Genomic DNA, 51,365 nt, shown 5'->3' with positions numbered 1-51,365 from the left:
CGGGGGCAGCAGAGCGCGGGCGGTCGGTAATCCGGTGTCGGCCGGGAGCCCGGCCGTCGATACTCGGATATGTGTTCATGACGATCACTGCCACCAAGCTGGGCCGGGAGATGCGGCTCGCGTCCACCCGGACCGGCCGCCAACTGCTCGACCTGGCCCGGGAGGTCTTCGACCACCCGGAGATCGGCGCGCACTTCGAGCGGGTCCGCGGCGGTGCGGCGCCCGGCACGCAGGCGGTGGCCGCCGGGATCATCTACGCGGCGGCGGGCGTACCGCTGCGCCAGGCCGTCGTCTCCGACCTGTTCGCGTTCTGCGCGAGCTTCGCGGGCGCGGCCCTGCGGCTGCGGCTGACCGACCACCGCAAGGCGCAACTGCTGCTGCGGCGGGCCGCGCCCGTCATCGAAGCCGCCGCACAGGCCGCGATGCGCCGCGAACTCGCCGACGTCGGGGCGACCGCCTTCGCCTCGGACGTCATGTCGGGCCGCCACGAACGGGCCGAGGCACGGCTCTTCGCGAGCTGACCGGCCCCCGCCCGCCGGCGCCCACCGCCGGCCACGCCCACCACACACTCCAGGGAGCACCGTGAACGACAACGTCCTGCGGATCGGCATCGGCGGACCCGTGGGGTCGGGGAAGACCGCGCTCATCGAGGCTCTGGTGCCGGTGCTGATCGCCCGCGGCCACCACCCCTCGGTGATCACCAACGACATCTACACCCAGGAGGACGCGCAGCACGTCCGCCGCACCCTCGACGGCATCCTGGCGCCCGAGCGCGTCGTCGGCGTGGAGACGGGCGCCTGCCCGCACACCGCCGTACGCGACGACCCGACCATGAACCTCGCGGCCGGCGCCGAGATGCTGGAGCGCTTCCCGGACACCGACATGCTCTTCTTCGAGTCCGGCGGCGACAACCTCACGCTGACCTTCAGCCCCGCGCTGGTCGACCTGTTCCTCTTCGTGCTGGACACCGCCGAGGGCGAGAAGATGCCCCGCAAGCGCGGCCCCGGCATCACCGACTCGGACCTGCTGGTGATCAACAAGATCGACATCGCGCAGTACGTCAGGACCGACATCGGCGTGATGGAGGCCGACGCCCACCGGGTCCGCGAGAACCGCCCGGTGGTGCTGACCGACTGCCTCACCGGCGTCGGCATCGACGACATCGCCGGGTACCTGGAGTCCCGCCGCAAGGTGCTGGTCTGACGTGCGGGGCGCCCCGGCCCGTCCCCGTCCCGACCGGCTCGCCCCCGGCTACTACAGCGCGGCCCGGGTCCCGCCCGAGGTGGTCGGCCCGTCGGGGGCGCCCGACACGCTGCCCGCCGGCTCGGCGGCCAAGGTCGGCATCCTCGACCTGGCCTTCGCGGTGCGGGGCGGCCGCACCGAACTCGTCGAGCGCTACCAGAAGACGCCGCTGCAGATCATGCGGCCGCTGTGGATCGACCCCGAACTGCCCGGCATGAGCTACGTCTACCTGATGGCCACCGGCGGCGGCATCGTGCAGGCCGACCGCTACCGGATGGACGTCCGCTGCGGCCCCGGCACCCAGGTGCACCTGACCACCCAGGCGGCGAGCAAGGTGTTCAGGACGGAGTACGACTACGCGACCCAGCTCGTCCGGCTGACCGCCGAGGCCGGCAGCTACGTGGAGTACCTGCCCGACCCGGTGATCCCGTTCCGGGACTCCCGGTTCTACCAGCGCACCGAGGTCACCGTGGCCCCCGGCGCGACGGTCCTGCTCGGGGACACCCTGACCGCGGGCCGGCTCGCCCGGGGCGAGCGCCACCAGTACCGGGCGCTGGCCACCGACCTGGTGGTGGCCCGGCCGGACGGCACGCTGCTGGCGATCGACACGCTCCGGCTGACCTCCGGCCGGGACGGCGACGTGCCCGGCGGCGGTCCCGCGGTCTTCGCCGGCGCCGACCACGTCTCGTCGTTCTTCGTGGTCACCGACCTGCGGCCGGCCGCCGAGATCGCCGACACCCTGCACGAGGCGCTGGCCGGCCTCGGGGTCCGGTACGGCGCCAGCGTGCTGCCGCGGGACTGCGGCGCCTGGGTCCGGCTGCTGGACAGCGACCCGATCAGGGTCGCCGCGGCCCGTACCGCCGCGTGGCACCGCGTGCGCGAGCTGCTCACCGGCCGTCCGGCCCCCGACCTGCGCAAGGCGTAGCGACGGTACGGGCCGCGGCGACGGTCCGCGCGCGGCGCAGCCCCCATCCGACGATCCGCACCCCGCCCCCTGTGAGGTAACCCGTGAGGTACTCCCTGTGAACGTCGCTCCCGCGCCGATGCCGCCCGCCTACAACTCCGGTGACACCGCGTGGCTGCTGGCCGCCACCGCCATGGTGCTGCTCATGACGCCGGGGCTGGCGTTCTTCTACGGCGGCATGGTGCGCACCCGGCACATCCTGATGATGATCAAGATGAGCTTCGCCGCGCTCTGCTTCGGCACGCTCGTCTGGTGGGCGATCGGCTACACCCTGGCGTTCGGGCCGGACGTCGGCGGGGTGGGGCTCATCGGGAACGTGGACCACGCGTTCATGCGCGGCATCGGGCTGACCACGCTGAGCGGGCACATCCCCACATATGTCTTCAGCACCTTCCAGATGGGCTTCGCGATCATCACGGTCGCCCTGATCAGCGGCTCCATCGCCGACCGGGCCACCATGAGGGGCTGGCTGGTCTTCGTGGTGCTGTGGCTGCTCATCGTCTACGTGCCGCTCGCCCACTGGGTGTTCGACCCGGACGGCTGGATCGTCCGGCACCTGGGCGCCCTCGACTTCGCGGGCGGCCTGCCGGTGGAGCTCAACTCCGGGGTCTCCGGGCTCGCGGTCGCGCTGGTGCTGCGCGCGCCGCGCGACTTCGCCCGCCGGGAGGAGCGGCCCAACAACATCCCGCTGGTGGTGATCGGCGTCGCCCTGCTGTGGTTCGGCTGGTTCGGCTTCAACTCCGGCTCGGCGCTGACCGACCAGGGCGCGGCGGCCGGCGCGTTCATCAACACCCAGCTGGGCGCGGCGGCCGCGATGGTGACCTGGCCGCTGGTCGAGAGGTGGCGCACGGGCACCGTCACCACCGTGGGCGTGGTCTCCGCCGCGGTCGCCGGCATGGTCGCGATCACGCCCGCGTGCGGCGAGATCAACACCCTCGGCGCGGTCATCACCGGTCTGGTCACGGGCGCGGTGTGCGCCTTCGCCATCACCCTCAAGTTCCGTCTCAACCTCGACGACACGCTCGACGTGGTCGGGGTGCACGGGGTCGGCGGGCTGATCGGCCTGATCATGGTGGGACTCCTCGCCACCGCGCGGGTCAGCGGCAAGAAGGGCCTGTTCTACGGCGGCGGAGGGGGCCTCCTGGGCCGCCAGGTCGTGGCGATCCTCGCCGTCATGGCGTTCTCCTTCGTCCTCACCTGGATCATCGCGAAGGCGGTCGACCTGACCGTCGGGTTCCGCGCCGAGGAGGAGTACGAGAAGGTCCCCGGGCAGGAGCGGGAACGCGCGTACGACTTCCAGACCGCGGAGCGGCTCGGTGCCCTGGTCTCCGGCAAGCCGGTCTCCAGCAACGACGAACTCGTGCGGCAGATCGCCACGTTGCTGCGGGCCCGGAAGGAGTCCGACTGATGGGGCCGGGCGGAGGGGCGCGCGCGTGGCCGCGTGGGCCGGGTGCGCGCGCGGGCCGTGGGCCAGGCGGTCGGGTGGGTCCGGGGCCGGCGGTCGCGCCGGGCGGGCGGATTGGCGGGGGCGGCCACGAGGCCGGGCGCGCGGGTTGGCATGATGCCTAAATGAGCCGAAACCGCCGAACCGCCTTCCGGTCGTCCCGAGCCTCACGCGCCACCCGGGCGATCGCGGTCGCGGCGGCCCTCACCGCGTGCGCCACGGCCTGCACGCACTCCTCCGGCACGTCCCACGCGGCGCCGTCGCAGGCCCCGACGACGGACACGCCCGGGCAGGTCACCGTGCACGAGGCCGACGTCGATCTGACCATCACCGACGCCGTCGCCCACCTCGACAGCGCGGGCAACGGCACCCTGACGATGGCGGTCCGCAACGACAGCGGGGTGCCCGAGCACCTGGACATGGTGGGCACCCCGGACGCCGGTCGCGGCGCCATCGCCGGGGCCGGCAAGAGCGGCGCCCCCGGCTCCCTGATGGACGCGGGGATCTACCTGCCCGACGGCACCACGGTGACCTTCGGCGGCACCGGCCCGACCGTCACCTTCAGCGCGGTGCACGGCGTCACCGCCGCGCACACGCTGCCGCTGATGCTCCAGTTCGGAGTGGCCCGCCTGGTCCACCTGTCCGCCCGCGTGGTCACGACCGGCTGACCCGCGGGGCCCCGGGTCCGCGGGTCGCCGGGTCCGCTGATCGGCAGAAGGTGCCGGCGGTTCGTGGACGCTCCGGGGTGTTGGACGGCGGGTGCGCGGTGGTGCGAAGCTCGCGTCATGACTGAGACCCTGCGGCCGCCCCCTGAGGGGTTGTTGCTCGCCGCGGCCGCGGAGAGACAGGGCCTGTCCGGGCGGATGGTCGCCGCGCGGACCGAGGTGAGCGCGGCGGTCGCGAAGAAGCTGGGCTACTCCAAGCGGAAGCTGAGCGAGCCGTGGTGGCGCTGCATCATCAAGGGCTTCCAGTCGGTGAACCGGACGAAGGTGGCGTACCGCGGCACCGGTGAGACCGTGGCCCGCTTCGCCCACGCGGTGGGGGCGACCGCCGAGGACCTGACGGCCGCCGGCCGCGCCGACGCCGCCGACGCGGTCCGCGCACTCGCGGCCGTGCTCGCCCTGGAGGAGAAGGAGCGGCGCGACACCGCCGCCGCCCGCCGGATCTCCGGCAATCCCGCGCGGGTCGAGGAGCGCTGGCTGATGCTGGAGCCGGTGCTGCGGCAGGCGCCCGTCGGCCTCGACCCCTCCGATCGGGACGACCTACGCGGCCGGATCGACGGCCTGCTCGCGGAGAGCCCCCAGTGGCAGCCGGTGGACGGGGACGAGGACGCCCCGCCGCCGCGCGCCGCCGCCGCGCAGCGGAAGCGCACGAAGCGCGGGTAGTGCGGGTAGCGGACCGGGCCCAGAGCCCGTCACGTGACGGCAACGGCGACGGCGATGGCGACGGCGCTAGGGGATCAGGACCACCTTGCCGAGGTTGCGGCGCTGCTCGATGAGGGCGTGCGCCCGTGCCGCTTCGGCGAGCGGGATCTCCTCGTGCACCGCGGTGCGCAGCGTGCCCGCGTCGCGCAGGTGCCAGAGCTCGCGCAGCCAGCGGCCGTAGAGTTCCGGTCGGCCGAGGGCGACGGCTCTCATCTGGAAGCCGATCACCGAGGCGCCGCGGACCAGGAGTTCGTACGCCTCCACGGTGCCGCCGCCGGAGCTGAAGGCCACCAGCCGGCCGCCCGTCGCCAGGGTCCGCACGGCGGGGCCGAGCAGGTCGCCGCCGACGCCGTCGAGGATCGCGTCGAACGGGCCGCCCCAGTCGGCGTCTTCGTACCGTACGACCTCGTCGGCGCCCATGCCGCGGACGAAGTCGGCCTTGCCGGCGCTGCTGACGGCGGCGACCACGCGTCCGGCGCCGCCGGCCCTGGCGTACTGGAGGGCGAGCGTGCCCACCGCGCTGGCCGCCGCCGTGACCAGGACCGACTCGCCCGGCGCGACCCGCGCGGCCTCGTACGCGCCGCGTGCGACCAGCCCGCTGCGGACCAGCGCGACCGCCTCCACGGCGCTCGCGCCGTCCGGCACGCGGGACGCCATCGCGGAGTCGAGGACCGCGTACTGCGCGTAGGCGTCGGCGAAGCACAGCCCGGTCACGCGCTCTCCGACGCGGAAAGCCGTGGCTCCCGCGCCGACGGCGACGACCTCCCCGGCGACCTCGCCGCCGAGCGGGACGGGCTCGGCGCTCTCCCGGAGCTTGCGCACGGTGGGCAGGGTCACCCCGATCGCCTCGACCCGGATCAGCACCTCTCCGGCTCCCGCCTCGGGGCGCTCGACCTCCTCGGCGGACAGCACCTCGGACCCGCCGTTCGCTTCATGGCGCATGCGCAGCAATGGACTCCCCGATCCGTTTCGTTGGGCATCCCAACGATAGGAGATTGTCGTTGGGGAGTCCAATGAATTTGGGTAGGCTCGGTCCATGACGTCAGCCCTCGCGCACATCCAGTCCCTGCCGACCTGGCTGGTCGGCCGCGTCGCGGCGCGGGGCAGGGGGCTGGTCGCCGAGGCGATCGCCGCGGAGGGGCTGAAGCTGATGCAGCACGCGGTGCTGGCCGCGACCGCCGAGTACGGTCCCGTCGCGCAGGCCGACCTGGGGCGCCGGCTCGCGGTCGACCCCAAGGACATGGTCGGCATCCTCAACCACCTCCAGGAGGCGGGGCTCGTCGAGCGTGCCCCGGACCCCGCCGACCGCCGCAAGAACGCGGTCACGGTCACCGCCGAGGGCGAGGCCGTCCTCGCGCGCTGCGCGGTGCTGGCCGAGGCGGCCAACGCCGAACTGCTGGCACCGCTCGGCCCGGCCGACCAGCGCCGGTTGACGGCTCTGCTGACCCGGCTCCACGAGGCGCCGTGAGCGAGGCGGGTCCGCCGGAAGGGGCGTGACCCGGGTGGGGTGTGCGGCGGGCGTGCTGCCCGGCGATCCCCCGCGGTGATCCCCCGCGCGGTGTCGGTGGCGGTGGCGGTGGCGCGCCGGGCGAGGGAACGCGCCGGGGTGGAAGCGCCTGGGCGTACGCCGCTCGGTGGCGGGTGCGCCCGCGCGCCGGGGGGTGTTTCGGCGTCGTCCGGGTTCGTGGGCGGGGCCGGGGGCAGACTGGTGGGCCGGATCGCAGGGCGGAGGGGGACCCCGATGACCGAGCCGTCACCCGGGGCCCAGGCCGTGCCGCCGTCGCACGGCTCCGCGGGAGAACCGCCGGACGGCGGCACGGCGTCCGATGCGGACACCGGGGCCGGCACCGGCACTGAGGCCGGCACCGGCACCGGGGTGCCGTCCGAACAGCCTCCGGAACCTCCGTCCGAGCAGATGCGGTGGGAGATCCCCGGCGGTCGGCTGCTCGACGCCGGCCACGCCATCACCCTGCGCGCGATGGCCCGCCGGCTGCCCCAACTGATCAGCCGGGCGCTGCGGATGGCCTGGCAGGTGGACCGCGGGGCGGTGACCGCGCTGCTGGTCTGCCAGGTGCTCTCCGGCGTGCTGGAGGCCGTCGGCCTGCTCGCCGTCACCGGCACCATCACCGCCGTGATCGCCTCGGGTCACATCACCGAACGCCTGCACCAGGCCGTGCCGTCGATCGTGTTGCTCGCCTCGGCGGCGGGCATCCGGGCGGTGCTGGGCATCGCGGTCGGCGGACTGTCCACCCGGCTGGCCCCGCGGATCGCCCGCGAGGCGGAGCTGCGGCTGCTGGACGCGGCGACCCACGCGGAACTGACGGCATACGACCACCCCGGGTACAACGACCGCTGGGACGCGGCCGATCGCGGTGTCGAGGTCTCGCAGGACCTGCTCAACCAGTCGCAGAACATCCTCGCCGCGGCCGCCTCGCTGGTCGCCGCGGCTGCCGTGCTGACCTCCGTGCACCCGCTGTTGCTGCCGCTGCTGCTGCTCGCGGCACTCCCGCAGGCGGTCGCCGGGGTGCGGGCCGCCCGTCTGAACTACCTCGCCTCGCTGGACACCATGGGCGACCGGCGCCTGCTCGGGCTGCTGCGCTGGCACCTGGTCGACAAGGACAACGCCGACCAGATCCGCTCCGGCACCATGGCCGACTTCCTGCTCGGCAAGTACCGCGCCGCCGGCGCCCGGGTGGACGCCGCCACCGACCGCGCGGCCTGGCAGGCGGCCAAGACCTCGCTGATCGGCAGCCTCGTCGGGGGGCTCGCGGCCGGCGCGGTCTGGGCGGCGCTGATCGCCCTGATCGGCACCGGCCGGATCTCCGTCGCCTCCGCCGGCACCGCGACCTTCGCGCTGCGGTCGGTGGCGTCGGGGCTGCACGGCATCGTCGGCTACGGCGCGATCATCTTCCGCACCGGCATGTACCTCGACGACTGGTCCGGCTTCCTCGACGAGGCCGGCGGCCACCGCATCCGGCGCGGCGCGGCCGTGCCCACCGGACCGGTGACCGTACGCGCCGAGCACGTCGACTACACCTACCCGGACGCCGACGGGCCGTCCCTGCGGGATGTCACCCTCGAGGTGCGCCGTGGCGAAGTCCTCGCCCTGGTGGGGGAGAACGGCTCCGGCAAGACGACGCTCAGCAAGCTGCTCGCCGCGCTCTACCTGCCCACGGCGGGCGCCGTGACCTGGGACGGCGCCGACACCGACACCCTTGACGCGCAAGCGGCCTGGCGCCGGGTCGCGGTCGTGCCGCAGGACTACGCGCAGTGGCCGCTGACCGCCCGGGAGAACATCACCCTGGGCCAGGCGGTGCCGGGCGACGGGGCGTCGGACGCCGACGACGCCGTGCACTCCGCCGCCCGCGCCTCGGGCGCCGACGACGTGGTGGCCGCGCTGCGCTCCGGCCTCGACACCCTGCTCGCCCGCGAGTGGTGGGGCGGCCAGGAACTGTCCGGTGGCCAGTGGCAACGCGTGGCCCTGGCACGGGCGTTCCACCGCCGGGCGGGCCTGCTCGTGCTGGACGAGCCGACCGCCGCGCTCGACCCCCGCGCCGAACACCGCATCTTCACCGGGCTGCGCGCGCTCGCCGCCGACCGCGCCGTGGTCCTGGTCACCCACCGCCTGGCCAACGTCACCGTCGCGGACAAGATCGCCGTCCTCGACAAGGGCCGCCTCGTCCAGTACGGCACCTTCCCCCGACTCCGCGACGCCCCGGGCCTCTTCCACGACCTCTGGGTCCTCCAGAACGACCGCACCACCCTCCTCCCCACCCAGTCCGCGGCCGCGCCCGGTGAAGAGGCGGCCACCGGGAGTCAGTTGGGGGAGAGGCGGTAGAGGGACGCGGCGCCCGGGGGGAGGATGACGGCGAGGGTGGGGGAGGCGGGGACGGGGGTGTAGGCGGCGGTCGCGGGGGTGAAGCTCGCGACGGCCTTGACCTGGGCCGGGTCGACGCGGATCTGGACGGACGCGGGGGCGTCGGGGTCGCGGTTGACGACGAGGAGGTGGCGGGTGCCGTCGTCGGCGGCGCCCGGGGCCGGCTTGAAGAGCCCGAGGACGGCGGCGTCACCGGTGACCGCGGTGAGGCGGTCGCCCGGGGTGAACGCGGTGGTGCCGGGCGGCAGCGGGGTGTCGTTCGCGTGCTGCACGGACTCCGAGACGAGCGGCTTGAGTTGGCGGCCGACCGGCTGGAGCCAGCCGGTGTTCAGCGCGGTGGCGGCGTCGTAGAGCGGGGTGCGCTCGCCGTCGGTGGTGATCAGGGCCTGGGTGTAGCCCTCGCCGCGGGCCGGGTCGGGGGTCCAGTAGGTGAAGTACTGGATGCCCTTGCAGCCGTACGCCAGGCTGATGTTGACCTGCCACGCCAACTGCGAGGCGGTGGGCACCCGGTGGTTGTTGTAGCCGGTCGACTGGATGTAGGTCCACGCGGGCAGGCCGGACTTCAGCGACGCGGCGCGGACGATCGCCCAGGTGTCGAAGTAGTCGATGTCGATCCCGTCGGTGAGGATCGGGTAGCGGTCGAAGGAGATCAGGGCGGGCTTGACCGTGTCGAGGTAGCTCTGCACGAAGTCGGCGTAGGTCGCGCCGTTGCCGCGGTTGATGTTGGCGTACGGCAGCAGGGCCGGCGCGGTCTTGCGGACGATGCCGGTCAGCGCGCCGACGTTGGGGAACCGGGCGCGGGCGGGCTCGTCGTAGACGCTGAGGCCCGCCAGCGACGGGTGGTTCGCGTAGCTGCCCAGCGAGGTGCGCACCCAGGAGGCGGCGTCGGCCGTGGTGATCGACGACGGCACGGTGCGGTCGTCGGTGATCGTCAGGTACTGGGCGATCGCCTCGATCCGCGGGTCGCCCGCGACCACCACCTTCAGCCCGACCTGGTCCGCCATGCCCAGCGCGTAGCCCGCGCTGCGCGCGTCGAACTGGTAGTTGCCGGTGATCAGGAAGGTGAACCCGGCGTCCGTGATCTCCCGGTAGCGGGCGAGCGTCGTCTCGTACGGGTGCGGCGGCCAGAACAGGCCGATCGGGAAGTCCGGTCCCCCGGTGAGCGGCAGGTCCGCGCTCACGGCGTCCAGCGGCGCGTCCGCCGGGCCCGCCGCGCCCGCACCGCTCCTGGTGGCCGGGATGCCGCCCAGGCCCGCCGCGTCCGCGCGGCCGGCCGCCAAGCCGCCGGCCGCGAGCACCCCGGCACCCAGGCCGGCCGCCTGAAGCAGCGCCCGCCGGTTCACCCCGCGAGCCGATCCGTACGACGAGAGCTCCTGCTCCGGCATGCTCCACCCACTTCACTCGGAACCCGCGACCGACGACAGACACCCGCCCCGCCATCATGCAGACCCCGACCCCCGATATCCGCGCCGCCACGCCCCATTCGTCCGGTATGCCGTGCGCGGCTCGGGGCGGCCGGTCGGCGCGACCGCGTCACCGGCGCACCGCGTCGAGGCGGGCCACCTCCGCCGGGGTGAGGCGCAGCGCGCTCGCGGCGAGGTTCTCGGCGAGGTGGCGGGGGTCGCCGGTGCCGGGGATGGCGAGGACGTGCGGGCCGTGCTGAAGGGTCCAGGCGAGCCGGACCTGCGCGGGGGTCGCGCCGTGCGCGCGGGCGACGGCGAGCACGTCCTCGCTCTCGGTGCCGCCCGCGCCCGCCTGGCCGCCGGCGCCGGCGATCGCGTAGAACGGCACGTAGGCGACGCCCTGCTCGCCGCAGGCCCGGACGAAGTCGCGCTGCTCGGGCGCCGAGCCGACGCCGTACGCGTTCTGCACGCAGACCACCGGGGCGATCGCCCGGGCCTCGGCGAGCTGCGCGGGGCGGACGTTGGAGACGCCGAGGTGGCGGATGAGGCCCGCGGCGCGCAACTCGGCCAAGGCGCCGAAGCGTTCGGCGATCGAGTCGGTGCCGACGATCCGCAGGTTCACCACGTCGAGGTGGTCGCGGCCGAGTTGCCGCAGGTTCTCCTCGACCTGGCCGCGCAACTGCCCGGGCCCCGCGTGCGGCTGCCACCGGCCGGACGGGTCGCGGCCGGGTCCGACCTTGGTGGTGAGGACGAGGCCCTCGGGGTAGGGCGCGAGCGCGGCGTTGATCAGCTCGTTCGCCGAGCGCAGCGGCGAGAAGTAGAAGGCGGCGGTGTCGATGTGGTTCACGCCGAGCTCGACCGCGCGGCGCAGCACGCGGATCGCCTGGCCGCGGTCGCGGGGTGCCGCTCCGGCCGCGAACGCCTCGCCGGTCTGGGGCAGCCGCATCGCGCCGAACCCGATCCGGTGGACGGGAAGGTCGCCGAGCACCCAGGTGCCGGACGCGTCCGCGGTGACCGGGCGGGGGCGGGAGTCGGCGGGGCCGGCGGCGGTCGTACGGCCGGGGCCGTCGGGGCCGGCCGTGCTGTCGGTCCTGTCGGTCCTGTCGGTCCTGCCGGCCATGGAAGTGGCGGGTCCCGCGGGTGCCGGCTCCCCGGTCCCGCCCGCCGCCGGACCGGGCTCCCCCGCCGGCGCCGCGGAAGGAGCCGGGCCGGCCGGACCTGCCGGACCTGCCGGACCTGCCGGACGTTCCGGATTCGCTTCCGCGCTGCCCGAGGTCATGTTCTTCGAGGTCATGCCGGCATGCTCGCCGCGCACTAGGCTCGGTGCCAACGATTAAGGAATACCGAAATCCCGGAGGCCCCGATTCCCGCGGAACTGGCGTTCTCGACCAGCGATCTGGCGCAGACGCGGTTCGCCGTCTCGCCGATGTGGGAGGTCGGCACCAGCTTCCGGCTGCTGCGCTCGCGCGCGGCGCACGCCGTGCACCAGCCCTGGATCGACCAGGTGCGGCCGCGGGTGGCCGCCGCCGGGCTGGACCGCGGCAGGCTGGCCGAACTCATCCCGCCCGACGCGCCGGACGGCTACGTTCCGGACTTCCTCAACCCCGCGCCCGCAGGCCCCGCCCCCACCCTCGCGGCGGAACTGGCCCGGGTCCTCGCCGCACCCGCCGCCCAGGTCCGCCACGACCTCGATCGGCTCCGCGCGGCTCCGGGCGGTCTCGGCCCGCGCGCCCGCGCCCTGCACGCCGAACCGCGCGCCCAACTCCCGCCGCTCGCCGAGGAGATCACCGCCTACTGGGAGGTGGCGCTGGCTCCCTACTGGGCCCGGGTCCGCGCGGTGCTCGACGCCGACATCTTCCACCGCGCCCGCCAGGTCGCCGAGCACGGCGCGGCCGCGCTGCTCAACGACCTTCACCCCTCGGTGAGTTGGAACGACAGCGCGCTACGGCTCGGCCGCCGACGGCGGGCCCTGGCCCGGAACACCGCGGGCGCGGGGCTGCTGCTGATCCCCTCCGCCTTCACCGGTCCGGGCCCCCTCACCCTCGTGCGGCCCCCGGACCCGCCCCAACTGGCCTACCCGGCAAGGGGCGTCGGCACCCTGTGGGCGTCCCGCCCGGTGGTCCGGGGCGACGCGCTCGCCGCCGTACTCGGCCGGTCGAAGGCGCTGCTGCTCGCCGAACTCGACTCCCCCGCCTCCACCACCGAGCTCGCCGCCCGTACCGGCCTGTCGGCCCCCGCCGTCTCCCAGCACCTCACCGCGCTGCGCGACGCGGGCCTCACCACCGCGCACCGCACCGGCCGCAGCGTCCTGTACGCCCGCACCGCGACGGCCGAATCCCTCCTGGCCCCCTGAGCCCTGGCCCTCCTGAGTCCTGGCGCTCTGAGCCGTGGCCCCCTGAGCCCTGGGCGCCGAAACGGCGCGGACCGCGCCCGGGCCATGGCCCCGGCGCGGTCCGCGCGTTCGGCAGTGCAGAGCGGTCGCTCAGGCGAGGTCGAACCGGTCGAGGTCCATCACCTTGGTCCACGCCGCGACGAAGTCCGTGACGAACTTCTGCTTCGCGTCGTCGCTCGCGTACACCTCGGCCAGCGCGCGCAGCTCGGAGTTCGAGCCGAACACGAGGTCGGCACGGGTGCCGGTCCACTTGACCGCGCCGGTGGCGTCGTCGCGGGCCTCGAAGGTGGTCGAGTCCTCGGAGGTCGGCGTCCACGTGGTGCCCAGGTCGAGCAGGTTGACGAAGAAGTCGTTCGTCAGGGTGCCCGGGGCGTCGGTGAGCACACCGAGCTTCGAACCGTCGTGGTTGGCGCCCAGCACGCGCAGGCCGCCGACCAGGACGGTGGTCTCCGGAGCGGTGAGCGTGAGCAGGTTGGCCCGGTCGAGCAGCAGGTACTCGGCACCCAGCCGGTTGCCCTTGCCGACGTAGTTGCGGAAGCCGTCGGCGCCCGGCTCCAGCGCGGCGAACGACTCCGCGTCGGTGTGCTCGTCGGTCGCGTCGACCCGGCCGGGGGTGAAGGGCACCTCGATCGCGTGCCCGCCGTCCTTGGCGGCCTTCTCGACCGCCGCGGCGCCGCCGAGCACGATCAGGTCGGCCAGCGACACCTTCTTCGCACCGGAGGAGGCGTTGAACTCCTGCTGGACGCCTTCCAGGGCGCGCAGCACCGTGGCCAGCTCGTCCGGGTTGTTGACCTCCCAGCCGCGCTGCGGCTCCAGGCGGACCCGGGCGCCGTTGGCGCCGCCGCGCTTGTCGCTGCCGCGGTAGGTCGAGGCCGACGCCCAGGCGGCGGAGACCAGTTGCGGGACGGTCAGGCCGGTGCCGAGGATCTTCGCCTTGAGCGCGGTGACGTCCGCGGCGTCGATCGCCTCGTAGTCCGCCGTGGGCAGCGGGTCCTGCCACAGCAGGGTCTCCGCGGGCACCTCCGGGCCGAGCAGCAGCGACTTCGGGCCCATGTCGCGGTGGGTCAGCTTGTACCAGGCACGGGCGAACGCGTCCGCGAACTCCGCCGGGTTCTCGTGGAAGCGGCGGGAGATCGGCTCGTAGACCGGGTCGAAGCGCAGCGCCAGGTCGGTGGTGAGCATCGACGGCGCGATCTTCTTCGAGGCGTCGTGGGCGTGCGGGACGGTGCCCTCGCCGGCGCCGTCCTTCGGCTTCCACTGGTTGGCGCCGGCCGGGCTCTTGGTGAGCTCCCACTCGTAGCCGAAGAGGTTGTCGAAGAAGCCGTTGCTCCACCGGGTGGGCGTGCTGGTCCAGGTCACCTCCAGGCCGGAGGTGATGGCGTCCGCGCCCTTGCCGGTGCCGTAGCTGTTCTTCCAGCCCAGGCCCTGCGCCTCGATCGGCGCGGCCTCGGGGTCGTCGCCGACGGCGTCGGCCGGGCCGGCGCCGTGGGTCTTGCCGAAGGTGTGGCCGCCCGCGATCAGCGCCACGGTCTCCTCGTCGTTCATCGCCATCCGGCGGAACGTCTCACGGATGTCGCGGGCCGCGGCGATCGGGTCCGGGTTGCCGTTGGGGCCCTCGGGGTTGACGTAGATCAGGCCCATCTGGACGGCGCCGAGCGGGCTCTCCAGCTCGCGGTCGCCGGTGTAGCGCCGGTCGTCGAGCCAGGTGGTCTCCGGGCCCCAGTAGACGTCCTCCTCCGGCTCCCAGACGTCCTCGCGGCCGCCGGCGAACCCGAAGGTCTCCAGGCCCATCGACTCCAGCGCCACGTTGCCGGCGAGGATCAGCAGGTCGGCCCAGGACAGGCTCTGGCCGTACTTCTTCTTCACCGGCCACAGCAGGCGGCGGGCCTTGTCCAGGTTGCCGTTGTCCGGCCAGCTGTTGAGCGGGGCGAAGCGCTGCTGCCCGGCGCCGGCGCCGCCGCGGCCGTCGCTGATCCGGTACGTGCCCGCGCTGTGCCAGGCCATCCGGATCATGAACGGGCCGTAGTTGCCGAAGTCGGCCGGCCACCAGTCCTGCGAGGTGGTGAGCACCTCGGCGACGTCCTGCTTGACGGCCGCGAGGTCGAGGGTGCCGAACGCCGCGGCGTAGTCGAAGTCCTCGCCGAGCGGGTTGGCCACGGCGGGGTTCTTGGCGAGGATCTTCAGGTTGAGCCGGTCCGGCCACCAGCCGCGGTTCCCGCCGCCCTGGGTCGGGTGCGGGGCGCGGTCGTGCGCGACCGGGCAGCCTCCCGCGCCCTCCGTCTTGGCGTCCACGACGATCGCGTCGTTGTTGTGGGTGTTGTCAGACATGGAAATCCTTCCGGACCTGGCGGATCACGGTGCTCAGGCACTGCGGGCGGTGGAGGAGCCGGGGAGGCGGGACAGGGGAGCCGCGGAGCGCCCGGCGGAGCCGGAACGGCCCGGAAACCGCGGGTGAGCGGCTCGACGTCTGTGTCTCCTGCTCCTGCTCCTGCCGTGTCGGCGTCTCCTGCCGTACAGGGCGCTTCCTGGCCCTTGGCTGTCGCCGGAACCGATCCTACGATGGACGCAGTCCAAGTCAAGAAGGGGCCCAAGGGCATATCCGGTCAAATTCCGGACGCTCACTGGTAAAGTGCGGTCATTCCGCGATCCCGAATAGGTGAACCGACATGAGCGACCTGGTGGAGCGACTGCGGGCCCGCGGCTGGCGGATGACCTCCCAGCGGCGTGTCGTCGCGCAGGTGCTCGACGGCGACCACGTGCACCTCACCGCCGACGAGGTGCACGCCCGCGCCATCGCCCGCCTGCCCGAGATCTCGCGGGCGACGGTCTACAACACGCTCGGCGAGCTGGTCTCCCTCGGCGAGGTGATCGAGGTCGCCACCGACGGCCGCGCCAAGCGGTACGACCCGAACGCCCACCACCCGCACCAGCACCTGGTGTGCGCCGGCTGCGGCACCGTGCGCGACGTCCACCCCACCGGCGACCCGCTCGCCGCCCTCCCGGTCGAGGAGCGCTTCGGCTTCACCGTCTCCGCCGCCGAGGTCACCTACCGCGGGCTCTGCCCGGACTGCACGTAGCCGTACGCGCGCAGCTGCACGCAGGGCCCGGCCGTACGCGCAGCTGCACGCAGCGGCCCGGCCGTACGCTCAGCTCTCCAGGCGGACGGGCATCAGCACCGAGAAGGTGTCGTCGGTGTCGGCCCGCCGGATCGCCAGGGGCGCCGTGGGGGCGCCGAACTCCAGCACCAGCCGGTCGCCGGCCGCCGCGTCCAGGGCGTCCAGCAGGTATCGGCGGTTGACGGCGACCCGGCCCGGATCGTCGTCGCCGTCCGCGCAGACGGTCACCGCGGAGCCGTCCCCGGTCACCTTGAGGAGGCTCAGCTCCGCCCCCTGTCCCCCTCGCTCGCCCGCCGGCGCCTCGCCGGCGCGCACCGGGCCGGTTTCCACCGCCCGGCGGAAGGCCGGGGCGTCGACGGGGACGCGGGTGCCCGCCGGCAGCCGGACCAGCCGGCGGTAGTCGGGGAAGCCGTGGCCGAGACACTCGCCGGCCGCCTGGCGGCCCCCGGCTTCCAGGGCCACCTGGTCGCCGTCCAGGGCGAGTTCGACCTCTCCCGCGGCGGGCAGCAGCGCGCGCATCGCGTCGGCGAGCGGGGAGGGCACCACGAACCGGGCGGGCGGCCCGTCCTGAGCGGTGACGGCGGCCCGTGCGACGGCCAGCCGGTAGCGGTCGGTGGCCACGGTGTGCAGCGCCCCGTCCGCGACGTCGACCAGCACGCCGCCGAGCACGGGAAGGTCGGGGTCGGTGCCGGCGGCGAAGCGGACCGCGTCCAGCGCGGCGGCCAGGGCGGGTGCGGCGACGGTGAGACGGAGGGCCGTGGTGCGGAGCGGAGCCATGGGGTTCTCCCTGCGGTCGAGGAGTGCGCGGACCGTGGACAGCTCGCCGCGAGCCTCGGCCAGGCCCCGCTCCAGCCGGCGCACCTGCGCCCGGAGCAACCCCCGCACCAGGTCGGTGTCCGCACCGGACCAGCCGGCCAGCACCAGCCGGATGTCCGCCAGCGGCATACCGGTCCGGCGCAGCCGTGCCAGCAGTCGCGCCTCGTCGAGCTGCTCCGGGTCGTACCAGCGGTAGCCGCTGACCGGGTCCACCCGGGCCGGGGGCAGCACGCCCGCGCCGTCGTAGAACCGCAGGGCGCTCACGCTCAGTCCGCTGTCCCGGGCCATCTCGCCGATGCTGCGCATCTCGCTCTCCACTTCTGGAACTGTCGACCCTCGACATGGTCGAGGGTCAACCACGGCCGGCCGGAGCGAGGGCGCCGCGCCGCGCGGTCAGGAACTGGTGTCGGCGGTCCGCATGGACGCGACCGCCTCGGCGACGGTGGCCCCGTACAGGCCCAGCTTCGGCTTGAGCACCAGGGAACCCGAGCCGAGCCGGAAGTTGACGGTGTCGGCGTTCGGCATGTGGTCGCCGTTCGCCAGGACGTTCAGCTCGTCGATGCCGTCCACGGTCCCGGAGGTCGCGCCGCTGGGGTCGAGGTCGAGGACCGCGTAGGCGGTGTGCCCCGCGTAGACCGGGAAGGCCGGCGCGCCGCCGAGGCCGCTCGGGATGAGCGGCTTGACGGCCTTGCCGCCGTCCGCGGCGTGCGAGTCGTCCAGGGAGACCAGCGGGAAGTAGCTCAGGCCGCAGGAGGAGGCGCCGGTGTTGCGGACCTCGATCACCCGCTGGGTGGGCGCCGAGTCGCGGCGGGTCACGGTCACCCGCACCTGGCCCGCCGTGCAGGGGTGGGCGAAGGCGTAGCTGTCGCTGGTGGCGTGGGAGCCCGAGGTGCTGCCGCCGGAACCACCGGTGCCGCCGGAGTTGCCGGAGCCGGTCGAGCCCTTCGAGCCGGCCGAGCCGCCGGAGGAGGAGCCGCCGGACGTCGACCGGTCCGAGGGGGAGGCGGCGGGCGCGGAGGCCGACTCCTTGTCACCCGAGGCGACGGAAGCGGCACTCGCCTGCTGCGAGGGAGTCGCGTCACTCGCGGAGGTGGAACCGGACTGGCAGGCGGTGAGGCCGAGGGCGCTGACGAGGAGGACCGCGGAGGAGGTCAGGACGGATTTCACGTTCACGGTGGCATGCCTTCGCTGTGAGTGGTGGAGCGGTGGGATGCCGTAACTCTGCGCCGTGCCGCGTCCCGCGTTCGACAGTCTGGCCACAGTTGAGGGCACTGGAACCGTTCCACCCCCCTGAACTGCGAGAATGACGCTTCCTGGAATGTCGGCCCGGGACGAGCAAGAGGGCGGAATGAGCACATATGTCGAGGAGTTCGCGAGTCGGCTGCGCGAACTGAAGCACCAGTCGGGGCGTACGTACGGTGCGCTCGCCGCCCGGACGCACGTGAGCACCTCCACCCTGCACCGCTACTGCAACGGCGCCGCGGTCCCCACCGAGTACGGCCCCGTGGAGCGGTTCGCGCGGCTGTGCGGTGCGGGTCCGGAGGAACTGGTGGCGCTGCATCAGCTGTGGCTGCTGGCGAGCGCGGAGCGGCGCCGCGAGCAGTACCGCACGTCTGCCGCGCCGGCCGGGCCGGAGCCGGCGGCGCCCGGATCGGCCGCACCCGGATCGGCCGCACCCGCCGACGTCCCACCGGACGGCGCGGACGAGGCGGCGCCTCCGGACGCGGCAGGGCCCGGCGCTACGGGAGTGGCCGCGGCGGGGGTGGACGGCTCGGGGGTGGACGGCGCGTCGCGAGTCGTGGAGCCCGGCGACGCGGGAGCGGGCATATCGGCGCCGCACCCGCCCGCCGCCCCTGGTCCGCCCGAGGCGCCCGGACCGCCCGGTCCGCCCGAAGCACCCGAGTTGCCGGACCTGGCCGAGCTGCCCGAGGCCGGCGGCGAGCCCTCCTCGTCCTGGCGGCGCCGGACCAGGGTCGCGGTGGGAGCCGCCGCCGCGATGGCCGCGGTGCTTCCGCTGGTGCTGCACTCCGCGCACGGCGCCGACCGCGGCGCTCCCGCCGCCTCGCGCCCGCGGACCACGGCCGCGGCCGTCGTCGGCGCCCCCGCCGCGACCACCACGACCACCGCGCCGGCGAGCCCCGCTCCCACCACGACGGCGTCCGGCCGGAAGGCCGGCGCGCCCTCCCGATCCACCGCGCCCACCACGCCGCCGGCCGCGGGCAGCTCGTCACCGCCGGTCCAGGTGACCGTGCTGTCGGACAACTGGGACACCCAGTGCGGCCAGTGGTTCCTGCTGCGGCAGCCGCCGGGCAAGGTCCCGCCCCCGCCGTCACTCCAGCAGGACGACGCGTGGGCCGGCGCGCTCGGCGGCGTACCGGCCGGGGACCTGCGGCTCCAGGTGACCGCGCAGAGCGTGTCCGGGCAGCCGGTGGTGCTGCACGCGCTGTACGTGCGCGTCGTCAGCAGCACGGCCGCGCCGAAGGGGAACGGCTACACCCCCGGCTCGGGATGCGGCGGCGGCCTCGAACCGGCGTCGTTCGCCGTCGACCTCGACACGACCGCTCCGCGGGCCCGCCCGGTGCGCGGCTACGTGGACGACGGCTCGACGCCCGTGCTGTCCACCTTCCCCTTCCAGATCGCCCGCGACTCGCAGGTCCTCGACGTGGACGCGCACACCTCGGACCGCGACGTCAGCTGGTACCTGGAACTCGTCTGGACCTGCGGCGACCGCCAGGGCACCCTGCGGGTCGACGACCACGGCAAGCCCTTCCGCACGGTGGGACTGAAGAACGACCCCACCTACTTCTACGACGGCAGCGCCTGGTCGCCGTCGACCCCGCAGAGCTGACCACGCCGAGGGCCGGCCGATCGCGCACCCGCGACCGGCCGGCCCCGACGTCACCTGGCGGGACATCTCACCCGGCGGGACAGCTCACCCGGCGCGCGATCTCCGGGTGTGCGACCTCACAGGGTGTGGGACGTCAGCGTGTGGTGGCCCGGGCCGACATGGCCCACGCGGACGGTGGTGCCGTCGGCGCTGACCTGCGCGCCGCCCACCGCCCGGGTGCCGTTCCAGACCGTACGGCCGTCGAGTGCGACCCGGACCTTGTGCCCGCCGGTCGGGACCGCGAGTTCGCCGACGGTGCCGCGCGGGGCGCTGGCGGTCAGCGTGAAGCCGTGCGCCGAGGACCGCCAGGAGGCGGTGATGGCGCCGTGCGGGGTCGGCACGCTGCCCTGCGCCCAGGTCAGGCCGCCGGGGGTGGGCACGATCGAGTAACCGGAGAAGCCGGCCGCGGTCGGCTGGACGCCCAGCACCTGGGTGGTCAGCGAGATCGTCGGGCCGGCCGCCCAGCCGTGCGCGAGGCTGGTGAACTGCGCGATACCGGGGTCGCCGTCGAGGTTCGCCTTCTCCCACAGCGTGCTGCCGGGGTCCTCGCTGAGCTGGTGGCCCCAGAAGGTCCGCATGAGCTGGAGCGCCTGCTGCTGCTCGGCGCCGCTGGGATCGGGCACGTCCAGGCGCGCGCTCGCCTCGAAGCCGCTGGGCAGCGGCTCGTAGAAGGGCTGGATGGAGGCGTTGGGGGTGCTGGGCGAGACGGTCAGCGAGCCGTAGGTGCTCCAGTTGTTCTTCCGCAGGTACTCCATGGCCCGCGCGGACCGGTCGCTGCTCGCGATGCCGGTGAGCACGGCGGCGGCGTTGGCGTCCTGCGGGTACGCGGTCGGGATCTCGGTGGAGAGCCGGTAGGCGCCGGTCGAGGCGTCCCACAGCTGGGAGTTGATCGCGTCCTTCACGTCGCCGGCGCGGCCGGCGTAGGTACGGGCGCCGGCGGCGTCACCGCGGGAGGCGGCCAGCGCGGCCATCTCGTCGAGGTTCCGCTTGTACAGCGCGTTGACGTACGTCTCGTGGCCGCAGTCGCTGTAGCCGTAGTGGCCGCAGGAGTTGGCGCTCGCGAAGGAGATCAGCCCGGTGCCGTCCTGGCTGCGGACCGACTCCAGCCAGGCCATCGCCTTGGTCAACTGGGGCCACCACTTGGCCAGATACGCCTGGTCGCCGGTGTAGAGCCAGTGCTCGTAGTGGTTGTACACGAACCAGGTGACGTACTCGCCGTAGGTGCGGATCTCGTCCTGGTTGTGCGGGCCGACCAGGCTCTCGGCGGGCATGTAGCCGTCGGGGAGCTGCTGGGAGGCGAGCGAGGAGAGCGAGTTGTCGACGGCGGGCACGTCGTCGGTGCTGAGGTAGGTGACCGGGGCCTGGATGGCGAGGTCGCCCTGCCAGACCACCCGGTCGCGCTTGGCGCCGTCGAAGATGACCTCCTGCCCGGGGTCGGCCCCGGGCACCTGCGCGTCGGAGTGGTCGGCCTCGCCGGTCTGGTAGGGCCAGCTCTTGGCGGTGTCCGACATCCAGGTGTCCAGCTGGACGGTGTACGCGCCGCTGTACCAGATCTTGTTCAGCTCGTTGTCGCTGGACAGGAACCAGCCCTGGTACGCGGCGGGGTCGGACTGCTTGGGCGCCGCCGAGAAGTCGAGGGAGACCGCGCCGAGGTCGACCCAGCCAGGGCCGTCGAGGAAGACGGTGGCGTAGCGGAAGCCGCCGCGCAACTGGCTGTCGGTGAGGGTGGCCGGGAGCTTGGCCGGGTCGACGGTGAAGGTGTGGCTGTCGGCGTCGTAGGTGTAGGGCTGGCCCGGGTAGCCGTTCCAGATGTTGGCGGTGTCGCAGCCGGGAGCGACCGCGTCCTCGCCGTTGTTGCTCTGTGCCGGGGAGGCCGCGAACTGCTTCGACTCGCTGAAGCACACGTGCAGTCGGGGCGGGGTCTTCGACGCGCCGGCCACCCGTATCCGGATCTTGCCGCCCACGTCCTTGCCGAAGTCCAGGGTCACCAGGGGCGATTGGGTGCGGTCGCCGGAACCGGTCAGCCGCAGCGGCTTGCTGCCCTTGCCGAGCAGCGCCTTCGGGTCGCCCTGGACGGAGCCGCCCCGGGCCGAGACCGAGGACACCGAGACCGGTTCGACGACGTGGCCCCGGGGCGCGAGGACGTAGGGCCGCCAGTCCCCCTGCCGGGGCTGGTAGCCGGTGTCGGTCCACGGGTTCTTCGCCGGCTGCGCGCCGTGCGCGGGCTGCGCCGCCGCCGCGTTCACCGTCAGCATGCTGATCACAGTGACGCCGGCCGACACCGCGGCCAGCGTTCCTCTGTGCCTCGACAGGTGGATCATGGCCCCTCTTCCCGTTCCACACGCGTGACGGCGGTATGGCGCCCGCTGGTACGGCCCCACCGCCCACGATCCCGACTGAGACGATTCAATCCGCCAGCGCACGCTAGCCCCGGGGCTGCGTTCAATCAACAGTTCAACCAGGAATGATCTGCGCCGACGGGTGCGGCGGGTGTGAGCCGGGGGCGGCCGGACCGATTGAAAGCTTCAAGTGGCGGGCTCCGCGGCGGACGCGCGAAGGGCGTTACGGCGTGCCTGTCGCTGGTAGGGCGCCGTGCTCTTCGGCGTCGGCCGACAGGGCGCGCAGCGCCTTCCGGGTGGGGGAGTCCGGCTCGGCCGCGTAGAGCAGGAGGGTCAACTCGTCGTCCGGCGGCGGCAGGCGCATCGCCTGGAACTGCAACTCCAGCAGGCCGTGCCGGGGATCGATGACGCGCTTGACGCCGTACGTCTTCTCCTCGACCTCCTGCGACTCCCAGAGCCGGGCGAACTCCGGGCTGCTTTCGAGCAGTTCGCCGACCACGTGGCACAGCCGCACGCTGTCCGGGAAGCGGCCGGCCTCGGCGCGGAGCACGGCGACGATCTCGCGGCGGACCTGCGCGACCTCCGGGTGGCTGGCCTCGACGTCCGCGCGGAGGAACATCTGCTTGGCGATGTTGCGCTCGCCCGGGGGCAGCCGGGCGAAGTCGCAGCCGATCAGCCCGCCCAACCGGTTCCACGCCAGGACGTCCATGGCCCGGCCGTAGACCACGGCCGCGACGCCGTCCATCGCGTCGATCATGACCCGCAGCCCGGGCCGTACGACCTGCGGGGCCTCCTCCCCGACCTGGCAGCGGGTGGTCGCGGCGTGCGCCGCGCGGTGCGCGACGTTCCGCAGGTATTCGTGCTCGGCCGCGGTCAGCCGCAGCCCGCGGGCGAGGGAGTCGAGCACCTCGGGTGAGACGTTGCCGCCGCGGCCCTGCTCGATGCGGGTGTAGTACTCCACGCTGATCCCCGCCAGGTGGGCGGCCTCGTCACGGCGCAGCCCGCGCACCCTGCGGCGGGTCCCGCCGGGCGGCAGGCCGAGCCCGGCCGGGTCGAGAGCGGCCCGGCGGGCCTTGAGGAACGCGTTGATCTCCGGCTCGGCGTGCATGGCCCCATTCTCCGGCATGCCCGGTCCGGCCCGCCCAGCCAGGCCCCGCGGGTACCAGCCTCGGCCCGGTCTGGTCGCCGCCCGGCCCGACCGGCAGGGTCGAACCCGGGTCCGGCGCAACGGAGTTCGCCACCAGGCTCATCCGGCCCACCCCGACACCGGACCCACCCGAACACCCCGACCCACCGAACCACCCGAAGGCAGGCACCCCATGGATCGCAGGACACTCGGCGGCACCGGCATCTCCGTCAGCGAGTTCACCCTCGGCGCGATGATGCTCGGCGCGTGGGGCACCAAGGACCACGACGAGGCCGTCCGGATCGTGCACACCGCGCTCGACGCGGGCATCAACACCATCGACACCGCCGACATGTACTCCGACGGCGAGTCCGAGGTGATCGTCGGGAAGGCGCTCAGAGGCCGCCGGGACGACGTGGTGCTCGCCACCAAGTTCCACTACGGGATGGGCCAGGACGCCAACCACCGCGGCAACTCCCGCCGTTGGATCGTCCGCGCGGTCGAGGACAGCCTGCGCCGGCTCGGCACCGACCGGATCGACCTGTACCAGGTGCACCGCCCCGACCCGGACACCGACATCGACGAGACCCTGTCGGCACTGTCCGACCTGGTGCGTTCCGGCAAGGTCCGGGCGATCGGCACGTCCACCTTCCCGGCCGCGGAGATCGTGGAGGCCCAGTGGGTCGCCGAGAAGCGCGGCCACCTCCGCTTCCGCGCCGAGCAGCCGCCGTACTCGATGCTGGCCCGCGCGGTCGAGCGGGACGTGCTGCCCGCCGCGCGGAAGTACGGCATGGGCGTCCTCACCTGGAGCCCGCTCGCGGGCGGTTGGCTGTCGGGCAGGTACGGCGGCCCCGACGGCGCGGACCCCGCCGAGGCCACCCGCTCCGGCTTCCTGCCGCAGCTCTTCGACACCGGGCTGCCCGGCAACGCGGCCAAGCTCGCCGCGGTCACCGAACTGCGGAAGGTGGCCGCCGACGCCGGGCTGACCCTGCCCGCGCTCGCCACCGGCTTCGTGCTCGCGCACCCCGCGATCACCTCGGTGATCATCGGCCCGCGCACCCGCGACCAGCTCACCTCGCTGCTGGACACCGCGGGGACGGTGCTCAGCGGCGACGTCCTCGACCGTATCGACGCGATCGTGCCGCCCGGCACCGACCTCAACCACGACGTCACCCACTACGACCCGCCCGCGCTCACGGACAAGGAACTGCGGCGCCGGCCGCCCGCACGAATCTCGATCGGGTGACTTCGGCCGCTGCGCCTGACGGGGCCGCCAGCCATGGCGGTCCACCATGGTGACAGTACATTTCCGCCGAACGAGGAGAAAACGACCGATGCGACGGGGTCCCCTGGCCGGCCGCTATCCCGCGGTGGCGGCGATGGTCGTGTTCGCCCTGGTGCCGTTCCTGGCGCTCTCGGCGGCGCTGAGCAGCATCACGCCGCTGATCGCGAAGGACCTGCACATGAGTGCGGAGGCGCTCAGCGTGACGTCCGGCATGGCCAACGCCGGGTACGCGGTCGGCACGGTGCTGGCCGTCCAGTTCGCCCAACTGCTGCCGCAGCGCCGGATGCTGCTGGTCTACGGCAGCGCGCTGGTGGTCGGCTCGGTGCTCACCGCGGCGGCGACCGCCCCGGCGATGTTCGTCGTCGGGCACGTCCTCCAGGGCCTGTGCACGAGCCTGCTGCTGATCGCCGCCGTGCCGCCGCTGATCATCGGGTATCCGGCGGCCCGGCTGCGCACGACCGCCGTCGTGATGAACATGTGCATCTTCGGCGCGGTCGCGCTCGGGCCGGTGCTCGGCGGCGTCCAGGCGTCCGCGCACGGCTGGCGGCCGCTGTTCTGGGCGATCGCCGGCGTCGCGGTGGCGGCCCTGGTGCTGTCGTTGCTGACCTACCAGGAGGTCCCGCCGGCCGCGCCGGACGCACCCATCGACTACATCGCCCTGTGCCTGGCCACCGTCGGATGCGTCTCCGCGTTCTTCGGCGCCTCGGAGCTGACCGCCCACCGCTTCGCCGAAGCCCGCACCTGGGGGCCGCTGATCGGCGGGCTGCTGCTGATCGTCGTCCTGTTCGTCCACGAGTACACGAGCAGGCATCCGCTGCTGTGCGTGCAGAGCCTGCTCAGTACGCTCCCGGTCGCCGGGATCGTGGCCGCGATCTGCGCGGCGGCCGCGTCGGTGTCGGCGATCTCGCTGACCCAGATCTCGCTCGCGCACCGGACCACGCCGCTGCACCTGGGGCTGGTCTACCTCCCCGAGTTCGGCGGCGCGGTACTCGCGGCGCTGTTCTTCGGCGCCACGTTCCACACCCGCCTGCTGCACTACTTCGTCCTCGTCGGCCTGCTCTTCCTGGCCGCCGGCGTCCTGGTCATGAACGCCGCCGCCCCGCCGACCTCCACCCTCGTCGCGGTGGGCTCGGGCCTGGTCGGTGTCGGGGTCGGCGCCTCGGTCGTCCCCGCGCTGTTCATCGCGGGCTTCTCGCTGCGCTCCAGCAACGTGCAGCGGGTCTTCGCGATCGTCGAACTCGTCCGCGCGGTCGCCGCGTTCCTGATCGCCCCGGTGCTGCTCTACGTCGCCGCCACCGTCGGCGCGAACGCGGACTCGGGCACCAGGACGGCGCTGTGGATCTGCTTCGGGATCTCCCTCGCGGGCGCGCTGATCGGTGTGGCCCTCTACTACCTCGGCCGGGTCCGCCCGCCGACCCCCTCGGTCGACGGCTGGCTCAGCGGCGAGCGCACCGGCTGGGACTCCCCGCCCCTGCTCGCCCGCTTCTCCCGCTTCGCCCGCGCCGGCGGGGACGACGACCCCTGCCCGTAGCTCTGGGCGGTCGCGGTTTTCGGCGCCCCCGGGGGCCGCGTGCGTACGACGCCGCGGCACCCGGGCGCCCGTGCTGCTTACGGGTGGTAGATCTCCTCCATGGCGGTGACCTGGTTCTTGCTGTTGACGCGGTAGTAGAAGTCCGCGTTGGTCAGCTTGTGGGAGACCAGCCAGCGCGGGGCGACCTTGTGCGGGGACGTGTCGACGTTGAGGTTGAGGACCTTGACGGAGGCGGTGGACGGGACGACGAGGGAGCGGGCCGCGCCGCTCGGCGTGTAGACGACGTCCTCGTCGTTGTGCGTGTTCACCTTGCAGGTCTCCGGGGTGACGCGCACCGTGACCTTGCCCTTGACGAGCTTGGCGGAGTGGTACGCGAAGAAGTGGTCGTAGCCCTTCGGCTTGTAGCACGCCTTCCAGTTGCCGGCCGCCGCCGCGGACACCTGCACGGACTCCTTCGCCACGGCGCTGACCGCCTTGGCGCCGCCCGTCGGCGTGCCCGAAGCGGCGTAGGACGACCCGCACGCGGTGCCGAGGAACACGGCGGCTGAGCCCAGGACGACGGTGGTGAGCGCGAAACGGCGGTTCATGTATTTCCCCTATGCGACGGTCTGGTCATGTGCGTCGACTGACACTCATGAGGAGGGTGAGCCGTCGGAAGGGGTTTCCACGGAGCGTTCCCTGTGACGAGACGGTGACCACTGTCATACGACCGCGACGAACACCCGCGCGAACGTCAGGCGGGGGTGTGGGCGGGCGGCCGGGTTCGGGTGGTCAGGGAACGGAGGCTGATCGCGTGGACGACCTCGGCCACGCCCAGGACGATCAGCCAGATGCCGGAGACGATCGTGAGGGCGGTCAGCGAGCCGAAGGGGGAGACGATCAGCACGATGCCCGCCACGAGCGTGATCGCGCCGAAGAACACCTGCCAGCCGCGGGCCGGCAGGTCCTCGGTGGAGACCGCGACGGCGACCATCATGATCCCGCGCAGCAGCCAGCCGAAGCCGATCCACAGCGCCAGCAGCAGCAGCGACTCCGCGGCGCCGCGGAAGCAGATCAACCCGAGCAGCACGCTCAGCGCCCCGGTGACGAAGGACAGCGCCCGCATGCCGCCGGGCACGTGCGGGCCGAAGGCGCCGGCCAGCTGGAGGACGCCGCTCGCCACCAGGTAGACGCCGAACAGGATGCCCACCACCAGCAGCGTCGAGTGGGGCCAGGCGAGGACGATGACGCCCAGGGCGATCGCGGCGATTCCGGCGGTGAGCAGTACCTGCCAGGCGGATCGGGCGAGCGCGGCGAGCGCGCCTCCTGGGACATCGCCGGAGAGATGGGTCATGGCACTCCGCCTTTCGCGCACCGGCCGTGACGGGCCAGGGGTCGTTCCACCGTCGCACGACCGCCGGAAGCCCGCAGGTCGAGGCGGTGCGGGGGCCGTGCGGCCCCGGCCGGCTCAGACGGCGAAGAGCAGGCCGGCGCTGATCAGGAGGGTGACGGCGGTGGCGAAGTGGATGCCGAACGCGACCGCCCGGGTGCCGCCGTGGCGCAGCACTATCAGGGTGTCGCCGAGCGGCAGCAGCGCCACCACCAGCATGAACCAGGCTTCGGCACGGGCGCCGACCAGGATCAGCAGCACCAGGCCGAGCACGCCGTACGTGCCGTCCCGAACGCCCTTGACGGTGAGGAAGGCGGCATCGCCGTCCGGCTTGGCGGGCACGCCGTAACCGGCGGCGGCCGGCCGGGGCTGGAGCAGGAACCGGGCTCCGATGAAGACCACGAAGAGGTTGAGGACGACGGCGAGGGTGTACGCGGTGGCGGTCATGGCGCATCTCCGTTTCAGCGATTCTAGCGGTGCTAGCGACAGGAATGAAGCTAGCAGATCGCTGGCACGGATTCTAGCGATGCTAGAATCGGGTCATGTCGATCCAGACGCGCCGGGAGCGCGAACGAGCGGAGCGCGAGCAGCTGATCGTCACGACCGCGCGGGAGCTCGCGGAGGCGGAGGGCTGGGACGCCGTCACCACCCGGCGGCTCGCCACCGAGATCGAGTACAGCCAGCCCGTCCTGTACAGCCACTTCAAGGGCAAGGGCGCCATCATGGCCGCCGTCGCCGTACAGGGCAGCGCCGAACTCGCCACCGAGCTACGGGCGGCGCGCACCGCGGCCCACGGCGCCCGCGCGGCGCTCACCGCGGTGGGGGCGGCGTACACCTCCTTCTCGCGGCAGCGCCCGGCGCTCTACGACGCGATGTTCACCCATGCCGTCGAACTGCCCTTCGCCACCCCGGAAGCCCCCGCCGCCCTGCACGACGCCTTCGGTGAGATCCTCCGGGCGGTCCGGCCGCTCGCCGCCGGCGACGACCCGGGCGTCCTCACCGAGACCTTCTGGGCCGGCCTGCACGGCCTGGTCACCCTCACCCGCAGCGGCCGACTCCCCGAACCCGCGCGCGCCCACCGGCTTTCCCTGCTGATCGCCCGCTTCGCCCCCGCACCGGACTGACCCCGCCCGCGGAACGCGCCGTTCGCGGAACGCGCCGTTCGCCGGTCCGCCCGTTCGCCGGTCCGCCCGTGCGGCGTTGGCCGGTGCGGCGAACTTCCCTTGTCCGCAGGGCCGTTCACGGCTGCCGCGTCGGCTGTCAGGGGCCGATGAAGCGGACCGTCTCCGTCATGTCCGCGCGGTCCGTGCGCAACGGCGGGACGCGGTCCTGCTCGTGGCCCACGGCGAGGCCGCACAGCAGGACGAGGCCGTCGTCGGCGCCGGTGGTCTCGCCGACCGTCCTGCGGTACATCGTCCACATCACCTGGGGGCAGCTGTGCAGGCCCTCCGCCCGCAGCAGGAGCATGACCGTCTGCAGGTACATCCCGGCGTCGGCCCACTGTCCGGGGCCCATGGTCCGGTCGAGGTAGCAGAACAGGACGACCGGGGCGCCGAACGCCGCGGAGTTCAGGGTGGCGATCTTCGCGGGGCGGTCCGCGTCGTCCCGCGCGATGCCGAGCGCGGCGTACCGCTGGGCGGCCGCGGCGGCGAAGCGGTCCCGGTAGGGCGGAACGAGTTCGGCCGGGTACATCGGATACTCCCGGTCGTCGCCGGGGTCGCCCGCCCGGGCCCGGGCCGTCGCGCGCCGCTTGAGCGCGGCCAGCGGCTCGCCGGTCACGACGTACACGCGCCAGGGCTGGAGGTTCCCGCTCGACGGCGCCCGCGTCGCCGCGGCCAGCACGCGTTCGAGCGCGTCCCGGGCCACCGGTTCGTCGCTGAACGCCCGCACGGCCCGGCGGCTGTCCACGGCTTCGTACACGTCCACGTCCGCACGTCCTCCCGCTCGGCGACGGCTGTCCCCGTATCCCCGTACCGTGCGCGACCGTATACGCCCGCGTACGAGGGGACTTCAGCGGGCGTCGTCACGGGGCGGGCGTCTTCACGGGCGGGCGCGCTCCCGGGGCCGCGCGTTCACGGGCCGGTGCGCAGCGGCGTGGCGAGCAGGGACGACAGGCGGCGCCCGAGCGCGGGGGTCAGCGCCTGGGAGTAGCCCTCGGCCATGTGGCTGTCGTCGCGGTAGACGAACGTGTCGGCGGCGACGACCGGGCAGGTGCCGGCGCTCGGGCACAGCCAGGGGCGCGGGTCGATGACGCCGACGTCCTGGGCGCCCGCCGCCGCCCGGGCCGCGGCCGCGACCACCGGCTGCTTCGCCGAGCCCGCCACGGTGTTCGCGCACCGCCGAAGGTCCAGCGGGTAGGCCGCCGCGCAGTCCACCGGGTCGCCCTTCGGCCAGGGCGTGTCCAGCAGGGCCACCACGCGGGCCCCGGTGGCGCGCAGCGTCCGGAAGGTGCGGGCGTACCCGTCGGTCCACTGCCGCAGCGGGTCCTTCGCGCGGGCGGCGGGCGTGGCCGAGTCGGAGGACGAGGTGACCACCAGCCAGGGGTGCGACTCCGCGATCCTGGCCAGCGCGTGGGCGCGCCAGGTGTCGCAGGAGGTGTACGTCCCGCTGCCCCGCTTGACGGGCACGTCGGCCACCTTGCAGGACGCCTTGGTCAGCGACACCAGCTTCCAGTGGTTCGCGCGCGCCAGCCGGTCCATCGGCTCGAACCACTGCGCCGCGTGCGAGTCGCCGAACAGCACGACCACCTTCGTCGAGTCGAGGTCCCCGTACGCGCACTCCGGCGAGTCGGTCGCGTCGTACCCGACATGGCAGTCGTCCTGGTAGACGGGCGACCGGACCGAGGTGACCTGCTCCAGCCGCGGCGTGAGGTTGCTCGGCAGCGCGTCGTTCGGCGCGGCCAGCAGCCGCGCCAGGCTCGCCTCGGGGTCGGGCGCCGCCGCCAGCGTGCCGGCGAGCGAGGGCGCGTGCCCGCGGGTGGCGATCGCCGGCGGGAAGAGCTGCGCCACCAGCGACACCGCCACGGTGCCCGCGGTGATCCCGAGCCCGACCGCCAGCGACCGGCGGGGGCGGGCGCGCAGTGCCCGGTGGAAGCGCACCGGGTTCTCCACCAGCCGCATCGTCACCCAGGCCAGCGGCAGCGCGACCGCGGACAGCGCCAGCGCCAGGCGGACGGACCCGGGCCGGTGCAGCGCGGCGGGGCCGATCACCAGCAGCGGCCAGTGCCACAGGTACCAGCCGTACGAGAGGCCGCCCAGCCACGTCGCCGGGCGCAGCCCCAGCAGCGCCCCCGCGCCGGCCCGTCCGGCCGCGCACCCGCCGCCGACCACCGCGACGGCGGCCAGCACCGGCAACAGGGCGCGGCTGCCGGGGAAGACGGTCGCGTCGTCGAACCGGAGGGCCGCGTAGCCGATGCCCGCCAGCCCCGCCCACGTCGCCGGCGCGGCCACCCACCACGGCAGCCGCTCCAGCCGGCCGGCCGCCAGCGCCACCAGCGCGCCCGCGCCGAGCTCCCAACCCCGCGTCTGCGGGCCGAAGTACGCCCACGACGGCGAGTCCGCGGTGGTCGTCACGCTCCACCACAGCGACACCAGGCAGAGCGCCCCCAGGGGTACCGCCAGCACGGCCGGCGGCAGCGCGAACCGGCGGGCCAGCCTCCAGCCGGCCAGCAGCAGGAGCGGCCACACCAGGTAGAACTGCTCCTCCACGGCCAGCGACCAGAAGTGCTGGAACGGCGAGGGCGGGCTGTTCTGCGCCAGGTAGTCCGTGCCGGTCGCCGCCATCCGGATGTTCACCGCGTACAGCGAACTGCTCAGCGCGTCCGCGACGTACTGCCCGAACCGGGCCTTGTACAGGTAGAGCCAGCTCCCGGCGAGGGTGGCGACCACCACGAGCGAGGAGGCGGGCAGCAGCCGCGTCATCCGGCGCCCGTAGAACGCGGGTATGGACAGGCCGCCGGTCGAGGACAGCTCGCGCAGCAGCGCCGAGGTGATCACGAAGCCCGACACCACGAAGAAGACGTCCACGCCGACGTATCCGCCCGCGACGTGCCGCACTCCGGCGTGCGAGAGCACCACGAGCACGACGGCGACGGCCCGCAGCCCCTGGATGTCCCCGCGCAGGTCCTTCCGCGCGGGTGGGCTGCCGCTGGGGGAGCCGTTTCCGGAGCCGCTCCGGGTCTCGCTTCGGGTCTCGCTCCGGGTCTCGCTTCGGGTCTCGCGCGCTCGGCGCCGCTGCTCGGTGGCCGGGAAAAAGTTGCTCACGGGTGTACGACCGCCCGGCCGTCCCTTCGTTGCCCCGATCGCCAAAGCGTCACCGGCCCGCCGTTTCCCGTCCACCCGCCCGGCCGCCGTCCCCGCGGGCGAGGCGCGGAGCTGCGGGTTAACCGGATGTGAACCGGATACCAGCCACCGCCGAACCGCGGCCGCGAAGACTGGGGCCTCCGGGACGCGCACGACCCGCACGACCCGCACGACCCGCACGACCCGCACGACCCGCAGGACCCGCACGACCCGCACGACGCACACACAGCACACGGCACACACAGGACACGCAGGAGCACCGTCGAGGCGCTGTGGAAGGGGCGACCCATGGCTTCCGAGCCTGGTGAAGCGGGCGGGCCGCCGCATGGGACGACCCCGGGCCAGCCGCCGGCCGGAGTGCCTGAAGCGGTGCGTGAAGGGGTGTGTGAAGGGGTGCGCGAGGGGGTGCGCGAAGGGGCGGCCGACGCGTCGCCCGCGGAGTTATCGGCCCCCGCGCGGGTGGTGGCCCGGCAGCGGATTCGCTTCGCGCACGCCTCGGTGGGCGGCGCGCTGGACGCGGGCCGGGTGGCCGCGGCGCAGCCCGTGGAGCGCGGCTGGGCCTGGGGCGGCGCGACCGGGCGCGGGGTGCGGGTGTGCGTGATCGACAGCGGCGTGGACAGCTCGCATCCGGCGATCGGCGGCAGCGCCGAGTCGTACGTGGCCGAGCCCGACACGCCCGCGCCGGGGGCGCGTTGGGACGTGGTCCCGGACACCGCGGGTGACCTGGCCGGCCACGGGACGGCCTGCGCCGGCATCATCCGTTCGCTGGCGCCGGAGTGCGAGCTGACCAGCGTCCGCATCCTCGGGTCGGGTCTGCGGGGCAGCGGCGAGGCACTGGTGCGGGCGCTGGAATGGGCGGTGGAACGGCGGTTCGCCGTCGTCAACGTCAGCCTGTCCACGCGCCGCGAGGAGCACAAGGAGCGGCTGCACGACCTGGCGGACGCGGCGTACTTCGCGGGCGTGACCCTGGTGTCGGCCGCGCACAACAGCCCGGTGGACAGCTATCCGTGGCGCTTCCCCTCGGTGCTGTCCGTGGGCGCGCACGCCGAGCCGGACCCGGAGTACGTGGAGGCCAACCCGGACCCGCCGGTCGACCTGTTCGCGCGGGGCGTGGCCGTCGAGGCGCCCTGGCCGGGCGGCGGCAAGCGGGTGGTGTCGGGCAACAGCTTCGCCGCCCCGCACGTGACGGGCCTGTGCGCGCGCATCCTGGAGCGCCATCCGCGCTTCCGCACCCCCGAGTTGCGCCACGTCCTGACCGCCACCGCGGGGAACCTGAGGAGGAGCCAGGGATGAGCGGTCCGCAGCACCCAGCGCAGTCGCCGTCGTACGACGAGATCCTGCGGTCGACGGTACGGCTGGCCCGGCTGTCCTTCTCCGCCGCCGCGGCCTCGGTCTTCCTGCGCGACGAGGACCAGGGCCTGCTGGTCTTCGAGGCGTCCTCGGGCGTGGGCGAGGACCGGCTGGTGGGCACGGCGATCCCCGCGGGGCAGGGCATCGCGGGCTGGGTGGCGGCCACGGGCGAGACCGTGATCGTACGAGGCGTCGCCGACGACGACCGGTTCGACCGCGACTTCGCGCTCAGCACGGGCCTGGTGCCCGACGTCCTGATGGCCGTCCCGATGGAGCACGCGGGCGAGATCATCGGGGTGCTCGAAGTGCTCGACCCGAAGACCGACGGCGTCGGCGACCTGGACGCCATGGACCTGCTCTCCGAACTCGCCCACCAGAGCACGGCCGCGCTGGCGCTGCTGCTGAGCCACCGGCGCACGGCCCGTACGGGGCTTACGGGGGAGGCCGGTTCGGCCACGGGGGCCGGTACGGATGCCGGCCGGGCCACGGTGTCCCGGCCCACCGCCGAACCCCTCGACCGGATCAGGTCCGCCCTCGCCGGAGCCACCGGCCGGCGTGCCGACGCCGGCCACGCGCTGCTCGCCGCGCTCGCCGACCTCCTGGACCCGGCGGCCGGTCCGCCCCCTGGCCCGACTCCGGACCCGACCCCCGGCCCGACCCCCGGCCCGACCCCCGGCCCGACCCCCGGCCCGACCCCGGACCCGGAAACCGGCCGGGCACCGTAGGAACCCTGTTCGGCACACGCACCTCCACGCACCCCACAGCTACGAGGAGGAATTCATGCAGGATGATCCGGAGCGGTTCGACGGTATGTCGTCCGCACTGTGCCCGCTCTATGTCGACCCCGTTCTGATGGAGGTCGAAGCGCATTCCGCAGACGCCGGCGCCGACGATTCCGGCGAATCGGAAGAAGCCGCGGAATAGCTCCGCAGAAAGCGGATTGTCACTCGCGGAGTACGCGGGAATTGGGCTCTTGGATGGCTCTGGCCTGCCCTTTTGCCGTTTCCTCGGGAAATTCACGTCACCCTTCACGGTGCGCTGTTCGGAGTCGGAATTCCTCTTTCCGTTTTACGGCGTGAAGTCGGAAAATGCGGCGAAGCACAAGGGGAATCGACTTATTGACACCCTGGTGGGGCTGCCGTAATCTCGGAAATCGGGGGCGCTCAGCACCCCGAAAACACCTTTACTTCCCTGGAGGAATCCATGTCTGGTGGGGCCGAGAAATTCGAGGGCGTCGAGGTCATCTGCGGCGTGTACGACAAGGACGCCGCGCCCGCGCTCTTGGGCAACGACGTCGAGGGCCACTCCGCCGAGCAGTTGCCGTCGGACGGCGTCATCTGTGGCGTGTACGACAAGGAAAACGCCTGAGCCACAGGGGAGCGGGCGCCGGCGCGCCCGCACCGCCGTTGACGCACCGCCGTTGACGGCACCGGTCCCGGAGGGCCCGGACCGGCGCGTCGCCGCGAGGCCGCGCGCCCGGTCCGGGACCCCTCACGTCGGCCCCCTCGTCCGGCTCCTCGGCCCCTCGTCCGGGACCTTCGTCCCGCCCGTCAGCCCCGCCCGTCACGCCCCTCGACAGGAAGCCCACGGCGAACGATGAGAGTCCTCGAAGGAAAGTCCGGTGTCTGGTACCTCGGTCCCGGCTCCACCGTGCTCATGCCGAAGCGGTTCCACGACGGCGGGCGGCTGACCGCCGAAGGACAGGCCGAGTTGGAGCGGTTCGGCGTCGAGCAGCCCAAGCCGGCCGCCCGCTACAGCCTCACCGTGGTCACCTCGACCGCCTGCAACCTCGGTTGCCCGTACTGCTTCCAGAACACCGAGGCCGCCCGGCCCGGCCGCTTCGACCCGCCGCGCATCCCGCGCGAGGTGCTCGACGGCCCGATGATCGACAAGATCGTGGCCTTCACCGAACCCCGCCTGCGCGCCACCGGACTCGACCGGCTGTTCGTGCTGCTCTTCGGCGGCGAGCCGCTGCTCAACCGCTGGGGCTGCACCGAACTGCTCACCCGGCTCTCCCGGTTGGCCCCGCTGACCGCCTCCATGGTCAGCAACGGCGTCCTGCTGACGCCCCGGACCGCGCGCCGGCTGGAGGAGACCGGGCTGCGTTCGGCGCAGATCACCCTGGACGGGCCGCGCGAGCTGCACGACAGCACCCGCTTCACCCGGTCCGGACGCGGCACCTTCGACAAGGTGCTGGACAACTGCGCCGCCGTGCAGGAGGCCACCGGCCTGCGGCTGTCGCTGCGCCTCAACACCACCGCCGAGGGGCTGCCGTTGCTCGGCGGCCTCGTCGCCGACCTCGCCGGCCGGATCGACCCGGCGCGCTGCACCTTCGACATCGCCCCGGTGCTCAACTACGAGGGCATGTTCGACCCGGTGATGAAGCGCTCGGCGGACGACGTCGAGGTGCTGCTGCGCGCCTACGCGGACGCCCTGGAGCTCGGGTTCACCGTGGGCTGGCCGGGCGGCAGCGCCTGCGGCTTCTGCGGCGAACGCGACGGCGGCACCGGCGCGGTGATCAACGCCGACGGCACGCTGTACAGCTGCTGGGAGACGATCGGCAAGCCGGGATACGAAGTCGGCAGCGTGGACGACGGCTACCGGGAGTACCCGGCCGACCGGTGGGTGAGCTGCGGCGAGTTCGCGGTCAGCGCCACGACGGCCGCGCAGTCGCGGGCGTTCGACGACGCGCTGACGGTCGGCCTGCTGGAACTGCTGCGCGACCACAGGCGCCGAGCCGCCGCGGCGGAGGCAACCGCCGCACCGACAACGTCCCCCGCCGCGAACGGAGTCGGCGCACGGTCCGGGCCCGGGTCCCTGGCGGTGACCGGCTCGTGAAGGTCCTGCTGTGCCCGCTGAGCAGCGGCGGCTTCCTGTACCCGGCGACGGCGGCGGCCCTGGAGCTGCACCGTCGCGGGCACGACGTCACGCTGTTCGCCGCGGGCGCGGCGGGACGAGCGGCCGCCGCCGCCGGGATCGCGGTCCTGCCCGCGGCGACGGAGCGGGAGCCGTACGCCTTCGACGTGAGCCGCTGGTTCCGGGACGGCGAGTCCCAGTACCGGGTGGTGCGGGACGCGGCGCGGGCGCTGCGGCCCGACGTCGTGGTGACCTCCGTGCTGTGTCCCGGTGCGCTGCTGGCCGCCGAGGTCCTGGACCTGCCGGTGGTCGTGCTCGGCCTCACCTGCCACCTGTGGCCGTACGCGGGCCCGGCGGTCAGTGGGGACGCGGCCGGCTCGGACGCGGACCCGGACACCGACTCGGACGGGGGCTTCGACGCCGACTCCGACGCGGAGGACCGGCGTTGGCGGCTGGCCGAGACCCTCAAGCACCACCAGGCGCTGCGCGACCGGTTGGGCCTGCGCACACCGCAACCCGCCGATCCCGCACGGCAGTTGCTCGGCCGGGCGTTCCTGCTACGCGGGCACCCCGGCCTCGAACTGCCGGGAGCGGTGCTGCCGCGGGGCGTACGGCACGTCGGCCCGCTGTGGTGGGAGCCGTCCCCCGACGACGACCCGCCCTCCGCCGGCGCCTCGCCGCACCCCGCTGACGACACCCTCGCGGAGCGCCTGGACCGGGTCGGAAAGCCGCTGGTCTACGTCCACTTGGGGCGCACGTTCGGCGGCGAGAGCCTGTGGCGCTGGATCGACGCCGCCTTCACCGGCACCGGCCACCAGGCCGTCGTGGAGCTGGCCCGCACCAGCACGCGTGCGCCCGCGCCCGGGTCCGATGTCGTCACGGTCCGCCGGCCGCGGATGGGCGATCTGCTGGCGCGGGCCGAGGCCGTCGTCAGCAACGGGACCAGCGCTCCGGTGCTCGGCGCGCTGCTGCACGCACGGCCGTTGCTGCTGCGGCCGAACGGCGGTGAGCAGCGGTTGCTCGGCGCCGCGTGCCTGCGCGCCGGGGTCGCGGCGGAACTGCCCGTGCACCCGGCGCCCGGTGACGCGGTGAGCCGCGCGGTCGGCGACGCGCGGCTGCGCGCCGCGGCCCGCACGCTCGGGACCGCGCTGGCCCAGGCCAAGAGCGCCACGGCCGCGGCCCAGGAGATCGAGGAGGCCGCCCGCTGACCACGCCGCAGCCTCGCCTGACGGGGCGCCAACGCACCCGGCCCACAAGCCCTTGAGCCCACCCCAGCCCCGCCCGAGCCCGCCCCGTCCCGTCCCGCCGGACCGAGGAGCGCACGTGACCTCCACCATCCCCACCGACCACGCCGCCGTCGCCTACGACGCCACCGCCCCGTTCTACGACCTGCTGTCCCAGGGCGACGACTACACCGTCTTCGGGAACATCCTGGAGACGCTGATCAAACGCGCGGACCCGCCGGGGAACAGACTGCTGGACGCCGGTTGCGGCACCGGCCGCAGCACCGTCGCCTTCGCCGAGCGCGGCTTCGACCCGGTGGGCGTGGACATCAGCGCGGGGATGATCGGCGTCGCCCGCGACAAGTACGCGGACCGCGGCATCGAGTTCCATGTCCACGACCTGCGGCTGCCGTTCACCGCGAGCGGCAGCTACGACGTGGTGCTGTGCATGAGCGACATCGCCAACTACCTCGCCGACAAGGCCCACTTGGCCGACGCGCTGGGGAGCATCGGCAGCGTGCTGCGGCCCGGCGGCGTGCTCGTCTTCGACGCCAACACCAGCCGCGGCTACACGCTGATGACGTCCACGCACGTCTACGAGTACGACGGCCTGTACGCCACCATGAGCGGGCGCTTCCTGACCCGGGAGGGCGACCCGAAGCGGTTCCGCATGGTCATGAACGCCTTCCGCAGCATCCCCGGGCAGCCGGACACCTGGCGCCGGGAGCGCGTCGAGCACCTCCAACGGCACCACAGCCGCGCGGAGTTCGCCGCCGCCCTGGATGCCGGCGGGCTCGACCTGGTGGCCGCCCACGGCCTGGAGCGCGACGGCTCGCTCTCCGACAGCGTGGACGAGGAAGCGCACACCAAGGGCCTGTACGTCGCCAAGCGCCGCTCCGGCGCGTGACCCGGCGCGCGATCGTCGCCCGTTCCGGCGCCCGCCTCGTATCCCGCCCCGTATCCCGACCCGCTGTCCGACGCATGGACGATCCGGCTCACGCCCCGGGGGCATGACGTGATCAACCGCAGTTTCACCCTGATCTGGGTCAGCCAGGCGCTGTCCGACGTGGCCAGCGAGATGACGTCCCTCGCGCTGCCGCTGGCGGTCCTGGCGGCGACCCGCTCCGCCGTGGACGCGGCGCTGGTCGCCACCGTCGTCGGCATCGCCCAGCTCCTGGCGAAGCTGCCCAGCGGGCTGATCGCGGACACGTACAACCGCAAGGCGCTGATGCTGCTGTGCGACGCGGGGCGGGCGGCCGTCGCGCTGCTGCTCGCGTGCGCGCTCGCCACCGGGAACCTCACCACCATCGTGGCGGTCGGGTCGGCGGCGACGATCGCGCTGTTCTCCTCGGTGTTCGGCCCGGCCGAGTCCGGGGTGCTGCGCCAGGCGGTGCCGTTGGAGCGGCGCCGGGAGGCGATCACCCGGAACATCGTGCGCAGCAACATCGCCATCGCGGTCGGGCCGCCGCTCGGCGGTCTGCTGCTCGCGGTCGGGGCGCCGATGGCGTTCGTCGCGGACGGCTGCTCGTACCTGCTGTCGCTGGTGCTGGTGACGCGCGTCGCCTACCGGCACATCCCGCGCCCCAAAGCCTCTGCGGCCACGGGCAAGGGCACGGGCACGGGCACGGGCGTCGCGGCGGTGAGTCCGCTGCGCAGCACGGCCACCGAGCTGACGCTGGGCTTCGGCTGGGTGTTCCGCCGCAGCGGTCTGGTGGTGCTCGTCGTCTTCGCCGCGTACGTCAACCTGCTCGGCCGCTCCATCGAGCTGCTGGCCGCGTTCGGCGTCTCGCACGACGGCGCGCACCCGGTCTCGGCCGGGCTGGTGCTGACCGCCGCGGGTGTCGGTGGCATCGCCGGCGGCCTGTGCGCGGGGTGGATACTGAAGCGGCTGAAGCCGACCACGATCGTCGCCGCGGCGTCGGTCGCGTGGCTGCTGATGATGCCGTGCGCGTCCACCGGCGACGAGTTGACCAGCGCGGTGGCCGTCGGCCTCGTGGTGTTCTCGCTGCCGTCGGTCGGCTCCCTGGTGGGCCTGACGATCAGCGTGGAGGCCCCGACGCATCTGCAGGGCCGGGTCGGCGGCGCGGTCACCCTGCTCGCCATCAGCATCGCGTGGGCCGGGCCCGGCCTCACCGGCTTCCTCATCGCCGGCCAGGGGCCGTTGACGGCGTCCGTGGTGCTCGCGGCGCCGATGGTGGTGCCGCTGATCGTGCTGGCGGCAAGTCCGCGGCTGCGGGCGGCCGTTCGCAAGATCGGCACCGTCGCGGCCCCGGACCCGGAACCCTCCTCCGGTGACGCGGGCGACGCGGGCGACACGGGAGACGGCGCGGACGGCGCGCCCGGCGCGGCTCCCGTCGAGGAGGACGTCATGGCGCACGCCTACGAGTCCGCCGACGCCGGCGGCACCCCCTCGCCGTCTCCGGCAGCCGCCGCCCGCACGCCACTTGACGATCTCCCGGGCGCCCTCGGCCCGTTCACCATGCTCGCCCTCGGTCTCGGCCGGGCCCGACCCCTGCCGTGACCGACCGGGGCCCACCCGCCCGGCACGTCGAAGGACCCCAGGAATCCGCCGGACTCCCGGGGCCCTTCGCGCGCGGCGGCCTACAGTTCCGCGAGCGCCGCGATCTTCGTGTCCTCCCGGGCGAACGCCACCTCGTCCACCGGGTTGCCGCGCACCGCCGCCGTGGCCGCGACCAGCTCCTGGAGCACGCACACCTCCACCAACGCCCGCTGCGGCGCGGTCAGATGGGCCGGGACCGTCACCGGTCGCACGCCCGCCGGGACGGGCGCCGAGCCGTCCGTCACCGCCAGCACACCGGTGGGCTTCTGCGTCAACTGGCGGGCGAGGGCCAGCTCCCGCGCGCCGCCCACCACCACATGGCTGGTGTGCTCGCTCGCGCAGTCCATCGGCCCGTGCAGGTACGCCCGGGTGCCGTACGCCGCCGACGGCACGAGCGGCCCCTCGCGCAGCAGCAGCGCGACGGCCTCGGCCGTGGTGAGCTGCGGCGCCGCCGCGACGATGTCGGCCGAGCCGCGGGCGAGCGGTCCTGCCGCGAACTCGCCGAGCACCTCCGCGTTGCGCGCCACCGACTCCTCGATCAGGTCGGGGAGTTCGCGCCAGCGGCCGTCCACCGCACCGTCCACCGAGCCGCTCGCCGTGCCACTCGCCGCGACCTCGGCGAGCATCGCGACCGCCGCGTACGTGACGACGAAACCGACGGTCGAGACCCGGCTGTCCGGCTGCGCGCCGAGCGTCAGGGCGGCGCCGGCGGCCTCCCGCAGCGGGCTGTCGTCGGCGTTCGTCACGGCCAGCGTGGGCACCCCCGCCCGGCGGAACCGGGTCACCAGGTCCGCGGTCTCCCTGCTGCGCCCGCTCTGGGACAGGGCGACGACCACGTCCGGCCGGCCCGCCGCCACCGGGTAGTCCGAGCAGTCCGTGCGCCAGGCGTCCACCCCGGCCGCGCGCAGCGCGTACAGCGGCGACGCCAGCGCGGCGGCACTCGCCCCGATCCCGGCGAACAGCACGCGCCGCCACTCGGGCCGCCAGACGCCGTCGGCGAGCCGGGCGGGCAGCGTGGCCACGGTCTCCCGCAGCGCGGCGACCTCGGCCAGCCGCCCTTCGTCGTAAGTACGGCCGTACACCGGGCCGTTCGAAGCAGTGGGTCCGGTCGGGCCGGCGGTCATGCCTGCGCCCCCTTCTCCTCGCGCGCACCCTGCTCCGCGCGCGGGTGCCAGGCGCGCCGCGCGATCGCGGGCACGTAGTCGCTCAGGTCGACGGGGAAGCGCACCACGGTCTGGGTCTCCGCCGCGTAGTAGGCGGCCATCAGCAGCTCGGTCACCGCGACCCCGCTGTCCAGCGACTCCAGCGGCGTGCGCCCGTCGGCGAACGCGCGGGTGATGTGCGTGTTCTCCGCGGTGTAGCCGTACGCGGCGGGCTCGTCGGCGATCACCGGCATCAGGCCCTGCTCGGCGTTCTGCTTCTCCAGCATGTCCTCGCCCGCGGCCTGTTCGAGCGCGCGCGAGAAGAACACGTTCGCGTCGCCGCTCAGCGAGTTGGCGTTCATCGAGTACTCGGGGCCGAGCAGCTCGAACGACAGCCGCATGCCCGCCCCGACGTATCCCCAGGACGTCATGGCCTCCACGATGACCGGCTCGCCGTCGCCGTTGACGAAGGTGAACGTCGCGTTGGCGTAGTCCTCGGACGGGGTGGTCCGGTAGTCCTGCACCCCCGGGTGGGTCTGCTCCAGTTGTGCCGCGTACCGCTCGCGGCCCCACCGCAGCGAGGCGACGGTGGCGGTCACCGACACCGGCCGCAGCCAGTCCGAGGGGTCCTTGCCCGGCGGGGTCAGCAGGAAGCGGCCGGCCTCCAGGGAGTGGCACATCAGGTCGTTGAGGACGCCGCCGCCCTGGGCCTCGCTGTCCCAGAACCACGCGGAGTGCGGGCCCGAGTGCTCCTCGGTGCAGCGGGCCAGGTACGGGGTCCCGGAGCGTTCGGCGCCGCGCGCCCACATCAGGTCGCGGGTGCGGGTCAGCCGCGGCGAGTAGACCTGGTTCTCCAGGTAGGCGTGCGGAATGCCCGCTTCGTGCACCAGCGCGGCGACCTGCCGGGCCTCGGCGAGGTTGCGGCCGAGCGGCTTCTCCACGGCGATGCCGCGCAGCGACGCCCGCCCGGCGACGACCTCGTCGCAGATCGCCCTGACCACCTGGACCCGGGTGTGGTTGGGGGTGAGCACCCACACCGCGTCGACCCGCTCGTCCCGCACCAGGGCGGCGATGTCGTCGTACGGCGTGACGTCCTCGCCGACGCGCAAATCCTCCGCGTAGGAGGCGAGTTCGCGGGCCCTTTCCAGGTCGCGGGACTGGGTCGCGACGATGTCGGAACCGCGGATCGCCTGCCAGGACCGTACGTGGAAGTGGGCGATGAAGCCGGAACCGATGATGCCGATCCCGAGGGTCTTTCCGTTCATGGACTGTCCTTCATGCGTCGTGCGTGGTCGTGCGTGGTCCGTGTGCGGACGTGCGCTGCTGTGCGCTGCTGGGTGCTGCCGCGAGGCGGTGCGGGGGTGGGTGCGGGTCGGCGCCTCACCCCTTCACGCCGGTCAGCGTGATGCCCTCGACGAAGGTGCGCTGGGCGAGGAAGAAGACGAGGACCACCGGGAGCGTGGCGAGGGTGGTGACCGCCATGATCACGCCCCAGTCGGTGGAGTGGGAGCCGTGGAAGGAGGCCAGGCCGTAGGAGACCGTCCACAGGTCCGGGTTCTCCGAGGTGTACAGCAGCGGCCCGTAGTAGTCGTTCCAGCACTGGAAGAACATGAAGATCGAGGCCGCGGCGATCCCGGGCTTCGCCATCGGCACCATGACGCGGGTGAGGATGCCCCACTCGCCGTTGCCGTCCATCCGCGCCGCGTCGATGTACTCGGTCGGGATGGACAGGAAGAACTGGCGCAGCAGGAAGATGGAGAAGGCGTTGCCGAACAGGTGCGGCAGGATCAGCGGCCACATGGTGCCGACCACCCGGAACTGCGCCCACATCACGTAGATCGGCACCTGGGTGACCTGCGGCGGCAGCAGCATCGCGATGATCACCGCGAAGAAGATCGCCCCGGCGAAGCGGATGCGCACCTTGGCCAGCACGTAGGCCATCGGCACCGACGAGATCAGCATGAAGAGCGTCGAGGCGCCCGCGTAGAGCAGGGAGTTGCCGAACCAGCGCAGCAGGGGCGCGGTGTGGAACGCGGTGGAGTAGTTGGACCACTGCCAGGGGTGGGGCCACAGCGCGCCGGTCAGGGTCTGGTGTCCGCCCATGAAGGAGGTGAGGACCACGAAGGCGACCGGGACGAGGAAGATCAGGCCGAGCGCGATGAGCAGCGCGTGCTCGGCGACGTACGCGAGTGTTCTTCTGACGGGCACGGTGCTCATACCCCCTTCCGCCGGAAGAGTCCGGCCTTGCGCAGGAGGACTGCCATCACGGCCGCGGCCACGACGAACAGCACGACGGCCATGGCGGCCGCGTAGCCGAGTTGGAAGCTGCTGAAGCCCTGCACGTACATCCACTGGGTGTAGGTGAGCAGCGAGTCGTTCGGATAGCCGAGGAGCTGGTCGGCGCCCGCGTCGATGCCGGTCTTGCCGTTGGCGACGCTGGAGGCGACGGCGGCCTCGGTGAAGTACTGGAGCGCGGCGATCACGCCGGTGACGGCCGAGAACAGCAGCACCGGGGAGATGTTGGGCAGGGTGATGTACCAGAGCTTCTGCCGGCCGCCGGCGCCGTCCAGCTCCGCCGCCTCGTACTGGTCCTTCGGTACGTCGAGCAGCGCGGCGAGGAAGATCACCATGACGTCGCCCATCATCCAGACGCCAAGCAGCAGCAGTGACGGCTTGGACAGGGACGGGTCGTTGAACCAGAGCGGCCCCTTGATCCCGAAGGTCTTCAGCAGCGTGTTCACCGGCCCGGTACCGGGGTTGAAGAGGAACACGAAGCCGACGACGGACGCGACCGGCGGCACCAGCGCCGGCACGTAGAACAGGGTGCGCCAGAAGCCGGAGGCGCGCTTGCGCCGGGTCAGCAGCAGGGCGATGCCGAGCGAGCAGACCATCCGCACCGGCACGAGGATGACCACGAACCAGAGGGTGTTGCGGGCGGCGTGCCACACCCGCGGGTCCTGGGTGAACAGGTAGGTGTAGTTGCGCAGCCCGATCCACTTGGGGGAGCTGGCCAGGTCGTAGTTGGTGAAGGACAGGTAGACGTTGGCGCAGAGCGGATAGAGGAAGAAGACCAGCAGCCCGATGGTGGCCAGCGCCATCATCGACCAGATGGCCATCCTGCCGCGCAGCGCGCGGTACCGCCGGGCGCGCGCGGCGCCGGTTCCGTACCCGCTGTCGGGGGTGCCCGCACCGGCCGGCCGCGGGTGGGCGGCGGTGCCGAGGGCTTTCACATCACTCATGGGTCACTTCGCCCGTCGCAAGCTGAGCGCGTTGTTGATGTCGCGGTCGACCTTCTTGAGGCCGCCGGTGAGGTCGCCGCCGGAGCCCTCCTGGTAGGTGGTCCAGAAGTTGTCCATCGTGGCGGTGAGGGTGGAGCCGATCTCGGTGACCGGACTGGTGGCACTGGCCGGGCTGCCGGACGCGTCGATGAACGTCTGGTACTGGACCGGGGCCTGGAGCTTCGGAGAGGCGGCGGCGCTCTTCAGGGTCGGGATGTTCTTCACGCCGTTGGCGAGCTTCACGGCCGCGTCGGTGTCGGCGGCGATGTACTTCACCAGCGCCCACGCGGCCTCCTTGTGCCGCGAGCGCTTGTCGATGCCGATGTCGGCGGCCGAGACGAAGCCGCCGCCGTACTTCTGGCCGCTGCCGTCGAGGACCGGGAACGGCGCGGTGCCGTACCGCAGCTTCTTGGCCTGGTCCTGGATGAAGGCGACCCGCCACTCGCCGTCGAGCGCCATGGCGATCCGGCCGGTCTGGAAGGCGTTGTTCGCGGACCACTCGTCGCCGAGCCCCGCGGTGAACGTCTTGAGCTTCCCGTAGCCGATCTTCTTGACGAACGCGCGCTGCCAGGCGATGAGCCGGCGCCACTGCGGGGAGGAGGCGACGGCCGAGTCGCCGTCCTTCATCCAGGTCACCCCGGCGGTGCCGCCGAAGGTGGCGGAGGTGTTCTGCTGGAAGCCCACCAGCGGGTTGAAGCCGAGGGTCCTGATCGAGCCGTCGCTGTTGTACGTGGTGAGCTTCAGCGCCATGTCCTCCAACTGCTCCAGCGTGCGCGGCGGCTGGGTGTAGCCGGCCTTGGCGAGCAGCGCGGTGTTGAAGTACAGCCCGTACACGTCGGAGGTGGTCGGCAGCGAGCAGCGGCGCCCGTCGAACGCGGTGGCCTGGGCGAAGATGCCCTGGAAGTCGGCGGTGCTGACGCCGTCGCGCCGCATGTACGGCGTGAGGTCCGCCATCGTCTTGCAGGCCGTGCCGAGCGTGGCGTTGACGTTGGTGATCATCGCGTCGACGTCGCCGCCGGACGAGACCACCTGGGTGATCTTGGTGTCCTGCTGCCCGCTGTGGACGTGCACCTTGACGTCCGGGTACTTCTTCTCGAAGTCGTCCACCACGGACTGGATCACCTCGGCCTCGCGGCCCGAGTAGTGGTGCCAGAGCTGCACGGTGCCGGACAGATGGGCGGGCGGGGTGGACGCCACGGGGCCGTCCCCGCCGCCGACCGCGCAGCCGGTCAGGCTGAGGGCCGCGGTGGCCGACAGCGCGGCGAGCGCGGTGCCGAGGCGTCGTGGCCGCCCTGGCCGGTGCGGCCGCGGTGGCCGCCGTACGGGGCGGGGTGATATCGCCGATTTCATCGCAGAGCCTTCCTGCCGAAGTGCGCGACGTGTCGTCGAGTGCGCTCCTCCGATACGGGCGCGGGTCACGGGCGTGGGCGCCGGACGTTGACACGGGAACGGGTCGGGCACGGGATACGGGTTGCGGGCATGGGGACAGGGACAACGGGGGTACGGGGCGGGGCCGGGCGCGGGTCCTGGCGCGGGTCCGGTGCGTCGGGGACGACGCGGCCGGGGAAGTGGACGCGGGCACGGGTGGGAACGGGGCGGCGGGGCCGGCCCGGTGACGAGTCGCGGGGTGCGGGTGCCGGCGGTGTCCGGCGGTGTGGAGAGGTGGTGAGGTGGAGACGCGGAGGAGGGGCGGTGGGGCGGTGGGTGCCTTACGGGTGGTGGTGGGGCGCGGGCCGCCGGCGGATGGTTCCCGGGCCGGCGGTCAGCTGATGTCGCGGAGCTTGGCCGCGATGATCCGCGACCTGTCCTGCTCGGAGGCGGCGCCGCCCGCGCGGGCGATGAGCGCCTCGCGCAACCGCTCGCCGAGTACGGCCCGCGCGCCGCCGAGCACGGCGTCGTCCTCGACCTGGGTCACCTGTACCGCCGGGTCCCAGCGGGTGTGGTTGCGGATGGCCGTACGGGTCAGTTCGGCCAGTCGCGCGCCGCCCGACCGCCCCACCGGGCCGCCGAGCACGACGAGTTCGGGATCGAGCACCCCGAGCACCGGGATGACGCCCAGCGCCAGCCGGGGCGCGTACACCTCCAGCACCGGTCCCGGCAGCGGGGCGCCGCCGAGCACCTGCTCGAAGACGTGGTCCGAGCAGCCGGTCTCGCGGCCGACCCGGTCCAGTCCGGCGGCCCCGAGCAGGGTTTCGAGGTCCACCGCGTCGGTGTCCGGGTCGAGCACGCCGCGCGGCACCGGCAGGTTGCCGATCTCGCCGGCGCCGCCGGACGCGCCGTGCAGGACCCGGCCCGCGACGTCGACCGCGAGGCCGATGCCGTAGCCGACCCACAACAGCGCGACGGTGGCGTCCGGTTCGAAGGCGGCGGCCCGGCGTTCGGCCACCGCCGCGAGGTTCACGTCGTTGTCGACCTGCACCTCGCAGCCGAGCGCCGCCTCCAGCTGGTGCCGGATGCTCTTGCGCGACCACCCCGGCAGCGCCTGCACGGAGCTGAGTTCGTCCGAGCGGGGATCGACGCTGCTGGGTACGCCGACGCAGACGTGCCGGATGGCGGCGAGGTCGACGCCGGCCGACTCGCAGGCGCTGAGCACCGCGCCCGCCACGTCGCGGGCCGCGCTGCGGTCGGCGGACATGCCGGCGGCGGCCTCGCTGGCGACCGGATGGTCCGAGCCCTTCAGGTCGACGAGCGTCGAACGCACGCCGTCCTGGTCGACGTTGACCGCGACACCGTAGGCGAGGTCGTTCTGCACGCCGTAGAGCGCGGCGCTCGGGCCCCGGCCGATCGACTCCTCGCCGACGACCTCGATGAGGCCCTTCTCCTCCAGCCGGGCGATCATCTGGGCCGCGGTCGGCTTGGACAGTCCACTGCGCTCCCCGATGCCGTTCCGGCTGAGGGGGCCGTGGTCGAGCAGCAGGCGCATGGCCGTCGCGGCGTTCTGGTCCCCGAGCCAGGACGGGGTTCCTCTGACGGCCATGAGTGCTCTCTCTCGCCCTGCGGTGTGGTTGCCAGGAACGTATCAGAAACCTTCTTTATAGAAAGGGGTCGCGCGGCCTGTGATCGTTTCGTTATGAGAAGCGCCGTTCCTTGGGTGACCAATCGTGCATTGAGGGAAATTGGGGCAATCGACGCCACCCTCTGGTGCGAGCGGGGGTGGCATGCCTAGTATCCGAAAACAAAGTTGTCAGTAACGGAGATGAGGGTGAGATGACGGACGTCCTGCGCGTCGGTGTCCTCGGCAGCGGCGGCATAGCCACCGCGCCGTACGGAGTGCTGCCGAACCTCCACCACTACGCGGGGCGCGTCGAGGTCGCGGCGATCGCCGACACCGCCCACGACCAGGCCCGCGCGGTCGCCGACCGGTTCGCGATCCCGGCCGCCTACGACTCGCTCGACGCGATGCTCGACGGCGCCGAACTCGACGCGGTCGTGAACCTCACCCCGATCCCGGTGCACGCCGAGACCTCCCGCCGCATCCTGGAGAGCGGGAAGCACCTGGCGAGCGAGAAGCCGCTCGCCGCGACCCTCGCGGAGGCCGACGAGCTGATCGAGCTGGCCCGCGCGCGCGACCGCGTCATCGTGTGCGCACCGCCCGACCTGCTCTACGAGCCGTACGAGCGCGCGGCCCGGCTGGTCGGCGAGGGCGCCCTGGGCAAGGTCGCCTTCGCCCGGGTGCGCAGCTCGCACGCCGGCCCCGGCGGCGGGCCGGACGGGTGGCCGTCCGACCCCAGCTGGTTCTACCGGGCGGGTTCGGGCCCGCTGCTCGACATGGGCGTGTACGGCATCCACGAGATCACCGGCATCCTCGGCCCGGCCCGGCGGGTCGTCGCGTTCGCCGGGATCACCGAGCCGGTCCGCACCGTGCGCGGCGGCCCGTTCCGCGGCCTGGAGATGCCGGTGACCGCGCCGGACAACTGCCTGTTCATGCTGGACTTCGGCGAATCCACGTACGCCGTGGTCGACGGCACCTTCAACGTCCACGCCGCCAAGAGCCCCAAGGTGGAGATCTTCGGCCGCCGGGGAGTGCTCAACATCCTCCGCCCGGACGGCCCCGACCTGGAGTTCTACCGGACCGACATCGCGGACGGCGTGGACGGCTGGGTGGAGCCGACGGCGCCGCTCGCCCGCAACGACCGCCGCGCCACGTACGGCAGGGCACTGCTGGTCGGCCACCTCGCCGACGTGGTGCTCGACGGCGCCACCCCCGTCCTGACCGCGGAGCACGCCCGGCACGCGCTGGAGATCATGATCGGCGTCGAGGTGTCCGCCCGCGAGCAGCGCTTCGTGGACCTGACGACGACGTTCTGACGGCAGCACGTCCGCGGTGTCCGTCCTGACGGGGACGCGCGCTGCGGCCTGTGCCTGATCCGTCCTGACGGGGACGCGCGCTATGGCGTGTGCCTGATCCGTCCTGACGGGGACGCCCGCTATGGCATGTGCCCGATCCGTCCTGATCGCGAAGCCCGTTGACGTCCGTACGACGCTCCGCCCCCCCCAACTCCCTACCGAACCAGGGGAACCAGCAGCATGACCACGCCCATCCGCATCGGCATCATCGGCTTCGACCACTGGTACGCGGGCATCCCCTTCGCCCGCAAGGTCGCCGCAGAACCGACCGTCTCCCTGCACGCCCTCGTGGACCGCGACCCGGCCCGCGTGGCGCACGTCGCCGAACTCACCGGCTGCGCCCGCACGTCGACCGACCCGGCCTTCGTCCTCGACGACCCCGACGTGGACGCGATCGCCTGCTTCACCAGCGTCGACCAGAGCCCCGAGCTGTGCGTGGCGGCGGCCCGCGCGGGCAAGCACATCGTCTCGGTGAAGCCGCTGGCCATGACGCTGCCGGAGGCGGACCGGGTGGTCGAGGCGGTCGAGGCGGCGGGCGTCGTGTTCGTGCCGAGCGAGTCGCGCCACACCTCGCCGCTGGCCAGGCGGCTGTCCGAACTCGTCGGATCGGGGCGGCTCGGGGAACTGCGCGCCGGCACCTTCGCCATGGACAGCGGCCTGCCCACCGCGTGGCCCGGCTCCACCGCCGGCCCCGGCTGGTGGGCCGACCCCGCGAGGACCGCGGGCGGCGGATGGATCGACCACGCCGTCTACCAACTGGACCGTATGCAGGCGCTGTTCGGCTCACCCGTCGCCGAGGTCCGCGGGACCGTCGCGAACATCGCGCACCCGGACCTCCCCGTGGAGGATTACGGGCACGCCGTGTTCACCCTGGAGAGCGGCGCGGTGGTGACCGTGGAGGACACCTGGATCGCGCCGGCCGGCGCGTCCAGCACGCGCGCGCACCTCGTCGGATCGCGGGGCGCCGTCTTCCACGACACGGCGACGGGCACCTTCGGCTTCGCCGAGCAGGGCGGCGAGTGGACGTTCGCCAAGCTGCCCGCGGACACCTTCGACACCCTGGAGGTGCTCCTCGCGGCGGTCCGCGACGGCGTGCCGCCGCAGTCCACGGTGCGCACCGCCCGCGCCACCCTCGCCACCTGCCTCGACTTCTACGAGGCGGCGCGGCGCGGCCGTTGACGGGCGCGGCGGCGAACAGGGTCGGCGGACAACGGACGTTACGGAAAGCTCCGGGCACACGTGGAAACCAAGTACATCGTCGGCGTGGACGCGGGCGGGTCGAAGACCCGGCTGCGCTTCGCGGCAACGGACGGCGGCACCGTCAAGGACGTCACGCACCCCGCGGGCGACTGGACCAACGAGGACGCGCGCGGCAAGGCGCTGCTGATCGCGGCGCGGATCAGGGAGGTGACGGGCCTGCCCCCGGCCGCCGTGGGCATCGGGGCGCACGGCTGCGACTCGGACGCGGAGTGCGCCGAGCTTCGGGCCGCCACCGAGGCCGAACTCGGCGTGCCCGTAAGGGTGGTGAACGACGCGTTCCTGCTCGCGGAGGCCGTTCCCGACGGCGGGCCGTGCGCGGCCCTCGTCGTCGGCACCGGCTCGATCGCGGTGGCCCGGCACGTGGCCGGCGGGCACTCGCTGTACGCGGGCGGCTGGGGGTGGTTGATCGGTGACCCCGGCTCGGCCTGGGGCACCGTGCGCTGCGCCGTGCGGGCGCTGTCCGAGACGGAGAACCGTACCGGCTCGACGGGCGGCGACCCGCTGCTGCCCGCGCTGCTCGCCGCGTCCGGCGCCCGCTCGCTGCGCGAGGTGGTCGGGCTGATGCAGCGAACTCCCGGGCGGCACTGGGCTGCTTGGGCGCCCACGGTCTTCGACGCCGCCGAGGCCGGGTCCCCGGCGGCGCTCGCGGCCCTCCGCCAGGGCGCGGCCGATCTCGTCTCCCTGGTGGGCGACCTGCTCGCGCGGGGCGCCGACGCGCGACGCGTGGTGGCGGGCGGCAGCGTGATCGCGGGCCGGCCGTCACTCGCGACGCGGGTGGCCTCGGGACTGCTGGCCCGGCACGGCCTGCCCCTGACGGTGTTCGCCGGGGAACCGGTGGCGGGAGCGGTGCTGTTGGCCCGCAGAACCGCCGCGCCCTGACCGACCGATCCGCCGCCCACCGGTCCGCGCCCGCCGGAATTCCCCCGGCCGGGCGATCGGCTAGCCGATCGGGCCGACGTACGTGCCGGGGTGCGTGGCGCCGTCCTGGAGGAGGACCGGGCCCCACGGCCACGCGAGGGTCACGCTGGTGGTCTCGTTGGGGGGCGTGACGGTCACCGACTTCGGGGTCCACTTGCCCTTGAGCTCGGGGAGGAAGGTGATCTGGAAGTCGGTGTTGTCGCCGGGGGCGAGCGTGATCGCGCTGTAGTGCTTGCTCTGGCGGGACAGCGACCAGTGCGTGGAGCCGCCGTTGAGGTCCAGGCCAGGGAAGCCGCCGACCTGGCAGGCGTGGCTGCTGCGGTTGTGCACCGATATCCCGGCGGTCTGCTGGGCGTCCGAGGTCGTGTCCGGCGCCGCGTCCCCGCCCGTCTCGAACGAGAGCGTCAGGTCCGCCGTGTGGCACCGGGGTGTCCCCGACGACTTGCCGGCGGGCGCGCCCGCGGGCGCCGTTGTGGCCGTCCCCGGTGCCGTGGTGGCCGCCGCCGGGTCCTGGGTGGCACTGCTGCCGTCGTTGCCGGAAGGCGAGAGGGTGGTTCCGTCGTCGGGTGCGCCCTGCTGGCTCGCGGAGTTCGACGCCGAGGCGTTCGACGTTCCGTCGGACGACCCGCACGCGGAGAGCGTGAGGGCGCAGGCCGCGGCGAGGACGGCGGCGGCGACGGCGGAACGTCGGGGGCTGATCGGCATGGGGACCTCAAGTCGCTTGCGCTGCTGGGTGTATCGGGCACGCACCATCCTTCCGGCGGAGTTTCACCGAACGGTGACAGGAACTTCCCGGCCAGGCGACAGGTTCCCCGGCGGCCGGGGCTGCCCTGCCCTGCGCCTGACCGGTGAGAACGTGGGCGGGGGGCGGCCGGGGCGGCCCGGGGCCCCCCCCCCCCACCCCCCACGCCCGCC

General features: G+C 73.5%; 44 protein-coding genes and 1 pseudogene. 25 read left to right on the top strand and 20 right to left on the bottom strand.

Going from position 1 to position 51,365, the window contains the following annotated elements; translation table 11 throughout:
• Positions 1 to 83 precede the first annotated feature (83 nt).
• The 6 genes and pseudogenes from AB0399_RS28640 to AB0399_RS28615 form a co-directional block, all read left to right on the top strand.
• Positions 84 to 521: pseudogene (locus AB0399_RS28640) on the top strand (urease accessory UreF family protein); the annotation flags it as partial.
• Between the two features lie 61 nt (positions 522 to 582).
• Entirely contained in the window at positions 583 to 1,203 is a 621-nt protein-coding gene (gene ureG / locus AB0399_RS28635; RefSeq protein WP_328466242.1) for an urease accessory protein UreG, read from the top strand.
• Position 1,204: 1 nt separating this feature from the next.
• On the top strand, positions 1,205 to 2,167 hold the full coding sequence (locus AB0399_RS28630) for an urease accessory protein UreD (RefSeq protein WP_366413320.1): 963 nt from the start codon (positions 1,205 to 1,207) through the stop codon (positions 2,165 to 2,167).
• Positions 2,168 to 2,264: 97 nt separating this feature from the next.
• Positions 2,265 to 3,614: an ammonium transporter gene (locus AB0399_RS28625; protein WP_329367347.1), complete on the top strand. Its 1,350-nt coding sequence runs from the start codon at positions 2,265 to 2,267 to the stop codon at positions 3,612 to 3,614.
• A 161-nt stretch (positions 3,615 to 3,775) separates the two neighbouring features.
• Entirely contained in the window at positions 3,776 to 4,318 is a 543-nt protein-coding gene (locus AB0399_RS28620) for a hypothetical protein (protein WP_329367349.1), read from the top strand.
• 117 nt (positions 4,319 to 4,435) lie between these two features.
• On the top strand, positions 4,436 to 5,035 hold the full coding sequence (locus tag AB0399_RS28615) for a hypothetical protein (RefSeq protein ID WP_366413319.1): 600 nt from the start codon (positions 4,436 to 4,438) through the stop codon (positions 5,033 to 5,035).
• Positions 5,036 to 5,101: 66 nt separating this feature from the next.
• On the opposite strand, the gene AB0399_RS28610 is transcribed toward AB0399_RS28615, so the two are convergent.
• On the bottom strand, positions 5,102 to 6,025 hold the full coding sequence (locus tag AB0399_RS28610; protein ID WP_366413318.1) for a zinc-binding dehydrogenase: 924 nt from the start codon (positions 6,023 to 6,025) through the stop codon (positions 5,102 to 5,104).
• A gap of 85 nt (positions 6,026 to 6,110) precedes the next feature.
• Here AB0399_RS28610 and AB0399_RS28605 point away from each other — a divergent pair, with 85 nt between their 5' ends.
• Complete coding sequence (locus AB0399_RS28605; RefSeq protein WP_328466231.1) at positions 6,111 to 6,542, top strand: MarR family winged helix-turn-helix transcriptional regulator; 432 nt, start codon at positions 6,111 to 6,113, stop codon at positions 6,540 to 6,542.
• A 273-nt stretch (positions 6,543 to 6,815) separates the two neighbouring features.
• On the top strand, positions 6,816 to 8,912 hold the full coding sequence (locus tag AB0399_RS28600) for an ABC transporter ATP-binding protein (RefSeq protein ID WP_366413317.1): 2,097 nt from the start codon (positions 6,816 to 6,818) through the stop codon (positions 8,910 to 8,912).
• Here the strand turns inward: AB0399_RS28600 and AB0399_RS28595 are convergent.
• Positions 8,891 to 10,336, bottom strand: coding sequence for a hypothetical protein (locus AB0399_RS28595; protein WP_329367359.1), 1,446 nt, complete (start codon positions 10,334 to 10,336; stop codon positions 8,891 to 8,893). The genes AB0399_RS28600 and AB0399_RS28595 overlap by 22 nt on opposite strands.
• A 148-nt stretch (positions 10,337 to 10,484) precedes the next feature.
• The gene (locus AB0399_RS28590; protein ID WP_366413316.1) at positions 10,485 to 11,474 is read right to left on the bottom strand and encodes an aldo/keto reductase; all 990 of its coding nucleotides are present in this window, start codon (positions 11,472 to 11,474) and stop codon (positions 10,485 to 10,487) included.
• 306 nt (positions 11,475 to 11,780) lie between these two features.
• On the opposite strand from AB0399_RS28590, the gene AB0399_RS28585 reads away from it, so the two are divergent.
• A complete protein-coding gene (locus AB0399_RS28585; RefSeq protein ID WP_366413315.1) occupies positions 11,781 to 12,707 on the top strand; it encodes a DUF5937 family protein in 927 nt (308 codons plus the stop codon).
• 129 nt (positions 12,708 to 12,836) lie between these two features.
• On the opposite strand, the gene katG is transcribed toward AB0399_RS28585, so the two are convergent.
• Positions 12,837 to 15,074 carry a catalase/peroxidase HPI gene (katG, locus tag AB0399_RS28580; protein WP_366413314.1) on the bottom strand — a complete coding sequence of 746 codons (2,238 nt, stop codon included), beginning with the start codon at positions 15,072 to 15,074 and terminating at the stop codon, positions 12,837 to 12,839.
• A gap of 338 nt (positions 15,075 to 15,412) precedes the next feature.
• Here katG and AB0399_RS28575 point away from each other — a divergent pair, with 338 nt between their 5' ends.
• The gene (locus AB0399_RS28575) at positions 15,413 to 15,823 is read left to right on the top strand and encodes a Fur family transcriptional regulator (protein WP_328466221.1); all 411 of its coding nucleotides are present in this window, start codon (positions 15,413 to 15,415) and stop codon (positions 15,821 to 15,823) included.
• Positions 15,824 to 15,892: 69 nt separating this feature from the next.
• Here AB0399_RS28575 and AB0399_RS28570 read toward each other — a convergent pair whose 3' ends face one another.
• A complete protein-coding gene (locus tag AB0399_RS28570) occupies positions 15,893 to 16,996 on the bottom strand; it encodes a MerR family transcriptional regulator (RefSeq protein WP_329367368.1) in 1,104 nt (367 codons plus the stop codon).
• A gap of 75 nt (positions 16,997 to 17,071) precedes the next feature.
• Complete coding sequence (locus tag AB0399_RS28565) at positions 17,072 to 17,851, bottom strand: DUF4232 domain-containing protein (protein WP_366413313.1); 780 nt, start codon at positions 17,849 to 17,851, stop codon at positions 17,072 to 17,074.
• 175 nt (positions 17,852 to 18,026) lie between these two features.
• On the opposite strand from AB0399_RS28565, the gene AB0399_RS28560 reads away from it, so the two are divergent.
• On the top strand, positions 18,027 to 19,526 hold the full coding sequence (locus AB0399_RS28560) for a helix-turn-helix transcriptional regulator (protein WP_366413312.1): 1,500 nt from the start codon (positions 18,027 to 18,029) through the stop codon (positions 19,524 to 19,526).
• Positions 19,527 to 19,642: 116 nt separating this feature from the next.
• Here the strand turns inward: AB0399_RS28560 and AB0399_RS28555 are convergent, their stop codons facing one another.
• Complete coding sequence (locus AB0399_RS28555; RefSeq protein WP_366413311.1) at positions 19,643 to 21,886, bottom strand: alpha-L-rhamnosidase C-terminal domain-containing protein; 2,244 nt, start codon at positions 21,884 to 21,886, stop codon at positions 19,643 to 19,645.
• Between the two features lie 241 nt (positions 21,887 to 22,127).
• Positions 22,128 to 23,012 carry a helix-turn-helix transcriptional regulator gene (locus AB0399_RS28550; protein WP_366413310.1) on the bottom strand — a complete coding sequence of 295 codons (885 nt, stop codon included), beginning with the start codon at positions 23,010 to 23,012 and terminating at the stop codon, positions 22,128 to 22,130.
• A 211-nt stretch (positions 23,013 to 23,223) separates the two neighbouring features.
• Between AB0399_RS28550 and AB0399_RS28545 the strand changes: the two genes are divergently transcribed.
• Positions 23,224 to 24,276: an aldo/keto reductase gene (locus tag AB0399_RS28545; RefSeq protein WP_366413309.1), complete on the top strand. Its 1,053-nt coding sequence runs from the start codon at positions 23,224 to 23,226 to the stop codon at positions 24,274 to 24,276.
• 88 nt (positions 24,277 to 24,364) lie between these two features.
• Positions 24,365 to 25,846: an MFS transporter gene (locus AB0399_RS28540; protein WP_366413308.1), complete on the top strand. Its 1,482-nt coding sequence runs from the start codon at positions 24,365 to 24,367 to the stop codon at positions 25,844 to 25,846.
• 77 nt (positions 25,847 to 25,923) lie between these two features.
• Here the strand turns inward: AB0399_RS28540 and AB0399_RS28535 are convergent, their stop codons facing one another.
• The 3 genes from AB0399_RS28535 to AB0399_RS28525 form a co-directional block, all read right to left on the bottom strand.
• Complete coding sequence (locus AB0399_RS28535) at positions 25,924 to 26,433, bottom strand: hypothetical protein (RefSeq protein WP_366413307.1); 510 nt, start codon at positions 26,431 to 26,433, stop codon at positions 25,924 to 25,926.
• 146 nt (positions 26,434 to 26,579) lie between these two features.
• Positions 26,580 to 27,179: an HdeD family acid-resistance protein gene (locus AB0399_RS28530; protein ID WP_329367382.1), complete on the bottom strand. Its 600-nt coding sequence runs from the start codon at positions 27,177 to 27,179 to the stop codon at positions 26,580 to 26,582.
• 114 nt (positions 27,180 to 27,293) lie between these two features.
• Positions 27,294 to 27,662 (bottom strand): DUF4267 domain-containing protein, encoded by a 369-nt coding sequence (locus AB0399_RS28525; protein WP_366413306.1) that lies wholly within the window; start codon positions 27,660 to 27,662, stop codon positions 27,294 to 27,296.
• 95 nt (positions 27,663 to 27,757) lie between these two features.
• On the opposite strand from AB0399_RS28525, the gene AB0399_RS28520 reads away from it, so the two are divergent.
• Positions 27,758 to 28,339: a TetR/AcrR family transcriptional regulator gene (locus AB0399_RS28520; protein WP_328466193.1), complete on the top strand. Its 582-nt coding sequence runs from the start codon at positions 27,758 to 27,760 to the stop codon at positions 28,337 to 28,339.
• A gap of 136 nt (positions 28,340 to 28,475) precedes the next feature.
• On the opposite strand, the gene AB0399_RS28515 is transcribed toward AB0399_RS28520, so the two are convergent.
• On the bottom strand, positions 28,476 to 29,141 hold the full coding sequence (locus tag AB0399_RS28515) for a nitroreductase (protein ID WP_366413305.1): 666 nt from the start codon (positions 29,139 to 29,141) through the stop codon (positions 28,476 to 28,478).
• Between the two features lie 146 nt (positions 29,142 to 29,287).
• Positions 29,288 to 31,477 carry an acyltransferase family protein gene (locus AB0399_RS28510; RefSeq protein WP_366413304.1) on the bottom strand — a complete coding sequence of 730 codons (2,190 nt, stop codon included), beginning with the start codon at positions 31,475 to 31,477 and terminating at the stop codon, positions 29,288 to 29,290.
• 432 nt (positions 31,478 to 31,909) lie between these two features.
• On the opposite strand from AB0399_RS28510, the gene AB0399_RS28505 reads away from it, so the two are divergent.
• From AB0399_RS28505 to AB0399_RS28470, 8 genes are all read left to right on the top strand, one after another.
• Positions 31,910 to 32,809: a S8 family serine peptidase gene (locus AB0399_RS28505; protein ID WP_366413303.1), complete on the top strand. Its 900-nt coding sequence runs from the start codon at positions 31,910 to 31,912 to the stop codon at positions 32,807 to 32,809.
• Positions 32,806 to 33,591: a GAF domain-containing protein gene (locus AB0399_RS28500; RefSeq protein WP_366413302.1), complete on the top strand. Its 786-nt coding sequence runs from the start codon at positions 32,806 to 32,808 to the stop codon at positions 33,589 to 33,591. Before AB0399_RS28505 ends, AB0399_RS28500 begins: the two co-directional genes overlap by 4 nt.
• 55 nt (positions 33,592 to 33,646) lie before the next feature.
• Positions 33,647 to 33,790, top strand: coding sequence for a hypothetical protein (locus AB0399_RS28495; RefSeq protein WP_366413301.1), 144 nt, complete (start codon positions 33,647 to 33,649; stop codon positions 33,788 to 33,790).
• Between the two features lie 279 nt (positions 33,791 to 34,069).
• Positions 34,070 to 34,234, top strand: a complete 165-nt coding sequence (locus tag AB0399_RS28490; protein WP_328466179.1) for a hypothetical protein — start codon at positions 34,070 to 34,072, stop codon at positions 34,232 to 34,234.
• 228 nt (positions 34,235 to 34,462) lie between these two features.
• The gene (locus AB0399_RS28485; protein WP_366413300.1) at positions 34,463 to 35,704 is read left to right on the top strand and encodes a radical SAM protein; all 1,242 of its coding nucleotides are present in this window, start codon (positions 34,463 to 34,465) and stop codon (positions 35,702 to 35,704) included.
• Positions 35,701 to 36,930 carry a glycosyltransferase gene (locus AB0399_RS28480; RefSeq protein WP_366413299.1) on the top strand — a complete coding sequence of 410 codons (1,230 nt, stop codon included), beginning with the start codon at positions 35,701 to 35,703 and terminating at the stop codon, positions 36,928 to 36,930. The genes AB0399_RS28485 and AB0399_RS28480 overlap by 4 nt, the downstream gene beginning before the upstream one ends.
• 115 nt (positions 36,931 to 37,045) lie before the next feature.
• Entirely contained in the window at positions 37,046 to 37,852 is an 807-nt protein-coding gene (locus tag AB0399_RS28475; RefSeq protein ID WP_366413298.1) for a methyltransferase domain-containing protein, read from the top strand.
• 108 nt (positions 37,853 to 37,960) lie between these two features.
• Entirely contained in the window at positions 37,961 to 39,466 is a 1,506-nt protein-coding gene (locus AB0399_RS28470; RefSeq protein ID WP_366413297.1) for an MFS transporter, read from the top strand.
• 80 nt (positions 39,467 to 39,546) lie between these two features.
• On the opposite strand, the gene AB0399_RS28465 is transcribed toward AB0399_RS28470, so the two are convergent.
• From AB0399_RS28465 to AB0399_RS28440, 6 genes are all read right to left on the bottom strand, one after another.
• Entirely contained in the window at positions 39,547 to 40,629 is a 1,083-nt protein-coding gene (locus AB0399_RS28465; RefSeq protein ID WP_366413296.1) for an SIS domain-containing protein, read from the bottom strand.
• Positions 40,626 to 41,912, bottom strand: a complete 1,287-nt coding sequence (locus AB0399_RS28460; RefSeq protein WP_366413295.1) for a Gfo/Idh/MocA family oxidoreductase — start codon at positions 41,910 to 41,912, stop codon at positions 40,626 to 40,628. The genes AB0399_RS28465 and AB0399_RS28460 overlap by 4 nt, the downstream gene beginning before the upstream one ends.
• Before the next feature lie 115 nt (positions 41,913 to 42,027).
• Complete coding sequence (locus AB0399_RS28455) at positions 42,028 to 42,864, bottom strand: carbohydrate ABC transporter permease (protein ID WP_328466165.1); 837 nt, start codon at positions 42,862 to 42,864, stop codon at positions 42,028 to 42,030.
• Positions 42,861 to 43,886 (bottom strand): sugar ABC transporter permease, encoded by a 1,026-nt coding sequence (locus AB0399_RS28450; RefSeq protein ID WP_366413294.1) that lies wholly within the window; start codon positions 43,884 to 43,886, stop codon positions 42,861 to 42,863. The genes AB0399_RS28455 and AB0399_RS28450 overlap by 4 nt, the downstream gene beginning before the upstream one ends.
• A 3-nt stretch (positions 43,887 to 43,889) precedes the next feature.
• On the bottom strand, positions 43,890 to 45,275 hold the full coding sequence (locus tag AB0399_RS28445; protein ID WP_329367409.1) for an extracellular solute-binding protein: 1,386 nt from the start codon (positions 45,273 to 45,275) through the stop codon (positions 43,890 to 43,892).
• Between the two features lie 412 nt (positions 45,276 to 45,687).
• Complete coding sequence (locus AB0399_RS28440; RefSeq protein WP_329367410.1) at positions 45,688 to 46,902, bottom strand: ROK family transcriptional regulator; 1,215 nt, start codon at positions 46,900 to 46,902, stop codon at positions 45,688 to 45,690.
• Between the two features lie 230 nt (positions 46,903 to 47,132).
• Here AB0399_RS28440 and AB0399_RS28435 point away from each other — a divergent pair, with 230 nt between their 5' ends.
• The 3 genes from AB0399_RS28435 (at position 47,133) to AB0399_RS28425 (ending at position 50,411) form a co-directional block, all read left to right on the top strand.
• Entirely contained in the window at positions 47,133 to 48,233 is a 1,101-nt protein-coding gene (locus tag AB0399_RS28435) for a Gfo/Idh/MocA family oxidoreductase (protein ID WP_366413293.1), read from the top strand.
• A gap of 219 nt (positions 48,234 to 48,452) precedes the next feature.
• Entirely contained in the window at positions 48,453 to 49,451 is a 999-nt protein-coding gene (locus AB0399_RS28430) for a Gfo/Idh/MocA family oxidoreductase (protein ID WP_366413292.1), read from the top strand.
• A gap of 60 nt (positions 49,452 to 49,511) precedes the next feature.
• Complete coding sequence (locus tag AB0399_RS28425; RefSeq protein WP_366413291.1) at positions 49,512 to 50,411, top strand: ATPase; 900 nt, start codon at positions 49,512 to 49,514, stop codon at positions 50,409 to 50,411.
• Between the two features lie 60 nt (positions 50,412 to 50,471).
• Here the strand turns inward: AB0399_RS28425 and AB0399_RS28420 are convergent, their stop codons facing one another.
• On the bottom strand, positions 50,472 to 51,203 hold the full coding sequence (locus tag AB0399_RS28420) for a DUF4232 domain-containing protein (protein WP_366413290.1): 732 nt from the start codon (positions 51,201 to 51,203) through the stop codon (positions 50,472 to 50,474).
• Between the last annotated feature and the right edge of the window lie 162 nt (positions 51,204 to 51,365).

Source organism: Streptomyces sp. NPDC088194, from assembly GCF_040702025.1.
GTDB lineage: Bacteria > Actinomycetota > Actinomycetes > Streptomycetales > Streptomycetaceae > Actinacidiphila.
The sequence above is the reverse complement of the archived record's forward strand: the minus strand, read 5'-3'. Positions and strand labels throughout refer to the sequence as shown.

Bases quoted from the DNA above. Each gene is read 5' to 3' on its own strand.
- AB0399_RS28620 (WP_329367349.1), top strand. From the start codon at position 3,776: ATGAGCCGAAACCGCCGAACCGCCTTCCGGTCGTCCCGAGCCTCACGC.
- AB0399_RS28615 (WP_366413319.1), top strand. From the start codon at position 4,436: ATGACTGAGACCCTGCGGCCGCCCCCTGAGGGGTTGTTGCTCGCCGCG.
- AB0399_RS28605 (WP_328466231.1), top strand. From the start codon at position 6,111: ATGACGTCAGCCCTCGCGCACATCCAGTCCCTGCCGACCTGGCTGGTC.
- AB0399_RS28600 (WP_366413317.1), top strand. From the start codon at position 6,816: ATGACCGAGCCGTCACCCGGGGCCCAGGCCGTGCCGCCGTCGCACGGC.
- AB0399_RS28595 (WP_329367359.1), bottom strand. From the start codon at position 10,336: ATGCCGGAGCAGGAGCTCTCGTCGTACGGATCGGCTCGCGGGGTGAAC.
- AB0399_RS28590 (WP_366413316.1), bottom strand. From the start codon at position 11,474: ATGGCCGGCAGGACCGACAGGACCGACAGGACCGACAGCACGGCCGGC.
- AB0399_RS28585 (WP_366413315.1), top strand. From the start codon at position 11,781: ATGTGGGAGGTCGGCACCAGCTTCCGGCTGCTGCGCTCGCGCGCGGCG.
- katG (WP_366413314.1), bottom strand. From the start codon at position 15,074: ATGTCTGACAACACCCACAACAACGACGCGATCGTCGTGGACGCCAAG.
- AB0399_RS28575 (WP_328466221.1), top strand. From the start codon at position 15,413: ATGAGCGACCTGGTGGAGCGACTGCGGGCCCGCGGCTGGCGGATGACC.
- AB0399_RS28560 (WP_366413312.1), top strand. From the start codon at position 18,027: ATGAGCACATATGTCGAGGAGTTCGCGAGTCGGCTGCGCGAACTGAAG.
- AB0399_RS28555 (WP_366413311.1), bottom strand. From the start codon at position 21,886: ATGATCCACCTGTCGAGGCACAGAGGAACGCTGGCCGCGGTGTCGGCC.
- AB0399_RS28550 (WP_366413310.1), bottom strand. From the start codon at position 23,012: ATGCACGCCGAGCCGGAGATCAACGCGTTCCTCAAGGCCCGCCGGGCC.
- AB0399_RS28545 (WP_366413309.1), top strand. From the start codon at position 23,224: ATGGATCGCAGGACACTCGGCGGCACCGGCATCTCCGTCAGCGAGTTC.
- AB0399_RS28540 (WP_366413308.1), top strand. From the start codon at position 24,365: ATGCGACGGGGTCCCCTGGCCGGCCGCTATCCCGCGGTGGCGGCGATG.
- AB0399_RS28535 (WP_366413307.1), bottom strand. From the start codon at position 26,433: ATGAACCGCCGTTTCGCGCTCACCACCGTCGTCCTGGGCTCAGCCGCC.
- AB0399_RS28530 (WP_329367382.1), bottom strand. From the start codon at position 27,179: ATGACCCATCTCTCCGGCGATGTCCCAGGAGGCGCGCTCGCCGCGCTC.
- AB0399_RS28525 (WP_366413306.1), bottom strand. From the start codon at position 27,662: ATGACCGCCACCGCGTACACCCTCGCCGTCGTCCTCAACCTCTTCGTG.
- AB0399_RS28520 (WP_328466193.1), top strand. From the start codon at position 27,758: ATGTCGATCCAGACGCGCCGGGAGCGCGAACGAGCGGAGCGCGAGCAG.
- AB0399_RS28500 (WP_366413302.1), top strand. From the start codon at position 32,806: ATGAGCGGTCCGCAGCACCCAGCGCAGTCGCCGTCGTACGACGAGATC.
- AB0399_RS28495 (WP_366413301.1), top strand. From the start codon at position 33,647: ATGCAGGATGATCCGGAGCGGTTCGACGGTATGTCGTCCGCACTGTGC.
- AB0399_RS28490 (WP_328466179.1), top strand. From the start codon at position 34,070: ATGTCTGGTGGGGCCGAGAAATTCGAGGGCGTCGAGGTCATCTGCGGC.
- AB0399_RS28485 (WP_366413300.1), top strand. From the start codon at position 34,463: ATGAGAGTCCTCGAAGGAAAGTCCGGTGTCTGGTACCTCGGTCCCGGC.
- AB0399_RS28465 (WP_366413296.1), bottom strand. From the start codon at position 40,629: ATGACCGCCGGCCCGACCGGACCCACTGCTTCGAACGGCCCGGTGTAC.
- AB0399_RS28460 (WP_366413295.1), bottom strand. From the start codon at position 41,912: ATGAACGGAAAGACCCTCGGGATCGGCATCATCGGTTCCGGCTTCATC.
- AB0399_RS28455 (WP_328466165.1), bottom strand. From the start codon at position 42,864: ATGAGCACCGTGCCCGTCAGAAGAACACTCGCGTACGTCGCCGAGCAC.
- AB0399_RS28450 (WP_366413294.1), bottom strand. From the start codon at position 43,886: ATGAGTGATGTGAAAGCCCTCGGCACCGCCGCCCACCCGCGGCCGGCC.
- AB0399_RS28445 (WP_329367409.1), bottom strand. From the start codon at position 45,275: ATGAAATCGGCGATATCACCCCGCCCCGTACGGCGGCCACCGCGGCCG.
- AB0399_RS28440 (WP_329367410.1), bottom strand. From the start codon at position 46,902: ATGGCCGTCAGAGGAACCCCGTCCTGGCTCGGGGACCAGAACGCCGCG.
- AB0399_RS28435 (WP_366413293.1), top strand. From the start codon at position 47,133: ATGACGGACGTCCTGCGCGTCGGTGTCCTCGGCAGCGGCGGCATAGCC.
- AB0399_RS28430 (WP_366413292.1), top strand. From the start codon at position 48,453: ATGACCACGCCCATCCGCATCGGCATCATCGGCTTCGACCACTGGTAC.
- AB0399_RS28420 (WP_366413290.1), bottom strand. From the start codon at position 51,203: ATGGTGCGTGCCCGATACACCCAGCAGCGCAAGCGACTTGAGGTCCCC.